This is a genomic window from Streptococcus sp. 2021WUSS126 (genome assembly GCF_044427255.1).
GTDB lineage: Bacteria > Bacillota > Bacilli > Lactobacillales > Streptococcaceae > Streptococcus > Streptococcus hashimotonensis.
The window spans coordinates 1-41,456 of the sequence record NZ_JAOTGI010000017.1 but is presented as its reverse complement, the minus strand read 5'-3'; the positions used below and the strand labels follow the sequence as shown (position 1 = coordinate 41,456).

Sequence of the window (41,456 nt, the reverse complement as noted above, 5' to 3'; positions counted from 1 at the left end):
ACGGGCATTAGTCAAGTAATTATAGCACTAACCTGAACGAAGTTCAGCGAACGTCTTTAGACGTCGCTGGAGAGAAACGGCTTATAGCCGGTGTACAAGCCACCCGTTTTCACGGGTGGTTATGACTTTTGATTAAATATACTGACAAGCCTCTCCATCTTTGTAGGCCATATCGATCATGCCACCGCCCAGACACTCTTGACCGTCGTAGAAAACAACGGCTTGTCCTGGTGTGATTGCTCGTTGTGGCTCTGCAAAAATAACTTCTGCCTTGTCACCTTTTACCTTGACAGTTACTTTACTATCTGGTTGACGATAGCGGAACTTAGCTGTGCATTCTAGCGTGAATTCTTCAGGCATATTACGTGTAAAATGTACTTGACTAGCCTGTAAAGAAGTTGACATCAAGGACTCATGATAGAAGCCTTGACCGACATAGAGGATATTTTTTGACAGGTCTTTCCCGACAACAAACCAAGGCTCATTGTCCCCACCGATTTGTCCTCCGATACCAAGCCCGCCCCGCTGACCAATGGTATAGTACATAAGACCTGTATGTTCTCCCATGTCACGACCGTCCACCGTCATCATCCGGCCGGGCTGGGCTGGCAAATATTGTCCTAAAAATTCTTTGAAGTTCTTTTCACCGATAAAGCAGATGCCTGTCGAGTCTTTCTTTTTAGCGGTCGCCAAGCCTGCTCGCTCTGCTATTTCCCTTACCTGAGGCTTTTGTAAATGGCCGAGCGGAAACATGGTTTTCTGCAGCTGTTCCTGTGAGAGTTGGCTAAGGAAGTAGGTCTGATCCTTGCCATTGTCTGCCCCACGTAGCATATGAACGGTGCCGTCCTCGTCGCGTGACACCTGAGCATAGTGCCCCGTCGCCACATAGTCCGCCCCCAAGTTCATAGCGTAATCCAAGAAGGCCTTGAACTTGATTTCCTTGTTACACATGACATCTGGATTAGGGGTGCGGCCTGCCCGATACTCTGCTAAAAAGTACTCAAATACGCGGTCCCAATACTCTTTTTCAAAGTTGACAGAGTAGTAAGGAATGCCGATTTGGTCTGCCACTGTAGCCACGTCCTTGTAGTCTTCTGTTGCTGTACAGAAGCCATTTTCGTCCGTGTCGTCCCAGTTTTTCATGAAGATGCCGATCACATCGTAGCCCTGCTCCTTGAGCAAGAGAGCCGTAACCGATGAATCCACACCGCCACTCATACCGACAACAACACGGGTTTTAGAATTGTCAATTGACATAATCTTCTCCCATCTTTTCGTAGAAATAACGATTTGAAGGTCGTATTCCAAAATTTGATCATCCAAAAACGGTTGACGATTTTGAACAACTTGTATTATACCATACAAAAAGAGTAAGCGATAGAATTTTAACATAAGAAAACACATTCATCTAGGCATATTCTCTAACTGGAAAATTTGATATAATAGTACCAAGAAAAACGTGAGGATTACTATGACAAACTTAAAATTTCAGTCGGTCTTTGATATTATTGGACCTGTTATGATTGGTCCATCTTCTAGTCACACAGCAGGTGCAGTCCGCATTGGGAAAATTGTATCTTCAATTTTCGGCGATGAGCCGACAGAGGTGGAATTTCAACTCTACAATTCCTTTGCCAAGACCTATCGTGGTCATGGTACAGACGTAGCCCTGGTAGCAGGTATTCTGGGCATGGATACGGATGATCCCCGCATTCCTGACTCTCTTGATATTGCAAGAGAACGAGGTATTAAGGTTTACTGGCGTGTCAACAAGGACAGCAATACCCCACATCCCAATACCACCAGAATCATCATAAAAAACGATAAAAAATCCATCTCAGCCACAGGCGTTTCCATCGGTGGGGGAAACATTCAAGTAACAGAGCTCAACGGCTTCTCTGTCAATCTCAATATGAATACGCCAACTATTATTATTGTTCACCAAGATGTCCCTGGTATGATTGCGAAAGTGACCGATGTCCTTTCTAAGTATGACATCAATATCGCCCAAATGAACGTGACACGTGAAAAAGCTGGCGAAAAAGCCATTATGATTATCGAAGTGGATGCTCGCCAATGTGAAAATTCTATTGCAGAAATTGAAAAAATTCCACACCTGCACAATGTAACCTTCTTCAACTAGAAAGAGAAAGACATGTTTTATACTATCGAAGAATTAGTTCAGCAAGCAGACAACTTTTCTGGTAATGTAGCTGAACTCATGATCGCGACTGAAATTGAATTGACCGGTCGTAGCCGCGAAGAAATATTGACAATTATGTCAAGAAACTTGACAGTTATGAAAGCCTCCATCGTAGATGGACTTACTGAAAGCAAATCCGTATCTGGTTTAACAGGAGGCGATGCTGCCAAGTTAGATGCCTATATGAAATCTGGTAAAACCTTGTCAGATTCCGCTGTCCTATCCGCCGCAAGAAATGCCATGGCCGTTAATGAGTTGAATGCCAAAATGGGCTTAGTCTGTGCCACTCCGACAGCAGGATCTGCAGGCTGTCTACCAGCTGTGCTAGGAGTTGCTATTGAAAAACTCAATTTGACAGAAGAACAGCAACTTGACTTCCTATTTACAGCTGGAGCCTTTGGACTAGTTATCGCCAACAACGCCTCCATCTCAGGTGCAGAAGGAGGCTGTCAGGCAGAAGTCGGATCGGCCTCTGCTATGTCTGCCGCAGCCCTGACACTGGCAGCAGGTGGAACTCCCTACCAAGCCAGCCAAGCCATCTGCTTTGTCATCAAAAATATGCTGGGTCTGATTTGCGATCCCGTCGCTGGTCTGGTAGAAGTCCCTTGTGTCAAACGTAATGCAATGGGAGCAAGCTACGCCATGGTAGCTGCCGATATGGCACTAGCAGGTATCGAATCCAAAATCCCTGTTGACGAAGTCATCAATGCCATGTACCAAGTTGGATCAGCCCTCCCAACTGCCTTCCGTGAAACTGCTGAAGGCGGCCTTGCAGCTACACCGACGGGTCGTCGCCTTGCTCAAGAAATTTTTGGAGAAGATTGACAATAGTGTAAACCAAAAAGGACCTTAACGGTCCCTTTTCTTATTATGACTTCGAGCTAGTTTTCTCATAGAGAAAAACAAGAAGACCATCACCTATGCTTGTGGCTGGCAAGGCTTTGAGCTTCCCTTTCTTTTCCTGTTATAATCTAATTGGTCAAGTTAGATAAAGGAGGAGTAAACTAGTCCAGTGGACTAGTTTAGCATGGCTAAAACCAGTTACAGTTTATCACATACCAAATGTATGTCACTCCTAAGTACCGCAGAAAATCCATTTACTAAAAAATTAGACGGGATTTAATTGATATTTTCCATCACCTATGTCCATACAGCGTGGAAATCAAAAGTTTTGGGCTAGAGGCTACTATTTAGTACCGTTGGACTGAACGAAAAAGCAGTTGCGAAATACATTCGTGAGACAGAAAAAGTCTAGCATCGTGCTAGACCTCTTCTAATTTATCTTAGTACCAACCATTTGCCAACCAGAAAGCCTTGGCTGCAGACCATGAACCATAGCGACTAGCAACATAAGCATCTGCTACACGCTCTTGGTTTTCTGGTGAGTAATCACCATTCAAGTAAGTATTTGTCAACTGGTAACGACCAATGTAGATACCGTTACGGGCATCATAGCTACCGCTTGATTCCTTCATTGCAATCCATTCTTTTGCGGCTGCATCCTCAGCACTCAAATTTGAAGAATAGGTGCTAGTTGTTGCAGTAGAAGTTGATGATGTTGTTGATTGAGTTTGTTCAACTGAACTCGCTACTGCCTTCACTGTCACATCACCCAATTCGATAACTTGACCGACATGGATAAAATCTAAGTTGGTAATCTTATTCTGCTCTGCTAATTTTTCAACAGTAGTATTGTGTGTTTCAGCAATTTCAGACAGGGTATCACCAGACTTTACAGTATAGGTTTCTGCACTGACTACACCTGCAGTCAAAAGGGAGATTCCCGCTACCAAACCAGCAATAGTTATTTTTAAGTTTTTCTTTAATGTAATGTTCATAATAGTCACATTCCTTTCTGTCATGTGTTTATCATACCCTCTAACTATTACTTAGACTTTGTGAAATTGTTACAGATATTACAGACAAATTGAGATTAGACAATAAAAACGCTATTTCTAGCGTTTTTTACTCATTTTTTCAATATAAATAAGAGTCCAGCTAAAGCTAACATAACTAAAATTGCTAACGTATCTGCTAACTTCCATTCCAAAATCCGATACTTGGTTCTCCCATCTCCGCCTTGATACCCACGCGCCTCCATCGCCGTTGCAAGAGCATCTGCCCTCTTAAAACTTGATGCGAATAAAGGAATCAAAATAGGAATAACTGACTTTACCTTCTGAATAAGATTTCCCTCATTAAAGTCCACTCCACGAGCTCTCTGAGCATTCATAATCCGAGTGGTATCATCCATCAAGGTCGGTACAAAACGCAAGCTCATGGACAACATCAAACCAATTTCATGCACAGGAACCCTAAATTTCTTCAAAGGTGCAAGCCCTGACTCGATACCATCAGCCAAACTGAGCGGTGTTGTCGTCAAGGTCAACAAGGTCGAAAAGAAAATAATCAAAACAAAGCGAACAAAAATAATCGCCGCCTGTTGCAAGCCCTCAACTGATAATTTAAAAATCCAAAATTCCCATAAAAGTGTCGCTCCAGGTGTAAAGAAAACCTGAAAGAAAGTTGTAAATAGAATAATTCCTATCATCGGTTTCAAACCATTAATAAAAAATGATAAGCGAATACGAGATAAAACAACCATTCCTAAAACAAATGCTATCAACAAGGCATTGGTGACCAAATTATTGGCCCAAAAAATCATCAATAGAAATCCAAACATTGCTAAAAGCTTACTTCTTGGATCCAAGCGATGAATAATTGAATCCCCAGGAATATAGCGACCTAAAATTAATTTATCCATGTGTCACCATCCCCGTAAATTCTTCAATTGTAATAGGAAGACGTTCAAATACAAAGCCTCTTCTCTCCAAATTAGCTGCAAACTTAGTAATCTTAGGTACTCCCAACTGAATACTCTCTAAAAAATCTACCTCTTGAAAAATATCAACTGGTTTACCAGAACGGACCAGCTTTCCCTTTTCCATAATGTAAACAAAATCAGCATAGTTAGCGACATCATCCATCAAATGAGTTACCAAAATGATTGTCATGCCTGATTCATGAAGCTTTTTGAAAATATCCATCAATTCCTGACGACCCGCAGGATCCAATCCAGCCGTTGGTTCATCCAAAACTAAGATACTTGGTTCCATTGCCAGAATCCCAGCAATAGCTACCCGACGCATTTGACCACCAGATAGTTCAAAAGGACTACGCTCAAACAAGCTTTCATCAATTCCAACCAAGGCCAACTTTTCACGCGCAATCGTTTCAGCCTCTTCCTGAGAAACTCCGAAATTTTGTGGACCAAAAGCAACGTCTTTTAAGACCGTTTCATCAAACACTTGACTTTCAGGAAATTGGAACACCAGCCCAACTTTCTTCCTGACTTGCTTAATATCCTTATTTTCAGACGTCGCTGTAATCACAACATCATCAATAACTACTCTTCCTTCTGTTGGTACATTTAATCCATTCAAGAGTTGTAAAATCGTTGATTTACCCGAACCCGTATGCCCAATAAGGGCCGTGTAAGAGCCATCAACAATCTCCAAATCCACACCAAAAAGCGCACGCCCCTCAAAAGGAGTGCCAGCTTGATAGGTATAGCTTACTTCTTGGAGATCAATTCCCATAAAGTTTCCTCTAATTCTTCCTCTGTAAAATAGCGGAGCGGTAAATCAAGTCCAGTCTGACGCAAAGATGAAGCCAGTTCTGTCGTAAATGGTCTATCCAAGTCTAAATCTACCAAATCTTCTCGCATAAATAGTTCATTTGGAGTGCTAATTGATTCAACCTGTCCATTTTTCATCACGATAACTCGGTCACTCAATGCAACCTCATCCAAATCATGTGTTATAGAGATAACCGTCATACCATGACGATCCTTAATTTCACGGACAATCTTAATCAAGTCGAGACGACCTTCTGGATCCAACATAGACGTAGCCTCATCCAAAATAATAATTTTTGGACGTAAGGCAACCACTCCAGCAATCGCCACCCTCTGCTTCTGACCACCAGATAAACGAGCAGGCTCACGTGTTTTGAAATCAGTCATTCCAACCAATTCCAAAGCTTCGTCAACTCGACTACGCATCTCCTCCAAAGGGATTCCCTGGTTCTCTAAACCAAATGCAACATCATCTTCAACTGTAGCGCCCACAAATTGGTTATCTGGATTTTGAAAAACCATACCAATCAAGCGTCGCTTATCCCATACATTATCAATGGTCAAGGCATCACCGTCAATATAAATATCACCTGATTCAGCTTCCAACAAACCATCAATCAAACGAACTGTTGTTGATTTACCCGAACCATTATGTCCAATAATAGACAACCATTCTCCCTGTTTCACGTGAAACGAGATATCATTTAGGGTATAGCGTTCATCCTCTTGGTTGTATTTATATTTAAGATTTTTTACTTCGATAATATTTGTCATCATTTAAAAGTATCTTTGAATAAGTAAGAGGCACCCCTGAAATAATCATAGCCTGAATATAGGGTGAAGAAAAGTGCAATATAGAGTGTTATTTGCCCCACGACGTTCCAGTGTAAGAGCAGGAAAATAACTGCAAACATCTGTGAAAATGTTTTGATTTTTCCTGGCATAGCCGCAGCTAGAACTGTTCCTCCATTTTCCACCAAGAGTAGACGAAGACCTGTCACTGCCAATTCACGACAAATAATAATTGCAACTACCCAAGCTGGGGCAAAGCCAAGCTCTACAAGCATGATAAATGCTGTCATCACCAAAATCTTATCTGCCATCGGATCCGCAAATTTTCCAAAGTTTGTTACAACCTGCCATTTACGAGCCAAGTAGCCGTCTAGATAATCCGTAATACTAGCTAATGCAAAAATAAGTGCTGCCAACACATGACTAATTGTTGAATCCCAAACGGTCAGTAACAAGATAAAAATTGGGATTACCAAAATCCTACCTATCGTCAATGCATTGGGAATATTTTCTTTTTTCATTCTAATACCTTTATTGCCCTTATTCAAAATTTAAAGTGACCGCCCCTGTATCGGCTGTCAGAGCTGATAGATCTAGCTTTTGACCACCTACAGTTACCTCTACTCCTTTGACAACACCAAGAACAAGTGTAGTAGAAGTCACTCCTTCTTCAATAGTAGTAGTTACTGTTGGATTATCAGGTGTTAGTGTAACGCCCCCCTCTAACAAGGTGTCAGAAAGGCTGATCCAACTCGTTGTATTTTTTGCTGTTACAGTTACTTCTACTGGATAAGTCACTGTTTTAAGGGTCGCAACAATGTTAGAACCTGATCCTGAAATAGTCACATTTTCTGTAGCGGAACTACTTGAACTCGTTGAATTTGACTGCGCCTGCTCAGTAGAACTCGTCTCTGTACCACTACTTGCTTCAGATACAGATTGCTCAACTATACTATATGACGTTGTAGTAGGCGTAATAGATGCTCTATTTTGGAGCCTGCTATGAACAATATAAGTCACAAAAATAATAATCAAACCCGTCGCAAGAAATAAGTAAATCAACGGAAGATAAGAGTTCTTTTTACGTTTACGAACCTTATAGCTTCTTTTCAATTCTGAAGATCGGAGTTCTTCTTCTCCATCTTCATAATATTTCACTAAACTATTGGTCTCGTAAGCATCCAGTAGGACATCTGCATCTAATTCCAAAGCCTCAGCATATGCTTTTAAAATAGAATGAACATCATCTGAGTTTGCAATAAAATCAAAATCATTGTACTCAAGTGCCTGCAAATATTTAGCTTGGATTTTTGTTATCCGTTGCAAGTCAACGAATGTCCAACCCCGTCCTTCTCTAGCTGTTCTGAGTACTTCACCTATACTCTTTTGTCTCATACATACCCTCTCTCTATCGCTCATCATGTACAGTATACTATTCTAACAAAATTCCAAGGAAATTTCGACGGGTTGCGCCCACTTATTTTGGAAAAATCGTGAAATCTGTCATATCACAGTGTTCAATAAAGCGACGCCCTGCCTCTCTGATGTCATCTAACTGAAGACTTTGTATCATTTGAGGTATATCAAAAACATTTTCATATTCTGAATACTGAGAAACAAAGTGACTAGCTGTAAACTCAAGAGAATTTAAGCTACGAATAAAATCTCCATACATCTCGTTTTTCAACAATTGTAAATGATCCTCTGTCACATCTGCATCATCCTCAAATTTCCTAAGTGCTTTCATCAGCATACTAGAAAGCGTAATGGGTTCTTGAGTATCTCCCGAGATAATCAAATAGTGGTACTCAGGTGTAACCTCTAATTGGAACTGGAAAGAAGAATCAATTTTTCCCTGCTCGTATAACTGTTGGTATCGTTTTGAAGTCCAACCAAACAACATGGCAAATAAAAATTGTAAACTGAGCCGATATTTCTGAATAGTCTCCTTATCAACCTCGTCATTTCCCCGTAAACCAACAGCCAATTTTGGGGTAGATACTTCAAATTGTTCTGAGAGATGCTCCTTTATCGGCAACTTTTGGACACCTGCCAATTCAAACGACTGAGCTGGATTATCCATCTGAGCTACTTGATAACTTGAAATTTGTTTCCAAACTGCCTCTAAATCAAAATTACCAATAACGAATAAATTCATGTTACTTGGATGATAAAACACATCAAAATTCTCATGTAAATCATCCGCAGTAATTGCAGCAATTGATTCAACTGTCCCTGCTATATCATAGGCCAAAGGACTTTCTGGATAAAGCGATGATAAAATTCCCGTAAACAAGCGATAATCTGCATCATCTTGATACATTTCAATTTCTTGTTCAATAATCCCCTGTTCTCTTTCTACATTGTCTTCTGTAAAATACGGTTCTCGAACAAAAGATTGTAAAAGTGATAGAGACTCCAATACTTTCTGAGTCGTTGAAAATAAGTAACTAGTCTGTCTAAAACTGGTATAAGCATTTGCGCTTGCTCCCAATTTAGCAAACTCATTCATAATATCCTCTTCATTCTCAGTTTCAAACAGCTTATGTTCTAAAAAATGTGCAATCCCTGCAGGATAAACAACACTATTACCATTAGCCAATGTAAATTGAGTATGAATACCCCCAAAATTTGTCGTTAGAATTCCATATGTCTCATGAAAATCTACTTTAGGAAGTAAAACAACTGTCAACCCATTGTCAACTTTCCCATAAAAGACAGATTCTTTCATGTAAGGATACTTCTTCTCAACTAACTTCATTCTTCTGTCCCCTCCATAAAGTAAACAGCCTGTAAATTAATCATCTGTCCTACTCGAATGACATCGTCTATTGATACCGATTTGATAGCCTCAATCCAATCTAGCCAACTTAAATTTCTATTTCCTAAGGTAACTTGATTATATACTTGTTCTATCAAATTATTCTGCCTATCTTGAGCCAAGGTTGCTGAATGAATCAACATGTTTTTTGTCAACTCTAATTCTTCTTCTGTAAATTTACCACATTTTAAATCAAGTAGTTGTTTACTAATTAACTTCATTACCCTGAGTCTATTTTCGCGGCTAATTCCAGCATAGACCTTCAGCATTCCTGAAAAAATAGAGACCTGACTTCCAATTGTATAGGCCAAACTTTCTTTCTCACGAACATTCATAAATAATTTCGAATGGGAGAAAGCACCTAGTAGACCATTAAATACCATCAAAGCTGGATAGTTTACATAGTTGTAAACCACCTGTAAATGATATGCCAATTCCAAAATGGACTGCCTTGCCTGTTTACGCTCGATTTTTTCTTGCGTTATGTTTGAGTATTCCTGATGATATTCTAACTCTAATTTTGGATTTCTATAAGTAAAACCAAAATCTTCAAGTTTTCTTTTGACTTGCTCTCTGTCAACCTTCCCTAAGACAAATATATCAATTTTATCCATACGCAACATATTCCGATAAATCTGAAAGGTTGATTCTGCTGTTTCTTTTTCAACCAAATCAAGCCTACCGACGCGTGGAATTTGAAGAGAGGGATTTTTATAAAAAAGCTTACTCATTTCAACATCTGCATGATAAAAATTATCTTCTATCTCTGACTGAAGAAAATTGATTAAATTCGTTTTTTCAACCTCGAAAATCTGGCTATCAAATCCTCGCCCCTTTTTCAGTGGTCTAAATATACACGTGTATAAAAAATCAAGAATCTCTACTGTAATATCCTCATTTTCTGGCAAGTGACGAGGACTGACATATGAAATTGTCACATCTACACAGTGCACCCTACCACGTTTTGAAACTGAGGTCGAGAACTGAGCACCATACAATTCTGCCAATCTTCTCCGAACAGCCTGAGCAGTCTGAAATTCTTGGTTACCCATTTCAAAAATATTTGCAACTAACACACGACCAGCAACGGTAGCCTCACTCATTTCAGCTGCAAAGCGAATACGTATACGATTTGTCGTAAACTGATCTGTATCAATAAAATGAAGATCTACTCCCTCTTGTAATTTCATCTTCTTCCTCTTTCAAACATTGTACCTTCCATTATACCATTTTGTGATATAATATTCTGTAACGAGGTGACTTATGGAATTTAAATTATTTGATGACTACATCACATTACAAGCATTATTAAAAACGACTGGTATTCTCCATTCAGGAGGTGCCATTAAAGGTTTCTTAGAAGAAAATACCATTCTTTTCAATGGAGAGGATGAAAAAAGACGCGGTAAAAAAATCCGTATCGGAGATGTTATCACACTCCCAGACCACAACACCAGCATCACAATCGTCGCACCTAGTGCAGAAGAAATACAGCAACACCAAGAAGATCAAGCTGAAAAAGAACGTGTGGCTGCAATCGTTAAAAAGTTAAATCAAGAAAATAAAAAGAATAAGAAACAGGTAAAGACTCCTAAAAAAGCAACTAAAAAGACTGAAAGAAAACCTGTTCGTTTCCCTGGTATGTAGACATGTGGCTAGAACGATTAGAGTTACAACATTTTCGCAATTACAACCAATTAGATATTGAGTTCCACAAAGGGCTCAATGTCTTTTTAGGTGAAAACGCCCAAGGAAAAACCAATATTCTAGAATCTATCTATGCTTTAGCTTTAACACGAAGTCATCGAACACGGACAGATAAGGACCTACTACAGTTTCAAGAAAAGGAATTATCTATTTCGGGTTTACTCCATCGTGCAAGCGGTAAAGTTCCACTTGACATTCACTTGACAGATAAGGGGCGAGTGACCAAGGTCAACCATCTCAAACAAGCAAAACTTTCTAATTACATTGGACATATGAACGTCGTCCTATTTGCTCCAGAAGATTTACAGCTGATAAAAGGTGCGCCTGCTTTGAGAAGAAAGTTCATCGATGTCGAACTCGGGCAAATCAAACCACTCTATCTCTCTGACCTATCGAATTATAACCACGTTTTAAAACAAAGAAATACTTACCTCAAATCTACAGATAAGATTGATGAGAACTTCCTATCCGTGTTAGATCAGCAACTTGCTGAATATGGTAGTCGTGTTATCCAACATCGTATTGACTTTCTAAAGAAATTAGAGGAATTCGGAAATAGAAAAGTTCAAGATATTTCAGATAAGAAAGAGGAACTGACTATCGAATATCAATCCTCAATTAAGTTTACTACTTCTGTCAATTTAATTGACATATTCTTGACGGAATTGGAAAGGTGTCGCAAACGTGATTTATTTAAGAAAAATACAGGAGTTGGACCACATCGAGATGATGTAGCTTTCTTTATAAATGGAATGAATGCCCATTATGGTAGCCAAGGACAACATCGCAGTCTCGTTCTGTCACTCAAACTGGCTGAAATCGAGCTGATGAAAGAAGTCACACGAGAGTACCCAATTCTACTCTTAGATGATGTTATGAGTGAGCTGGATAATAATCGTCAAATCAAGCTACTAGAAACTATTACAGATACGATTCAAACATTTATTACAACGACATCTTTAGACCATTTACATAAGCTACCTGATAGTTTAAAAATATTTCATATTGAGTCTGGTAAGGTTACTGAGTCAGAATAAGATTGTTTACACTATTGTCAATAAAATTTACAAAAAAGTAAAGACCCTGTCAAGAGGGTCTTGTTTTTGTTTACTGTACTGAATAGTTTGGAGCTTCGTTTGTAATTTGAACATCGTGTGGATGGCTTTCTTTCAAACCAGCACCTGACATTTCGATGAACTGAGCATTTTCATGCAATTCATTCAAGTTACCAGCACCTACATAACCCATACCTGAGCGAAGTCCACCAACCATTTGGAAAATCATATCTGCAACAGAACCTTTATAGGCTACACGTCCTTCAATTCCTTCTGGAACAAGTTTATTGGCTTCATTTACAGATGCTTGGAAGTAACGGTCTTTTGAACCTTGTTTCATGGCAGCGATAGAGCCCATACCACGATAGGTCTTGAACTTACGACCTTGGAAGATTTCTGTCTCACCTGGTGCTTCATCCGTTCCTGCAAACATAGAACCAAGCATAACGGCATGACCACCCGTAGCAAGTGCCTTGACAATATCTCCTGAATACTTGATACCACCGTCAGCGATAATGGTTTTACCATATTCACGCGCAACACCAGCTGCATCATAGATAGCTGTCACTTGTGGTACACCAACACCTGCAATGACACGTGTTGTACAGATTGAACCTGGGCCAATACCGACCTTGACAACATCAACACCAGCTTCATAAAGAGCACGAGCTCCTTCAGCTGTGGCAATGTTGCCGGCAATCAAGGTACGAGTTGGGAAGTGGTCACGGATTTCTTTGATCTTACGAAGAACACCTGCTGAGTGACCATGAGCTGTATCGATGACAATCGCGTCTGCACCCGCTTCAAAAAGGGCTTCTGCACGTTCAAAAGTATCTGATGTGACACCAACAGCACCCGCAACCAAAAGACGACCAAATTCATCCTTCGCAGCATTTGGGAACTCAATCACTTTCTCAATATCTTTGATGGTAATCAAGCCTGACAAACGACCATTTTCATCAACCAATGGCAATTTTTCAATACGATGCTTGTGAAGAATAGCCTCCGCAGTCGCAAGATCTGTTCCAACTGGCGCTGTTACCAAAGCATCGCTTGTCATGTTGGTCGAAATTGGCTGTGAGTAATCTGAAATGAAACGCATATCACGGTTGGTAATAATACCGACCAACTTACGATTTTCTAATGTTTCAACGATTGGCACACCGGAAATACGATAAGTAGCCATCAATTTCTCAGCTTCAGCAATGGTGTGTTCTGGTGTTAAGAAGAATGGATCGATAATAACACCATTTTCAGAACGTTTTACCTTACGCACCTCATCAGCCTGCTCCGCGATAGACATATTCTTATGGATGACACCCAAACCACCTGCACGTGCCATAGCGATAGCCATTTTGCTATCTGTTACTGTATCCATGGCAGCAGAAATAATCGGAAGATTAAGGGTCAAATTTGGTGCTAATTGTGTTTTTAAATCAATATCATGTGGTAATACATGACTTTCAGCCGGAATAAGTAATACATCGTCGAAAGTAAAGCCTTTTTTCAAAAATTTAGTGTCCCAGTTTGACATTTTCTTCCTCTTTTCTTATTTAATATGTAGCGTGATTGCTATTTGTATTTTAATTATGATAACATTTTGAAATCATTTGTCAATCATTATTCGCTTTAATATCATCATTCCTAAAAATTCAGAAAATTCTATTCAGTTTTATATATAAAATTCGAACGTTTGTTTTTTGCTACGTCGTAAAACAAATGAAAAAAGCAACATTTTTTCAACATTGCTCTTTTATTGTTAACCTTATTTAAAATAGTTAATTCCCATAGCTGACTTCACTTGATCAAGAGTTGTCGCAGCAACTTGACGAGCTTTTTGGCTCCCTGCTTCCAACATTGCATAGACCTGTCCCATATCCTGTGCAAACTCCAGACGGCGTTCACGGATTGGTCCTAATTCTCTCTCTAAAATGTCCAGCAAATAACGTTTGGTCTTCACATCGCCCAAACCACCACGTTGATAGTGCTCCTTCATAGCCTCAATCTCAGCCTTATCCTCTTCATGTCCGAAAACATCAAGATAGTGGAAAACCATGTTTCCTTCTATCTTACCTGGGTCTTCAACACGGATGTGGTTGGGATCAGTGTACATGGACATGACTTTCTTCTTGAGCGTATCCATGTCATCTGCCAGATAAATACCATTTCCAAGTGACTTAGACATCTTAGCATTACCGTCCAAACCTGGCAAGCGACCGGCTGCCTCATTTTCAGGATAAATGCCCTCCGGCTCTACCAAAATATCAGTCTGGTAAGCATGGTTAAAGCTACGAACGATTTCACGGGTCTGCTCAATCATCGGTTTCTGGTCATTTCCAACAGGGACAAAATTTGCCTTAAAGGCTGTAATGTCCGCCGCTTGAGACACAGGATAGACCAAGAAACCAGCTGGAATTCCTTCGCCAAATCCCTTCTGAGCAATCTCGGTTTTTACAGTTGGATTGCGTTCTAGACGTGCAACAGATACCAAGTTCATGTAGTACATGGTCAACTCTGCCAATTCAGGAATTTGACTCTGGATGAAAATCGTTGTCTTAGCTGGATCAAGTCCTGCCGCTAGATAATCTAGTGCTACGTTTCCAACGGATTCAACAATCTTTTGCGGTTCCTTTGCATGATCTGTCAACGCTTGTTGGTCTGCTAAAAAGACAAAAAGTTCATGTTGACCTGCATCCTGTAATAAAACACGATTTTTCAACGAACCAACATAATGTCCAATATGTAATTTGCCTGTTGGACGGTCTCCTGTTAGGATAATCGGTTTACTCATAAAATATTCTCCTTTTACATAATAAAAGCCCACGCACAGAAAACTGTGCGAGGGCGTCAAGGACACGGTGCCACCTCACTTATAAGCATTAAATAAGCTTACATCTTTTTGCACATAAGGCCTGCTAGCCGAATCCTTATTTATTCAGATTCTATTCACTCAGTCCATTCATAAGCGACTCTTGTTTGTTTCCACCAACCACAAACTCTCTAAAAATTATCCACTTACTACTCTTCTGATTGATTCCTATTATAACCGCAAAAAATTAGAAAGTCAAGCTGACAAAGCCTTGACGATACTGTCTAAATTAGGGATAATAGAAATTGCTTTTATAACACTAACCAAGGAGAATATATGAAAGAACGTATAAAGGACTTTATCTCTGTCACACTCGGATCAGTTGTCATGGCCATTGGATTTAACAGTTTTTTTCTAGAGAATAATATCGTATCTGGTGGTGTCGGAGGTTTAGCAATCGCACTCAATGCTCTTCTGGGGTGGAGTCCGTCTGACTTTGTCCTCTACTGTAACATCCCTTTATTAATTATCTGTTGGTTTTTCTTAGGAAAATCTGTATTTATCAAAACTGTCTATGGTGCTGTCATTTATCCTCTTTGCATCAAGTTGACAGCAGGTTTACCCAACTTGACAGAAAATCCTCTCCTAGCTGCTATTTTCGGTGGAATTATCCTAGGTTTTGGACTTGGTCTTGTTTTCCTTGGAAATTCTTCTACTGGTGGGACAGGTATTCTTATTCAATTTATTCACAAGTACACCCCTTTATCATTAGGTCTGACAATGGCTATTATTGATGGTATTATCGTTGGTCTTGGATTTATTGCCTTCGATACTGATACTGTTATGTACTCGATTATTGCCCTAATGACCATTACTTATATTGTCAACCGCATGATGTCTGGTACACAATCTTCTCGAAATGTCATGATTATTTCTCAAAAATCAGAAGAAATTAAAGACTATATTACTAAAGTTGCTGATCGCGGTGTTACAGAATTTCCAATTATCGGTGGCTTTACAGGGGTTGACAAGCGCATGTTGATGACTACCATCTCTATTCCAGAAATGCAGAAACTGGAGACAGCGGTATTAGAAATTGATGAAACTGCCTTTATGGTTGTTATGCCTGCGAGTCAGGTACGTGGACGTGGCTTCAGTCTTCAAAAAGACCATAAACATTATGATGAAGATATTTTGATTCCAATGTAATTCATTGAAAATTCAAGTTCTTTCTAGTACAATAAAACTAATAGACAGAAATAGAGGAGAAACTATGCTTACAGTATCAGACGTGTCGCTTCGCTTTAGCGACCGCAAATTATTTGACGATGTCAATATCAAATTTACAGCAGGAAATACCTACGGTTTGATTGGTGCAAACGGGGCCGGTAAATCTACATTTTTAAAAATTCTTGCTGGTGACATCGAGCCATCAACAGGTCATATTTCACTTGGACCAGACGAACGCCTTTCTGTGCTACGTCAGAACCATTTCGACTATGAAGATGAGCGCGTGATTGACGTCGTTATCATGGGGAACGAGCAACTTTACAGCATCATGAAAGAAAAAGATGCTATTTACATGAAGGAAGATTTTTCTGATGAAGATGGTGTTCGTGCTGCTGAATTAGAAGGTGAGTTTGCTGAACTTGGTGGCTGGGAAGCTGAAAGTGAAGCTTCTCAATTGCTCCAAAACCTCAACATTTCAGAAGACCTCCACTACCAAAACATGAGCGAATTGACCAACGGTGAGAAGGTTAAGGTTCTCTTGGCTAAGGCACTTTTTGGTAAACCAGATGTTCTTCTTTTGGACGAGCCAACCAACGGTCTGGACATCCAATCTATCAACTGGCTCGAAGATTTCTTGATTGACTTTGAAAATACGGTTATCGTAGTGTCCCACGACCGCCACTTCTTAAACAAAGTATGTACCCATATGGCCGACCTTGACTTCGGTAAAATCAAGATTTTCGTTGGTAACTACGACTTCTGGAAACAATCTAGTGAATTAGCAGCTAAACTACAAGCTGACCGTAATGCCAAAGCAGAAGAAAAAATCAAGGAACTACAAGAATTCGTTGCCCGTTTCTCTGCTAATGCCTCTAAGTCTAAGCAAGCTACTTCACGTAAGAAGATGTTGGACAAAATCGAGTTGGAAGAAATCATTCCTTCTAGCCGTAAGTACCCATTTATCAACTTCAAATCAGAACGTGAAATCGGTAATGACCTCCTAACAGTTGAAAACTTAAAAGTTGTCATCGATGGTGAAACGATTCTTGACAATATCAGCTTTATCCTGCGTCCAGGTGACAAGACTGCTCTTATTGGTCAAAACGACATCCAAACAACTGCTCTCATTCGTGCTCTTATGGGTGATATTGAATATGAAGGTACTGTCAAGTGGGGTGTCACTACTAGTCAATCCTACTTACCAAAAGACAATACTCGTGACTTCGATACAAACGAATCTATCCTTGATTGGCTCCGTCAATTTGCCAGCAAGGAAGAAGATGACAATACCTTCTTGCGCGGTTTCTTGGGACGTATGCTCTTCTCGGGTGATGAGGTTAACAAACCTGTAAACGTCTTGTCAGGGGGCGAAAAAGTGCGCGTGATGTTGTCAAAACTCATGCTCCTCAAGTCAAATGTCTTGGTCTTAGACGATCCAACCAACCACTTGGACTTGGAATCAATTTCCAGTCTAAACGATGGTTTGAAAGCTTTTAAAGAGTCTATCATCTTTGCCAGCCACGACCACGAATTTATTCAAACTTTAGCAAACCATATCATCGTCATTTCTAAAAACGGTGTTATCGATCGAATCGACGAAACTTATGATGAATTTTTGGAAAATGCTGAAGTACAAGCTAAAGTACAAGAACTTTGGAAAGCATAATAAAAAGGCGATTTATTCGCCTTTTCTTTTAAATCTATGAAAAAAATATTTACAAAAACATCCATTTATTATCTCTTCTCTTTCCTTATTCCGCTGACTATTATTTCTATCGTCTTAGCATTTCAAGGAATCTGGTGGGGAAGTGATACAACTATATTGGCAAGTGATGGCTTCCACCAGTATGTTATTTTTAATCAAACATTACGAAATACTTTACACGGAGACGGCTCTCTCTTTTACACATTTTCAAGTGGTTTAGGACTCAATTTTTATGCTCTATCCTCCTATTACCTAGGTTCATTCCTGTCTCCAATTGTCTTTTTCTTTGATTTACAATCCATGCCTGACGCTATCTATCTTGTCACTATTGTCAAATTTGGATTGACTGGGTTGTCAACTTATATCAGCTTAAAGGGTATCCATAAAAATTTGAAAGAAGAATGGGCACTATTACTCGCTACTAGTTTTTCTCTGATGAGTTTTAGTACAAGTCAATTAGAAATAAACAACTGGCTAGACGTTTTTATACTCCTCCCACTAATTCTTCTTGGATTGCATCGATTATTAAAAAAACAGGGTCCGATTCTCTACTACATAACATTAACATGCTTGTTTATCCAAAACTATTACTTCGGGTATATGGTGGCTATTTTTCTAACATTATGGACATTGGTTCAATTATCATGGATAGATAGTCAGAGAATCAAAAGATTTATCAACTTTACAATAGTGTCAATTTTATCTGCTCTAAGCAGCATGTTCATGTTGTTACCAACCTACTTGGATTTAAAAACTCATGGTGAGACATTTACAAAAATTGTCAACCTAAAAACCGAAGACTCTTGGTATCTGGACTTCTTTGCAAAAAACTTAGTTGGTAGCTTTGATACAACAAAATTCGGTTCTATTCCCATGATCTCTGTTGGTCTCGTTCCATTAATACTCGCTTTATTATTCTTTACATTAAAAGAAATAAAATCAACTGTCAAACTCTCCTATGCTCTATTCTTTACATTCATTATTTCAAGTTTCTACCTACAACCACTCAATCTTTTTTGGCAAGGCATGCATGCGCCAAACATGTTCCTCTATCGTTATGCATGGGTTCTATCAATAACCGTTATCTATTTAGCAGCAGAGACATTGGTACGACTACGTCAAGTAAGTATTAAAAATTTTACTCTGATTGTTTCATTTTTACTCATTTGCTTTGCTACTACCTTTATTTTTAGAGATCATTATGAGTTTCTAATGGATGTAAATTTCCTACTCACACTAGAATTTCTAATAGCCTACTTCATTCTTTTTGTAGCAATGATTCACTATAAATCATCCTTAAAATGGACTAATATTGTTTTATTGTTCTTCACTTTCTTAGAACTTGGATTACATAGTCATTATCAGGTTCAGGGGATTTCTGATGAATGGCATTTCCCTAGCCGATCAAACTATGAAGAAAAATTGACAGATATTGACAGTATTGTAAAGTCTACAAAGACTACAACTGATTCATTTTATCGTATAGAACGTCTATTACCACAAACTGGCAATGATAGCATGAAATTCAATTACAACGGTATTTCTCAATTCTCCTCCATTCGAAACCGTGCTTCCAGCTCAGTACTAGATAAGCTCGGTTTCCGTTCAGACGGTACCAATTTGAATCTTCGTTATCATAATAATACAATTATTGCTGATAGCCTATTCGGAATCAAATATAATTTAGCTACTACGGACCCAAATAAGTTTGGTTTCACACTGAATCAGAGTCAGTCTACTATTAATCTTTACGAAAATAGTTTTAATCTAGGGTTAGCACTATTGACTGAAGGGATTTACAAAGATGTCAATTTTACAAATCTGACTCTCGATAATCAAACAAATTTTCTTAATCAACTAACAGGGCTATCTCAAAAATACTACCACACTTTATCAGATGTTGTTTCACAAAATACAGTTGAACTGAACAATCGAATGACTGTCAACAAAGTTGACAATGAGGATGCTGCAAAGGCAACTTTCTTAGTAAATATACCTGCAAATAGCCAAGTATACTTAAATTTGCCAAATTTAACATTCTCAAATGAGAATCAAAAAAAGGTTGTCATTACTGTCAATAATCAGTCAAGTGAGTTTACACTAGATAATGCTTTCTCTTTCTTCAATGTGGGGAGCTTTACTACAGATGTACAAGTTCAAGTCGATGTATATTTTCCTGAAAATAATCAAGTTTCTTTTGATAAACCACAATTTTATCGATTGGACTTATTAGCTTTCCAACAGGCTATTTCCATTCTCCAAGAAAAACAAGTAGTAACAAAAACTGATGGTAATAAAGTAACCGTTGATTTTGTAACCGATAAAGAAGCCTCACTCCTCCTTACTTTACCCTATGATAAAGGATGGAATGCATCCATTGATGGTAAACCTATCAAAATCCAAAAAGCGCAAGAGGGTTTTATGAAAGTGGATGTAAGTCCAGGTCAAACTAAACTAGTTTTAACCTTTGTACCAAATGGTTTCTATCTAGGTTTACTGATTTCTTTGGGTGCAGTTTTTGTATTTTTCTCCTATCAATTCATTGGATACTATTATTCTAAGAACCGAGAATACTAAACTTTCTCGGTTTTCTCTTGTAAAAAACAAAAAACCTTGATTTCTCAAGGTTTCCTATGCTTTATCTACTCCGCCAACAGGGCTCGAACCTGTGACATCATGATTAACAGTCATGCGCTCTACCAACTGAGCTATGGCGGAAGAAATAGTCCGTACGGGATTCGAACCCGTGTTACCGCCGTGAAAAGGCGGTGTCTTAACCCCTTGACCAACGGACCATTTTTAGAACAATAACTAGTATAATACATGTGACTTTGTTTGTCAATACATTTTTTTGATTTTTTATTGTATTGACAGAGTGCTTTGTTTAATGTAAAATAAAATGGTTAAGGTTCCATAGCTCAGCTGGATAGAGCATTCGCCTTCTAAGCGAACGGTCGCAGGTTCGAATCCTGCTGGAATCATTTAGACCTACCTCGTGTAGGTCTTTTTTCTTGCCATAATTCATAATTAATATATAAAACTGGCAAAATCAGACCAATAAGGGCATATTCTTCAAATTGGAAGGATAGGTGAGTAGATATAATAACACCTAGCATAAACCCTATAATGGTCAATAAGATGTTTCTACCTGTTTTTCTAAGTTCTGAATCTTTTTCAATAACTCCTTTAAACCAGAGATAAGCAGCATTTTTTACATTCCCTGTCATCATCACATTGGCATAAGGAGCACCTCGTAACCTTCTAAATGTTTCTACTTGAATAGAGGCTACGAAGGCTAGACTAGCAATTGTAAAAGACGCAGGCATAATAGGTGAGAAAATGATAGTTAGTAAAATAAGAACTAACATCATTACACTACTACCAAAGTGCCAAGACCATGTTTGTTTTTCAAAATACCTTCTTGCTAAGTAGGTAAAAAATTGTCCGAATACAAAAAATAAAATGGGAATGGAAAAATTAACTACCTGCGCAAAGTCACCTTTAGCCAAAAAATAAGCTAGGGAAATAACATTTCCAGATTGTACACCAGCAAAGCGACCACCCTGAGTCACAAAAGTAAAGGCATTTAAATAACCACTGATAAACGTTAATGAACAAGCAATTCTCAATCCCTCAAAAACACGATAATCTTTTTGATTCATTTTCACTCCTTGTTTCACGTGAAACTACTTATGATATGGGCTTCCCTGCTGAATCATAAATGCACGATAAATCTGCTCGATGAGAACTAATTTCATTAGTTGATGGGGAAGTGTCAACTGTCCAAAACTCATTAACAAATTAGCTCTTTTTTTAATACAAGAATCGAGACCCAAACTACCACCGATGATAAAAGTTATATCTGAATACCCATTTACTGCAATATCAGATAGCTTTTGACTAAATTCTTCCGATGGAAATTGTTTCCCTTCTATCGCTAAGGCAATGACAAAATCTCGCTCTCCAATTTTAGACATAATTCTATCGGCTTCTTTTTTTAATATTTGTTCATTCTCTGCTTGACTGGCTTTATCTGGTGTTTTTTCATCAGGAAGCTCAATCATATCCAACTTAGTGAATCGTCCCAATCGTTTACTATATTCTGCAATACCTTCTTTGAGGTACTTTTCTTTCAATTTTCCAACGGTAATCAATTTTATTTTCATAAAATAATTGTAACATATCCACAAGCATACGACAGAAAATATTTTTAGAAAATCAGGATATGGCTACAGTTTTTCACATAATTCACAGAGTTATCCACAGGTTGTGGATTGATTTTTGAAAACTTTAAGTTATAATTAAGAAAGAAATAGTACTCTTAAGGAAAATTAAAGAAATGGAAAGGATTCCTTATATGAAAAAATATTTGAAATTTGCGATTTTATTTGTAATTGGATTTTTTGGGGGTCTTATCGGGGCCTTATCAGCCTCTTTCTTCCAGCCACAGGTTCAACAAGCAAATTCTGCTATCACTAGTGTCAGCAATGTTCAATATAATAATGAAACTTCCACCACAAAAGCTGTAGAGAAAGTACAAAATGCTGTTGTGTCTGTTATTAATTACCAAAAATCAGCCAACAATAGTCTTGGTGCTATCTTTGGAAATATTGAATCATCTGACGAACTAGCCGTTGCTGGGGAGGGATCTGGTGTTATCTACAAAAAAGATGGTCAATATGCCTATATTGTGACAAATACGCATGTTATTAATAACGCAGAAAAGATTGATATCCTTTTAGCATCTGGAGAAAAAATTAGCGGTGAACTTGTTGGTTCCGATACATATTCTGATATAGCTGTTATAAAAATATCAGCAGATAAAGTCACTGCTGTTGCTGAATTTGCTGATTCCGATACAATTAAAGTTGGAGAAACTGCTATCGCAATTGGTAGTCCTCTAGGCAGCGTCTACGCCAATACAGTTACCCAGGGTATTATTTCTAGCTTAAGTCGGACAGTTACTTCACAATCAAAAGATGGACAAACAATCTCAACCAACGCTATTCAAACTGATACAGCTATCAACCCTGGAAACTCTGGCGGACCGTTAATCAATACCCAAGGACAAGTGATAGGCATTACCTCTAGCAAAATTACCTCAAGTTCTGCAAATAGCTCAGGCGTGGCTGTAGAAGGGTTGGGATTTGCTATTCCTGCAAATGATGCCGTAGCTATTATCAATCAGCTTGAAAAAACTGGACAAGTTAGCCGACCTGCTCTTGGAGTTCATATGGTTAACTTGACGACCTTGTCAACTAGTCAATTAGAAAAAGCTGGATTATCAAATACGGAATTAACATCCGGTGTCGTAATTGTCTCTACACAAAGTGGACTACCTGCAGATGGAAAATTAGAAACTTTTGATGTTATTACTGAGATTGACGGAGAAGCTATTCAAAATAAGAGTGACCTCCAGAGCGCTCTCTACAAACATCAAATTGGAGATACAATCACTGTAACTTATTACCGCAATAATCAGAAACAAACTGTTGACATTAAGTTGACACATTCTACAGAAGAACTTAGCGAATAATTGACAAATGAGACTTTACACAATTGTAAAGTCTCATTTTTTTTGCTAGAATAAGGATATATGGAAGAATTACGTACACTAAATATTTCAGAAATCCATCCCAATCCCTATCAGCCAAGAATTCATTTTGATGAAAAGGAGCTACTTGAGCTCGCTCAATCTATTAAGGAAAATGGCTTAATTCAACCGATTATTGTAAGAAAATCTTCTATTATCGGATACGAATTATTAGCTGGAGAAAGAAGGTTGCGAGCCAGTCAATTAGCTGGACTGACTACAATACCAGCAGTGGTAAAAGAACTGACTGATGATGATTTACTCTATCAGGCTATCATAGAGAATCTGCAGCGTTCTAACTTAAATCCGATAGAAGAAGCAGCCTCTTATCAAAAATTGATTAGTAGAGGGTTAACACATGATGAAGTTGCTCAAATCATGGGAAAATCAAGACCATATATCAGTAATTTATTGCGCCTACTAAATCTATCATCTCAGACTAAACAAGCTGTAGAAGAAGGAAAAATTTCACAAGGGCACGCGCGACAATTGGTGTCATTTTCAGAAGAAAAGCAAGCCGAATGGGTTCAACTCATTTTATCAAAAGATTTAAGTGTGCGTACGCTTGAAAAATTAATAGCTGCAAATAAGAAAAAGCACACTAAGCTTAAACAACGCGACCAATTTTTAAAAGAACAGGAAGATTCACTCAGTAAAACTCTTGGAACAGCTACAAAAATTCTCAAGAAGAAAAACGGGAGCGGAGAAATTCGAATTAGCTTTAATGACCTCGATGAATTCGAAAGAATTATCAACAATTTAAAATAGACTTGTTTACAATTTATTTTTATAAACACTCTTTTCCACACTAAAATCATTACAAAAAGTCAGGACCAGCAAAGGTTCTGACTTTTATTCACATCTTGTGGAAAACTTTTCTTAACAGTGTGGATTTTTAAAATTATCTGTGGAAAACTTTTGTTTTTTATGGTACACTATTCTAACGAATATAATGTGAAAGGGGGAAAATATGAACCAAGAACAACTTTTTTGGCAACGATTTATTGAATTAGCAAAAGTAAATTTTAAGCCATCTATTTATGATTTTTATGTCGCTGATGCAAAATTACTTGGAATCAACCAGCAAGTTGCCAATATTTTCTTAAATCGTCCATTTAAAAAAGATTTTTGGGAAAAAAACTTCGAAGAGTTAATGATTGCCGCTAGTTTTGAAATCTACGGAGAACCTCTTGCCATCCAATATCAATTTACAGAAGATGAACAGGAAATTAAGAACATTACAAACGCAAGAAGTTCAGTGTTTCACCAGGTACAGACACCTGGGCCGGCTACTCCTCAAGAAACTTTTCAACCGGTTCATTCTGATATAAAATCCCAGTACACCTTTGCTAATTTTGTACAAGGAGACAATAATCACTGGGCAAAGGCTGCAGCTTTAGCTGTATCTGATAACCTAGGTGAGCTCTACAATCCGTTATTCATTTTTGGTGGTCCTGGTCTTGGAAAAACTCATATTTTAAATGCGATTGGAAATAAGGTTCTAGCCGATAATCCCCAGGCAAGGATAAAATATGTCTCATCGGAAACATTCATCAATGAATTTTTAGAACACCTCCGTCTCAATGATATGGAAAGTTTCAAAAAAACCTATCGCAATCTGGACTTACTTCTAATTGATGACATTCAGTCTCTCCGTAATAAAGCAACAACACAGGAAGAATTTTTCCATACTTTTAATGCGCTTCATGAAAAAAATAAGCAGATTGTACTCACAAGCGACCGTAATCCCGATCACTTAGATAATTTGGAAGAAAGACTAGTAACACGTTTCAAATGGGGGTTAACCAGTGAAATCACTCCACCTGATTTTGAAACACGTATCGCAATTTTACGTAACAAGTGCGAGAACCTGCCTTATAACTTTACAAATGAGACGCTATCCTATCTAGCTGGGCAATTTGATTCGAACGTACGTGACCTTGAAGGTGCCTTAAAAGATATCCATTTGATAGCCACTATGCGGCAACTGTCTGAGATAAGTGTCGAGGTTGCTGCTGAGGCTATTCGATCAAGAAAACAAACAAATCCACAAAACATGGTTATTCCTATTGAGAAAATCCAAACCGAAGTGGGAAATTTCTACGGTGTCAGCTTGAAAGAATTAAAAGGTTCTAAGCGTGTTCAACATATCGTTCACGCACGACAAGTTGCTATGTTTTTATCACGTGAAATGACAGACAATTCCCTTCCAAAAATTGGGAAAGAATTTGGTAATCGAGACCATACAACCGTTATGCATGCATACAATAAAATAAAAACTCTCCTCTTGGATGATGAGAATTTAGAAATAGAGATTACCAGTATAAAAAATAAACTTCGTTAACCTGTGTATAACTTTTAAAAAAACTTCTGTTTTTTCCACAAGTTGTGAACAAGTTAATTCCCGCAGTTTTATTAGTCTTTCATCACTTTTCCACAGAATACACAGAGACTACTATTACTATTAACCTTATAGATAATAAATAAAGGAGAATCCATGATTCAATTTTCTATTAATAAAAATATATTTCTACAAGCACTTAGTATTACTAAACGGGCAATCAGTACAAAAAATGCTATTCCAATTCTTTCAACAGTAAAAATTACAGTAACTAGTGAAGGAATCACTTTAACTGGTTCAAATGGACAAATCTCGATTGAACATTTTATTTCTATTCAAGATGAAAATGCAGGACTTTTGATCAGTTCTCCAGGTTCCATTCTCTTAGAAGCTGGTTTCTTTATTAATGTCGTATCCAGCATGCCGGATTTGGTCCTTGACTTCAATGAAATTGAACAAAAGCAAATCGTTTTGACAAGTGGTAAGTCTGAAATCACATTAAAGGGAAAAGAAGCAGAACAGTATCCTCGTTTACAGGAAGTTCCAACTTCAAAACCATTGGTGTTAGAAACCAAAGTATTGAAACAAACAATTAATGAAACAGCATTTGCAGCTTCTACACAAGAAAGTCGTCCTATTCTTACGGGTGTTCATTTTGTTTTAACGGAAAATAAAAATCTAAAAACTGTTGCAACAGATTCACACCGTATGAGCCAACGGAAATTGGTCCTTGATACATCTGGTGATGATTTTAATGTTGTCATTCCAAGTCGTTCTCTCCGTGAATTTACTGCAGTTTTTACAGATGATATTGAAACAGTAGAAGTCTTCTTTTCAAATAATCAAATCCTTTTTAGAAGCGAGCATATTAGCTTCTATACACGCTTATTAGAAGGTACCTACCCTGATACCGACCGCTTAATTCCAACTGAGTTTAAAACAACTGCAATTTTTGATACTGCAAATCTTCGTCACTCGATGGAGCGTGCTCGTCTTCTTTCAAATGCAACGCAAAATGGTACAGTAAAACTGGAAATTGCTAATAATGTTGTATCGGCTCATGTAAATTCTCCAGAAGTTGGACGTGTGAATGAGGAATTAGATACTGTAGAAGTATTAGGTGAAGACTTAGTAATCAGCTTTAACCCAACTTACTTGATAGAAGCATTGAAAGCCACAACTAGTGAACAAGTGAAAATTAGCTTTATCTCTTCTGTCCGTCCATTTACATTGATTCCCAATAATGAAGGGGAAGATTTTATTCAATTGGTTACACCAGTTCGTACCAACTAAATAATATTAAGAACGGCTAAACTAGCCGTTTTTATGTTATACTAAAAAATAGCACCTAGCTTATTTTTATATATTTAGTGATGGGGAATAAATGACGTTATATATATTAGCTAATCCTAATGCTGGTAGTCATACTGCTGAACACATCATATTCAAAATAAAAGAAAGTTATCCACAGCTTGCAGTTAACATTTTTATGACAGTTGGGCCTGAGGATGAAAAAAGTCAAATAGAGGCTATTTTAAAGGAGTTTGTCAGTAGTGAAGACCAATTAATGATTTTAGGCGGAGACGGCACCCTATCTAAAGCCTTGCGTTTTTGGCCAGCTAGTCTACCGTTTGCTTATTATCCAACAGGATCTGGAAATGATTTTGCAAAAGCAATGAATATAACATCGCTCTATAGAAGTGTAGATGCCATTTTAGAGGGAAAAACAAGTCGGATATATGTTTTAAACAGTTCACACGGAACGGTTGTAAACAGTATGGATTTTGGCTTTGCAGCTCAAGTTATCAATGGTTCAACGAATTCAATTTTGAAAAAAATTCTGAACAAGGTAAAACTTGGGAGGTTAACTTATCTATTCTTTGGTATTAAAACATTATTTTCAAAACAAGCTATAAACTTAGAATTAACTCTTGATGGAAAATCTTATCAGTTAGGTAATCTCTTTTTTATTTCTGTAGCAAATAGTCTTTATTTTGGTGGAGGAATCATGATATGGCCAACAGCAAGTGCTAAAAAGAAGGAAGTAGATATTGTTTACTTCAAAAATGGAAATTTCTACCAACGTCTACAATCATTGTTAGCCTTATTAACGAAGAGGCATGAATCTTCTCATACAATTCAGCATTTAACAGGGGTAGATGTAGTTTTAAAATCAAAAGAAAAATTATTATTGCAAATAGATGGAGAGATATACACTGCAAATGAGGTAACGTTAACCTATCAGGAAAGAAGTATGTATCTTTAAGGAGGAAGTATGTATCAATTAGGATCCTTTGTCGAAATGAAGAAGCCTCATGCCTGTGTCATCAAATCGACCGGCAAGAAGGCCAATAAATGGGAAGTCATCCGTCTAGGAGCGGATATCAAAATCCGCTGTAGCAACTGTGACCATGTAGTCATGATGAGCCGGCATGATTTTGAACGAAAAATGCAACAAGTACTGCCTAGTGAAACCTAGTTGACAGTTTGCAACTGCTGGTTGCGAATATTTCCTAAAAAGTGCTAGGCAACTATTCTTTTCTACACTATAATAGACTTAGAAAAAAGAGGAGGAAATGACCATGAATCAGTTAGCACAGCAAATTCGAGTTTTACGCACAGCCAATAGCTTATCCCAAGATGAGTTGGCAGAGAAACTCTATATTTCCCGTCAGGCTGTTTCCAAGTGGGAAAATGGTGAAGCAACGCCAGATATCGACAAACTGGTCCAGCTGGCAGAAATTTTTGGTGTCAGTCTGGATTATCTGGTTTTAGGAAAAGAACCTGAGAAGGAAATTGTGGTGGAACAACGAGGAAAAATGAATGTTTGGGAATACTTGAACGAAGAATCCAAACGACCTCTTACAAGAGGAGATGTTGTCGTTCTCATTTTTCTTGCAGTTATGCTTTTAGGTGGATTATTTATTCAGCATTATTTTTAACGAAGCTTGCTAATCGGCAAGCTTTTTCTCTACTTTTCTGCTATAATAGTCATGATTGAATTTTTAATTGGAGAGTAAAAAAACATGGCTTTAACAGCAGGAATCGTCGGTTTGCCAAACGTTGGTAAATCAACCCTATTTAACGCAATTACCAAGGCAGGAGCAGAAGCTGCAAACTACCCTTTCGCAACTATTGATCCAAACGTCGGTATGGTGGAAGTGCCAGATGAGCGTTTGCAGAAGTTGACAGAACTCATCACTCCTAAAAAGACAGTGCCAACCACTTTTGAATTTACCGATATTGCCGGTATCGTAAAAGGTGCCTCTAAAGGTGAAGGGCTTGGAAATAAATTCTTGGCCAACATCCGTGAGGTTGATGCCATTGTCCACGTGGTGCGTGCCTTTGATGATGAAAATGTCATGCGTGAACAAGGTCGTGAAGACGCTTTTGTGGATCCAATCGCAGATATTGATACTATTAACCTAGAATTGATTTTGGCGGACCTAGAGAGCATCAACAAGCGTTATGCGCGTGTAGAAAAAATGGCCCGTACGCAAAAAGACAAGGATTCTGTGGCAGAATTTGCAGTTCTTGAAAAAATCAAACCTGTCCTAGAAGACGGAAAATCTGCCCGCACAGTTGAGTTCACAGATGAAGAACAAAAAATTGTCAAGCAACTTTTCCTCTTGACGACCAAGCCAGTCCTCTATGTTGCCAATGTCGATGAAGACAAGGTAGCAGATCCTGAGTCTATCAGTTATGTTCAGCAAATCCGTGACTTTGCGGCAACAGAAAATGCAGAAGTGGTGGTCATTTCAGCCCGTGCTGAAGAAGAAATTTCAGAACTCGACGATGAAGACAAGGGCGAGTTTTTAGAAGCACTCGGATTAACAGAATCTGGCGTGGACAAATTAACACGTGCAGCCTACCACTTGCTTGGTCTAGGCACCTACTTTACAGCAGGGGAGAAGGAGGTTCGTGCTTGGACCTTCAAACGTGGTATGAAAGCTCCTCAGTGTGCAGGCATTATCCATTCAGACTTCGAAAAAGGTTTTATCCGTGCCGTCACCATGTCCTATGATGATTTGATTCAATATGGCTCTGAGAAGGCTGTTAAAGAAGCAGGACGCCTCCGTGAAGAAGGAAAAGAGTACGTTGTTCAGGATGGGGACATCATGGAGTTCCGCTTTAACGTATAATAGACAATTAGGTTGGAATACATTTTCCAGCCTTTTGGCATGTAAGGAGAAAAAAATGACACGATTGATCATCGGCCTAGGAAATCCTGGGGACCGCTATTTTGAAACCAAGCACAATGTCGGCTTTATGTTGCTAGATAAGATTGCCAAGCGTGAAAATGTAACTTTTAGTCACGATAAGATTTTCCAAGCAGACATTGCCACAACCTTTATTGACGGTGAAAAAATTTACCTGGTCAAACCAACCACCTTCATGAATGAATCAGGCAAGGCAGTCCATGCCTTGATGGCCTATTATGGTTTGGATGAAAAGGATATCTTGGTGGCTTACGACGATTTGGACATGGCAGTAGGTAAAATCCGTTTCCGACAAAAAGGCTCGGCAGGTGGTCACAACGGGATAAAGTCCATTGTTAAGCATATTGGGACGCAGGAATTTGACCGCATTAAGATAGGTATTGGTCGTCCAAAAGGAAAAATGAGTGTTGTCAACCATGTCTTATCAGGATTTGACACAGAAGACCGTATCGAAATCGACTTAGCACTTGATAAACTTGACAAGGCTGTCAACTTTTATCTGGAAGAGGACGATTTTGATAGCATCATGAGAAAGTTTAACGGATAATGAATATACTAGATCTTCTTCACAAAAATAAGCAAATCAATCAGTGGCAGTCAGGCTTAAACAAGTCAACTCGTCAACTATTATTAGGACTCACTGGAACCAGTAAGTCATTAGTCATGGCGACTGCCTATGATTGTTTGGCTGAAAAGATTATGATTGTGACTGCTACTCAAAATGATGCTGAGAAATTAGTTGCAGATTTAACATCCATCGTTGGAAGTGAGAATATTTACAACTTTTTTACAGATGATAGTCCTATTGCCGAGTTTGTTTTTGCATCAAAAGAACGTACTCAATCAAGGATTGACAGTTTAAATTTCTTGACAGATTCTACCAGTTCAGGAATTTTAGTTGCTAGTATGGCTGCTTGTCGGGTCTTATTGCCAAGTCCTGAAGCTTATAAAGGTTCTAAAATAAAGCTTGAAGTTGGTCAAGAAATAGAAGTTGACAATCTTGTAAAGAAACTTGTCAATATAGGTTATAAAAAAGTTTCTCGTGTTTTAACACAAGGGGAGTTTAGCCAACGTGGGGATATTCTAGATATTTTTGATATGCAAGCGGCATCTCCCTGCCGTTTAGAATTCTTTGGGGATGAAATTGATGGCATCCGTATTTTTGATGTAGATAGTCAAAAGTCTTTAGAGAATCTCGAACAAATCAGTTTGTCACCAGCATCAGATATTATTTTATCGTCTACTGACTATGAGCGGGCTAGTCAGAAAATCCAAATCTCTATTGACCAATCTAGAAGTGGGGAGCAGCAGTCTTATTTACGAGAAGTCGTGGCAGATATGCAAACGGAATATCGTCATCCCGATTTACGAAAATTTCTATCATTTTTATATGAACAATCTTGGACATTGTTGGATTATTTGCCAAAGGGTTCTCCCTTATTTTTAGATGATTTTCATAAAATTGCTGACAAGCAGTCTCAATTTGAAAAAGAATCGGCAGAGTTATTGACAGATGATTTACAAAAGGGGAAATCAATGTCAAGTTTGCACTATTTTGCATCTACCTATTCGGAGTTAAGAAAATACAAACCTGCCACTTTCTTTTCAAGTTTTCAAAAAGGTTTAGGTAATGTAAAGTTTGATGCTCTCTATCAATTCACACAGCATCCTATGCAGGAATTTTTCCACCAGATTCCACTGTTAAAAGATGAATTGACTCGGTATGCGAAGTCAAACAATACCGTTGTTATTCAAGCGAGTTCTGATGTAAGTTTACAGACTTTACAGAAAACTTTACAAGAGTATGATATCCATCTTCCAGTACATGCAGCAGATAAGTTAGTAGAAGGTCAGCAACAAGTGACCATTGGGCAGTTAGCTTCAGGTTTTCATTTGATGGATGAGAAACTAGTTTTCATCACTGAAAAAGAGATTTTCAATAAGAAAATGAAGCGTAAGACACGTAGAACCAATATTTCTAACGCTGAACGTATTAAGGACTATAGTGAATTAGCAGTTGGTGACTATGTTGTTCACCATGTTCATGGTATCGGTCAATACTTAGGAATTGAGACTATTGAAATTTCAGGCATTCATCGTGATTATTTAACGGTTCAATATCAAAACTCCGATCGCATTTCTATTCCTGTAGAACAAATTGATCTTCTCTCCAAATACTTAGCGTCCGATGGGAAAGCTCCAAAAGTTAATAAACTAAATGATGGTCGGTTCCAACGAACCAAGCAAAAAGTTCAGAAGCAAGTGGAGGATATTGCAGATGATTTGATTAAGCTTTATGCGGAGCGTAGTCAGCTGAAAGGCTTTGCCTTTTCACCAGATGATGAGAATCAGGTTGAGTTTGACAACTACTTTACACATGTGGAAACCGACGACCAACTTCGTTCCATTGATGAAATCAAACAAGATATGGAAAAAGACTCTCCAATGGATCGTTTGCTGGTAGGGGATGTCGGCTTTGGTAAGACAGAGGTAGCTATGCGCGCTGCTTTCAAAGCTGTCAATGATGGCAAGCAAGTAGCTATTCTTGTTCCTACGACTGTTTTAGCCCAGCAACACTACGCTAATTTCCAAGAACGGTTTGCAGAATTTCCTGTTAATGTTGATGTTATGAGTCGTTTTAAAACAAAGGCAGAGCAGGAAAAAACACTTGAGAAGTTGAAAAAAGGCCAAGTTGACATCTTGATTGGTACCCATCGCCTTCTATCAAAAGATGTTGTTTTTGCTGATTTAGGTTTACTGGTTATTGATGAAGAGCAACGGTTTGGTGTCAAGCATAAGGAACGCTTGAAGGAACTGAAAAAGAAAATAGATGTCCTAACCCTAACTGCAACTCCGATTCCTCGGACATTGCAAATGTCCATGTTGGGAATCCGTGACTTATCAGTAATTGAGACTCCACCGACAAATCGCTATCCTGTACAAACTTATGTGATGGAAACAAATCCTTCCGTTATCCGAGATGCAATGCTTCGTGAGATGGATCGCGGAGGTCAGGTTTACTATCTTTACAATAAAGTTGACACCATTGAACAGAAAGTGTCTGAATTAAAAGAATTGGTTCCAGAAGCTACTATAGGATACGTCCATGGACAAATGTCGGAAATCCAATTAGAAAATACTCTCTATGCCTTTGTAGAGGGTGAGTATGATATTCTAGTGACCACAACAATCATCGAAACAGGTGTTGATATTCCAAATGCGAATACCCTCTTTATTGAAAATGCCGATCACATGGGACTGTCAACTCTCTATCAACTTCGAGGACGTGTTGGCCGTTCCAGTCGGATTGCCTATGCCTATCTCATGTACCGTCCAGACAAGTCCCTGACAGAAGTAGCTGAAAAACGTTTGGAGGCAATCAAGGGCTTTACAGAACTAGGATCGGGTTTCAAGATTGCCATGCAAGATTTGTCTATCCGTGGAGCTGGAAATATTTTGGGCGCTGCCCAGTCCGGATTTATTGATTCTGTAGGGTATGAACTGTATTCACAATTGCTGGAGCAAGCCATCTTGGAAAAACAAGGTAAGGCAGCCCAACGTCAGAAAAGCAACACTGAGGTCAACCTACAGATTGACGCCTATCTACCAAGTGACTATATTGCTGATCAGCGACAAAAAATTGAAATTTACAAGTGTATAAAGAATATTGACAGTCGTGTCAACTATCAAGAATTACAAGAAGAATTGATAGACCGTTTTGGAGAGTATCCTGATGTAGTAGCCTACTTACTGGAAATCGGTCTATTGAAGTCATTTTTAGACCAAGTTTTCTGTCATACAGTTCTTAGACGACAACATCAAGTGACAGTAACATTCGAACCTATGGCTGGTCAAATTTTCCTAACGCAAGATTACTTTGAAGCTTTATCTGTGACAAATTTGAAAGCTCAGATAACGGAAAATAAAGGAAAACTAGCTGTTGTGTTTAACATTCAACAGAAAAAAGAATATGAAATATTAGAGGAATTGATTTCTTTTGCCGAAAAATTAAAAGAAATTAAAGCAAGGAAGGCAGAATAAATTTCTCAAATACCTTGAAAAATGGTAAAATAGTGAACTGAGGTAAAGTATGAGACTAGATAAATATTTGAAAGTATCCCGCATTATCAAGCGTCGAACAGTTGCGAAGGAAGTTGCCGATAAAGGACGAATAAAAGTCAATGGGATTTTGGCGAAATCTTCAACAGATTTAAAAGTAAATGATCAGGTTGAAATCCAATTTGGTAATAAACTACTCACTGTAAAAGTACTTGAAATGAAAGATTCAACTAAAAAAGAAGACGCACTGAAAATGTATGAAATTATCAGTGAAAAAAGGATAGAAAAAGATGAAGAAATCTAAAATTCTACAACTGAATAATGCCTTTATTCAGTCGGAGCGTAAAAAAACTCAGCATCAATTGGCAGAACGCCAACAAAAAAATCGTTTTATGGGTGCAATTCTCATTCTAGTTATCTTTCTTTTTATGTTGCCTGCCTACAATCTTGTTGGGACTTACACTAATATTCAGCAGCAGGAAAAGAAACTTGCTGAATTGGAAAAAAATTATGAAGAACTGACCAAAGAACAGAAGCAGGAAGCAGAGATGGTTGCAAAATTGAAAAATGAGGAATACGCAGCAAAGTATGTTCGGGCTAAGTATCAATACTCTAAAGAAGGGGAATTTGTCTACAATATTCCAGGGTTACCAAAATGACCGAATCTATTTTTAAAATTGTAGAGCAATTTTTACAGCATTCTGATGAAAAATTAGAAGAGTTGAATCAAAAGAATAGAGAATTAAAGTTAGAAGAAAATGAATCGTAGAAAGGAGGGAGTATGCAGAAAAAACTGCTCGTATGGTTATTGCCAGTTTTATTTGGATGGCAGGTGGTCGATAGTACAGAAATACCATTTGAACTCACAGCGCAAGAAGAATACGAATTGACTCATACTATCTATGATCAGTATTTTCAAACTATCCCTCAAAACCCAAATGTTTTTCAAACTGAGAATCTTTATTCGGATGAAGAACTGACTATAGCAGGTGGACAATTACAGCCGAACCAACATTTTTCTATTACGGATGTTCTAGTCAATAGTAAAAAAGAATTGGTTTTCCAAATAGATGACAAGGGTTACATTCTTGCAAGTAGGCATCTACTATTTGATGATGTAATTGTTACAGAAACTACTGTTGAGCAAACTTATTGGACAAAAAAAGGTTTCACATTGTTAACCTCACCAATTGCTAACGAAGCTACGGAAATAAAAAATGATTTACAACCCTATCAAGCTGTTATGGTTTCTAAAATCGTAACAACTTCCCTAGGTGATTTTGCCTATGTTACAGATAAAGGTTGGAGTGCAGTAAATAATCTTTCTAAAACGGATAATAGAGTAGAAGCCGTTCAAGAGTTGTTGACTAACAAATATTCCAAAGATACTATTGGTATATATGTGAAACAATTGTCAACAGGTCAAACTGCAGGTGTAAATCAAGAGAAACTATTCTATTCTGCCAGCATTGCTAAACTACCAATTCTTTATTACGTTCAAGAGCAATTGAATGCTGGGTATATTGATTTGACTACTAAAGTGAAATATACAGCCGAATCTATGTCCTTCCCAGGAGCTTATGTTGCTAGAGGAAGTGGTTCACTGTCAAAAACTCCTGACAACAAAGATTATTCAGTGGAAGAATTGATCAATAAGACTGCTAAAGAGTCAGATAATGTAGCTAGTAACTTACTTTCTTATTATGTAGCTAATAAATTCGATTCCAATTTTTATCAAGTAATAACTGCTAAAACAGGTAGTGAGTGGAGTATGGTTACACGTGAAACTTCAGCTGAAATCGCAGGGAAAATGATGGAAGCCTTATATATTCAAAATGGCTATGTGCTAGAAAGTTTGTTATCTACTCAATTTGATAATCAACGTATTTCGAAAGACATCTCAGTTCCAGTTGCTCATAAAATTGGCGATGCAGATGATGTCAAACACGATGTAGCGATTGTTTACGCAGGATCTCCTTTTGTTTTATCTATTTTTACAGATAAATCAAATTATGATGAGATTACACAAATTGCAAATGATATTTACGGGATTTTAAAGTAAATGAAAGATAGATTTTTAAAAGTGACACAGGATGGTCACTTTTTTGATAAACATAAGAAAGTACTAGTAGCCGTATCCGGTGGGGTAGATTCTATGAACCTATTCCATCTTTTATACGAATGCAAACAAGTGTTAGGGATTGAACTTGGAATTGCCCATATTAATCATGGACAGAGGGAAGAATCTGTCATCGAGGAAAAATATCTTAAACAGTTAGCAGAAGAAAGTAATGTTCCCTTTTATCTGTCCTATTTTGAAGGTGATTTTTCAGAAGAAGCGGCACGAAAATGGCGTTATGGATTTTTTGCTACAATCATGGAGAAGGAAGGCTACACTGCACTAGTGACAGCCCACCATGCAGATGATCAAGCAGAAACTGTCTTTATGCGATTGATTAGAGGAGGGCGTTTACGTCACTTATCAGCAATTCAACCGACTCAGCCTTTTGCAACAGGAGAACTTATTCGACCACTTTTATCTTTTAAAAAGGCAGATTTTGATAAGCTATTTCATTTTGAAGATTGTAGTAATGCAGATTTCAAATATTTTCGAAATAGAGTCAGAAATGACTATTTACCAAAGTTAAAACAGGAAAATCCTAAAATCGAACTTGCTTTCAATAATCTTGCAGTTGATACAAATAATCTATTTCAAGCGCTAAGAGATTTGACACAGGATTTATCCGTTACAGATGTGATGAGTTTTCAACAACAGACACCTGCGGTACAAAGTTATCTATTAGAGGAATATTTGGAAAAATTTCCTGATTTACAGCTCTCTCGTCCACAATTTAATGAAGTATTACACATCTTGCGTTCAAAAGCTAACTACTATCATTTATTGAAAAATGATTACATGTTAGAGAAGGATTATCATCGTTTTCAAATTTATAAAATAGGACCAGAGACGGATAGTCAACCAGAAAAAATCATGATAAAATCAGAGGGTATTTTTTCTTACGGTTCATATATTTTTTCTCTCAATCATCCTTTGGAAGAAGCGGATAGTATTTTATATTTTCCTACAGAAAATCCAATTGTAGTGAGGAGAAGGCAGGCTGGGGATACCATTTTAATAAACGGAGTAAATAAAAAACTCCGCCGTTGGTTTATTGATAATAAAATCTCACAGAAAGTTCGACAAAATGCGCTTATTATCGAGCAGAATGGAGAAATTTATGGAATTACGAATCTTGTTAGCAGTGATTTGAGTAAATCAGTAAAAAATGATATAATCAAAGCTACCTTATATATAAAAATGAAAGAGTAGAACAACTATGTTGGACAAAGATATTAAGAAAATTCTTGTTTCAGAAGAAGAAATCGTTGCAAAATGCAAAGAACTCGGTCAAATTCTAGCAACAGACTATGCAGATAAGAATCCTATTCTTGTAGGAATTTTAAAAGGTTCTATCCCATTTATGGCAGAATTAATGAAACATATTGATGCCCATGTAGAAACGGATTATATGGTTGTTTCTAGCTACCATGGCGGAACGGAGAGTAGCGGTACCGTTAAGATTATCAAGGATTTGGACAATAGTGTTGCAGGTCGACATATCATCTTTATAGAGGATATTATTGACACAGGCCGCACATTAAAAGAATTGAAAGAACTCTTTGCTTTGCGTCAAGCAGGTTCTATTAAAATTGCTACTCTTCTTGATAAACCAGAAGGGCGTGTTGTTGAAATCGAGCCAGACTACACTTGCTTTACTATTCCAAATGAATTTGTAGTTGGATTTGGCTTAGATTATGATGAAAATTATCGTAATCTTCCTTATGTTGGCGTACTCAAAGAGGAAGTTTACACAAAATAGAAAAAGGTTTCCTACTATATTATGAACAATCAACCAAATAAAGGATTTATAAAAAATCCTTTTCTCATTATTCTCGTTATTGCCACTATTGTGACAGCCTTTCAATTTTTTAATGCTGGTCAGCAAGTAGCAACTCAAGAAATCAGTTATTCACAAGTAGTAACTGAATTGAAAAATAATAATGTATCTGAAATTACTTATCAACCAAATTCAAGTGTTATTGAAATTACTGGTAAGTACAAAACAGAACAGGAAGCTAAAGATGAGTTAGCTTCATCTATTAAGTTATTCCAAGTTTCTAGCAAAGTTAAGTATAAAAACTTTAAGTCACTAATTTTACCGTCAGAAACGAATTTGTCAGAGCTACAAGCTCTTGCAAATGAAAATGGAGTAAAGGTTACTATTAAACCTGAAAGTTCAAATGGACTTTGGTTAAATATTGTCTTTAATTTGTTACCGCTTATCATTGCTGGTGTATTCTTCATGATGATGATGAACCAAGGTGGCGGTGGAGCACGTGGTGCAATGAACTTTGGACGGAATAAAGCTAAAGCTTTGGAACAAAGTAACATCAAGGTACGTTTCTCAGATGTAGCAGGTGCAGAGGAAGAAAAACAAGAATTAGTTGAAGTTGTTGAATTTTTGAAGGATCCAAAACGCTTTACTAAACTTGGAGCACGTATTCCAGCAGGTGTGCTACTAGAGGGTCCTCCAGGAACAGGTAAAACCTTGCTTGCCAAAGCAGTAGCGGGTGAAGCGGGTGTGCCATTCTTCTCTATTTCTGGTTCAGATTTTGTTGAAATGTTTGTTGGTGTCGGTGCCAGCCGTGTTCGTTCATTATTTGAAGATGCAAAAAAAGCAGCACCAGCCATTATTTTCATCGATGAAATCGATGCTGTCGGTCGCCAACGTGGTGTCGGCATGGGTGGCGGTAACGATGAACGTGAACAAACCCTCAACCAACTCTTAATTGAAATGGATGGTTTTGAAGGGAACGAAGGGATCATTGTCATTGCCGCAACCAACCGTAGTGATGTTTTAGACCCTGCCCTTCTTCGTCCAGGTCGTTTTGACCGTAAAGTATTGGTTGGTCGTCCGGATGTTAAAGGACGTGAAGCAATCCTTAAAGTTCATGCGAAGAATAAACCACTAGCAGCAGATGTAGATTTGAAATTAGTAGCACAACAAACACCAGGATTTGTTGGTGCAGATTTAGAGAATGTTCTTAACGAAGCAGCCCTTGTAGCTGCACGTCGAAACAAGACTGTCATTGATGCTTCAGATATTGACGAAGCAGAAGATCGTGTTATTGCAGGTCCATCTAAGAAAGACCGTCAAGTTTCAGCCAAAGAACGCGAAATCGTTGCCTACCATGAAGCAGGTCATACAATTGTTGGTCTCGTACTATCAAATGCACGTGAAGTTCACAAAGTAACAATTGTTCCCCGCGGTCGCGCAGGTGGATACATGATTGCCCTCCCTAAAGAAGATCAAATGCTTCTATCTAAAGAAGATATGAAGGAGCAATTGGCTGGTCTTATGGGTGGACGTGTTGCGGAAGAAATTATTTTCAATACCCAAACAACCGGTGCCTCAAATGACTTTGAACAAGCTACACAGATGGCGCGTGCCATGGTTGCAGAATATGGTATGAGTGAAAAAATGGGACCAATGCAGTATGAAGGCAGTCATGCAATGTTTGGTGGACAAACAACTCAAAAACATATTTCTGAGCAAACTGCATATGAGTTAGATAATGAAGTAAGAGATTTGCTAAATGAGGCTCGTAATAAAGCTGCAGATATTATTCAATCAAACCGTGATACACACAAACTGATTGCAGAAGCACTTCTCAAATATGAAACTCTTGATAGTGTTCAAATTAAATCTCTGTATGAAACAGGCAAAATGCCAGAGAATATTGAACACGATGACGAAGATGTTCATCCCCTTTCTTATGAAGAAGTAAAAGAGAAAATTAATACGAAAGAGTAGTATAAAATACTTCTGGGCAAGACATTCCATAACGGATCTGCCCTCACTCTTAACCACTAAAATAACCACCAAGCCTTCGCTAAGTACATAATCTTGGCGAGGGCTTTTTTACATGATACACATCAGAAACAGGGCATTTACAAGAAAAACGAATCATATAGTTATTTATCACAATCTTAGAACTATACCAAATAATTCCCTTCTGGAGCAGAATGCAATGTTTGCCAAGAGTATCAATAGCAAATGCACTTTAAAAAAGAAAAATCAAATAAAGTAAGCTAGACAAAAATGTCCTGTAGAAAGCCAGCACTTTTCGATAAACTTAAACCATCAACAAAAGGAGATTAAGAAATGGAATTCGAAAAAGTGTACGCAAGCGTCAAAGGCATTGTAAACAAGGCTCGAAAAGAGTTTTACATTAAACTATGGGATCGAGATGATTGGGAACAAGAAGGAATGATGACCTTGTTTGAATTGTTGGAAGATCAACCGTGGCTAGTTGATGAACAAGTTCAATTATATTGTTATTTTAAAGTTAAGTTCAGAAATCGAATCAAGGATCGTATCCGCAAACAGGAAAGTCAAAAACGCAAGTTTGACCGTATGCCACATGAAGATATTCACGAATTATCTCACGCAATACAATCACCGGGATTGATAAACGATGAACTATTAATGTTGAGAGGTGCCTTGAGAGATTATCGAAAAAATCTGAGCAATGATCAACTTGATAAATACGAAAAATTAATTAGCGGACAATGTTTTAATGGTCGCCGTGAAATGATACGTGATTTACAAATTCATTTGAAAGACTTTCGCTAAAGCTAGTCACTGACATTATGTTAATCGAATTAAGAAATTGGGCAGAAGCATCATAAAAAGTTCTGCTCAGTTTCTTTTTATATAGGTTATAGCAAAGAGAAGAAGGAATAGGAGAAAAAACAAATTTCAAGTTGAAATTAGCCCCCTCTCCTATGAAGAGTAGAGGAGTGACTAAATGTGATACTCAGCCAATAGTAACTTAAGTGCCGGATTGACTGATTCAGCGGTATTATTTGGAATTAACCTTATGCTTTAGTATCTGCATAGAACTTTCAGTGTAAAAAATCCCCAAAAACCGGTTGCCAATTACCAAACTAGATGATAGAATAAATGAGTTGTCTCTTGAGGTGCTAGTTAATAGCGGAACGAAAAAAAGTTTCAAAAAAGTGTTGACAAGTCCAGTAGAAGATGATAGAATAAATGAGTTGTCTCTTGAGTAACTAGTTAACAGAGGAACGAAAAAAAGTTTCAAAAAAGTGTTGACAAAGTTTCCAAGAAATGATAAACTAAGATAGTTGTCGCGAGATCGCGATAACGAACAAGACCTTTGAAAATTAAAGAAGACGAACCAAACGTGCAGGGTGAT

General features: G+C 37.9%; 38 protein-coding genes, 3 tRNA genes and 1 other annotated feature. Of the genes, 26 read left to right on the top strand and 15 right to left on the bottom strand.

The window, feature by feature from the left end; all coding sequences use genetic code 11:
• Positions 1 to 132: 132 nt before the first annotated feature.
• Positions 133 to 1,257, bottom strand: a complete 1,125-nt coding sequence (gene mnmA, locus ODU39_RS07535) for a tRNA 2-thiouridine(34) synthase MnmA (protein ID WP_398580164.1) — start codon at positions 1,255 to 1,257, stop codon at positions 133 to 135.
• Positions 1,258 to 1,471: 214 nt separating this feature from the next.
• Here mnmA and sdaAB point away from each other — a divergent pair, with 214 nt between their 5' ends.
• On the top strand, positions 1,472 to 2,143 hold the full coding sequence (sdaAB, locus tag ODU39_RS07530) for an L-serine ammonia-lyase, iron-sulfur-dependent subunit beta (RefSeq protein WP_002938202.1): 672 nt from the start codon (positions 1,472 to 1,474) through the stop codon (positions 2,141 to 2,143).
• A gap of 12 nt (positions 2,144 to 2,155) precedes the next feature.
• A complete protein-coding gene (gene sdaAA, locus ODU39_RS07525) occupies positions 2,156 to 3,028 on the top strand; it encodes an L-serine ammonia-lyase, iron-sulfur-dependent, subunit alpha (protein WP_024381283.1) in 873 nt (290 codons plus the stop codon).
• Between the two features lie 458 nt (positions 3,029 to 3,486).
• On the opposite strand, the gene ODU39_RS07520 is transcribed toward sdaAA, so the two are convergent.
• The 8 genes from ODU39_RS07520 to yfmF form a co-directional block, all read right to left on the bottom strand.
• Entirely contained in the window at positions 3,487 to 4,041 is a 555-nt protein-coding gene (locus tag ODU39_RS07520) for a LysM peptidoglycan-binding domain-containing protein (protein ID WP_398580165.1), read from the bottom strand.
• A 131-nt stretch (positions 4,042 to 4,172) separates the two neighbouring features.
• Positions 4,173 to 4,967, bottom strand: coding sequence for an energy-coupling factor transporter transmembrane component T family protein (locus ODU39_RS07515; RefSeq protein ID WP_398580166.1), 795 nt, complete (start codon positions 4,965 to 4,967; stop codon positions 4,173 to 4,175).
• Positions 4,960 to 5,802, bottom strand: coding sequence for an energy-coupling factor ABC transporter ATP-binding protein (locus ODU39_RS07510; RefSeq protein ID WP_398580167.1), 843 nt, complete (start codon positions 5,800 to 5,802; stop codon positions 4,960 to 4,962). The genes ODU39_RS07515 and ODU39_RS07510 overlap by 8 nt, the downstream gene beginning before the upstream one ends.
• Positions 5,778 to 6,614, bottom strand: coding sequence for an energy-coupling factor ABC transporter ATP-binding protein (locus ODU39_RS07505; RefSeq protein ID WP_398580168.1), 837 nt, complete (start codon positions 6,612 to 6,614; stop codon positions 5,778 to 5,780). The genes ODU39_RS07510 and ODU39_RS07505 overlap by 25 nt, the downstream gene beginning before the upstream one ends.
• A complete protein-coding gene (pgsA, locus tag ODU39_RS07500; RefSeq protein WP_014638849.1) occupies positions 6,614 to 7,153 on the bottom strand; it encodes a CDP-diacylglycerol--glycerol-3-phosphate 3-phosphatidyltransferase in 540 nt (179 codons plus the stop codon). Before pgsA ends, ODU39_RS07505 begins: the two co-directional genes overlap by 1 nt.
• 19 nt (positions 7,154 to 7,172) lie before the next feature.
• Positions 7,173 to 8,027, bottom strand: coding sequence for a cytoskeleton protein RodZ (rodZ, locus tag ODU39_RS07495; protein WP_398580169.1), 855 nt, complete (start codon positions 8,025 to 8,027; stop codon positions 7,173 to 7,175).
• Positions 8,028 to 8,109: 82 nt separating this feature from the next.
• The gene (gene yfmH / locus ODU39_RS07490; RefSeq protein WP_398580170.1) at positions 8,110 to 9,393 is read right to left on the bottom strand and encodes an EF-P 5-aminopentanol modification-associated protein YfmH; all 1,284 of its coding nucleotides are present in this window, start codon (positions 9,391 to 9,393) and stop codon (positions 8,110 to 8,112) included.
• Positions 9,390 to 10,643: an EF-P 5-aminopentanol modification-associated protein YfmF gene (yfmF, locus tag ODU39_RS07485; protein ID WP_136670998.1), complete on the bottom strand. Its 1,254-nt coding sequence runs from the start codon at positions 10,641 to 10,643 to the stop codon at positions 9,390 to 9,392. The genes yfmH and yfmF overlap by 4 nt, the downstream gene beginning before the upstream one ends.
• A 73-nt stretch (positions 10,644 to 10,716) precedes the next feature.
• Here yfmF and yaaA point away from each other — a divergent pair, with 73 nt between their 5' ends.
• Both yaaA and recF read left to right on the top strand, forming a co-directional pair.
• Positions 10,717 to 11,100: a S4 domain-containing protein YaaA gene (gene yaaA, locus ODU39_RS07480; RefSeq protein ID WP_105153125.1), complete on the top strand. Its 384-nt coding sequence runs from the start codon at positions 10,717 to 10,719 to the stop codon at positions 11,098 to 11,100.
• Positions 11,101 to 11,102: 2 nt separating this feature from the next.
• The gene (gene recF / locus ODU39_RS07475) at positions 11,103 to 12,197 is read left to right on the top strand and encodes a DNA replication/repair protein RecF (RefSeq protein WP_136670999.1); all 1,095 of its coding nucleotides are present in this window, start codon (positions 11,103 to 11,105) and stop codon (positions 12,195 to 12,197) included.
• 70 nt (positions 12,198 to 12,267) lie between these two features.
• On the opposite strand, the gene guaB is transcribed toward recF, so the two are convergent.
• Both guaB and trpS read right to left on the bottom strand, forming a co-directional pair.
• Positions 12,268 to 13,749 carry an IMP dehydrogenase gene (gene guaB, locus ODU39_RS07470; RefSeq protein ID WP_398580171.1) on the bottom strand — a complete coding sequence of 494 codons (1,482 nt, stop codon included), beginning with the start codon at positions 13,747 to 13,749 and terminating at the stop codon, positions 12,268 to 12,270.
• Between the two features lie 231 nt (positions 13,750 to 13,980).
• On the bottom strand, positions 13,981 to 15,006 hold the full coding sequence (gene trpS, locus ODU39_RS07465) for a tryptophan--tRNA ligase (RefSeq protein WP_398580172.1): 1,026 nt from the start codon (positions 15,004 to 15,006) through the stop codon (positions 13,981 to 13,983).
• A gap of 46 nt (positions 15,007 to 15,052) precedes the next feature.
• Positions 15,053 to 15,259 (bottom strand) — a binding site (T-box leader).
• A gap of 101 nt (positions 15,260 to 15,360) precedes the next feature.
• Here trpS and ODU39_RS07460 point away from each other — a divergent pair.
• The 3 genes from ODU39_RS07460 (at position 15,361) to ODU39_RS07450 (ending at position 20,536) form a co-directional block, all read left to right on the top strand.
• A complete protein-coding gene (locus tag ODU39_RS07460) occupies positions 15,361 to 16,233 on the top strand; it encodes a YitT family protein (protein ID WP_024384295.1) in 873 nt (290 codons plus the stop codon).
• Between the two features lie 64 nt (positions 16,234 to 16,297).
• Positions 16,298 to 17,920, top strand: coding sequence for an ABC-F family ATP-binding cassette domain-containing protein (locus ODU39_RS07455; RefSeq protein WP_012775415.1), 1,623 nt, complete (start codon positions 16,298 to 16,300; stop codon positions 17,918 to 17,920).
• Positions 17,921 to 17,956: 36 nt separating this feature from the next.
• On the top strand, positions 17,957 to 20,536 hold the full coding sequence (locus ODU39_RS07450; protein WP_105256912.1) for a YfhO family protein: 2,580 nt from the start codon (positions 17,957 to 17,959) through the stop codon (positions 20,534 to 20,536).
• 68 nt (positions 20,537 to 20,604) lie between these two features.
• On the opposite strand, the gene ODU39_RS07445 is transcribed toward ODU39_RS07450, so the two are convergent.
• A tRNA-Asn gene (locus tag ODU39_RS07445) sits at positions 20,605 to 20,677 on the bottom strand.
• A 5-nt stretch (positions 20,678 to 20,682) separates the two neighbouring features.
• Positions 20,683 to 20,754 (bottom strand) — tRNA-Glu (locus tag ODU39_RS07440).
• A gap of 112 nt (positions 20,755 to 20,866) precedes the next feature.
• On the opposite strand from ODU39_RS07440, the gene ODU39_RS07435 reads away from it, so the two are divergent.
• Positions 20,867 to 20,940, top strand: a tRNA-Arg gene (locus tag ODU39_RS07435).
• Here the strand turns inward: ODU39_RS07435 and ODU39_RS07430 are convergent.
• Positions 20,938 to 21,621: a YoaK family protein gene (locus ODU39_RS07430; RefSeq protein WP_053867304.1), complete on the bottom strand. Its 684-nt coding sequence runs from the start codon at positions 21,619 to 21,621 to the stop codon at positions 20,938 to 20,940. The two genes, ODU39_RS07435 and ODU39_RS07430, sit on opposite strands and share 3 nt — an antisense overlap.
• Positions 21,622 to 21,645: 24 nt before the next feature.
• Positions 21,646 to 22,125 (bottom strand): 23S rRNA (pseudouridine(1915)-N(3))-methyltransferase RlmH, encoded by a 480-nt coding sequence (gene rlmH / locus ODU39_RS07425; protein ID WP_004194528.1) that lies wholly within the window; start codon positions 22,123 to 22,125, stop codon positions 21,646 to 21,648.
• 173 nt (positions 22,126 to 22,298) lie between these two features.
• Here rlmH and ODU39_RS07420 point away from each other — a divergent pair, with 173 nt between their 5' ends.
• The 18 genes from ODU39_RS07420 (at position 22,299) to ODU39_RS07335 (ending at position 40,870) form a co-directional block, all read left to right on the top strand.
• Positions 22,299 to 23,495: a S1C family serine protease gene (locus ODU39_RS07420; RefSeq protein WP_014736606.1), complete on the top strand. Its 1,197-nt coding sequence runs from the start codon at positions 22,299 to 22,301 to the stop codon at positions 23,493 to 23,495.
• A 60-nt stretch (positions 23,496 to 23,555) separates the two neighbouring features.
• Positions 23,556 to 24,320: a ParB/RepB/Spo0J family partition protein gene (locus tag ODU39_RS07415; RefSeq protein WP_099833035.1), complete on the top strand. Its 765-nt coding sequence runs from the start codon at positions 23,556 to 23,558 to the stop codon at positions 24,318 to 24,320.
• A gap of 202 nt (positions 24,321 to 24,522) precedes the next feature.
• Positions 24,523 to 25,896, top strand: coding sequence for a chromosomal replication initiator protein DnaA (gene dnaA, locus ODU39_RS07410; protein ID WP_105106256.1), 1,374 nt, complete (start codon positions 24,523 to 24,525; stop codon positions 25,894 to 25,896).
• A 153-nt stretch (positions 25,897 to 26,049) separates the two neighbouring features.
• On the top strand, positions 26,050 to 27,186 hold the full coding sequence (gene dnaN / locus ODU39_RS07405) for a DNA polymerase III subunit beta (protein ID WP_105243060.1): 1,137 nt from the start codon (positions 26,050 to 26,052) through the stop codon (positions 27,184 to 27,186).
• Between the two features lie 91 nt (positions 27,187 to 27,277).
• A complete protein-coding gene (locus tag ODU39_RS07400; RefSeq protein WP_136670962.1) occupies positions 27,278 to 28,159 on the top strand; it encodes a diacylglycerol kinase family protein in 882 nt (293 codons plus the stop codon).
• A 9-nt stretch (positions 28,160 to 28,168) separates the two neighbouring features.
• The gene (locus ODU39_RS07395) at positions 28,169 to 28,372 is read left to right on the top strand and encodes a DUF951 domain-containing protein (RefSeq protein ID WP_024394586.1); all 204 of its coding nucleotides are present in this window, start codon (positions 28,169 to 28,171) and stop codon (positions 28,370 to 28,372) included.
• A 103-nt stretch (positions 28,373 to 28,475) separates the two neighbouring features.
• Positions 28,476 to 28,835, top strand: a complete 360-nt coding sequence (locus ODU39_RS07390) for a helix-turn-helix domain-containing protein (RefSeq protein ID WP_208571449.1) — start codon at positions 28,476 to 28,478, stop codon at positions 28,833 to 28,835.
• Between the two features lie 84 nt (positions 28,836 to 28,919).
• Positions 28,920 to 30,035 carry a redox-regulated ATPase YchF gene (ychF, locus tag ODU39_RS07385; protein WP_004195361.1) on the top strand — a complete coding sequence of 372 codons (1,116 nt, stop codon included), beginning with the start codon at positions 28,920 to 28,922 and terminating at the stop codon, positions 30,033 to 30,035.
• 55 nt (positions 30,036 to 30,090) lie between these two features.
• On the top strand, positions 30,091 to 30,660 hold the full coding sequence (gene pth, locus ODU39_RS07380) for an aminoacyl-tRNA hydrolase (protein WP_105136690.1): 570 nt from the start codon (positions 30,091 to 30,093) through the stop codon (positions 30,658 to 30,660).
• Positions 30,660 to 34,154, top strand: coding sequence for a transcription-repair coupling factor (gene mfd, locus ODU39_RS07375; protein ID WP_398580173.1), 3,495 nt, complete (start codon positions 30,660 to 30,662; stop codon positions 34,152 to 34,154). The genes pth and mfd overlap by 1 nt, the downstream gene beginning before the upstream one ends.
• A 49-nt stretch (positions 34,155 to 34,203) precedes the next feature.
• On the top strand, positions 34,204 to 34,476 hold the full coding sequence (locus ODU39_RS07370) for an RNA-binding S4 domain-containing protein (RefSeq protein ID WP_004194330.1): 273 nt from the start codon (positions 34,204 to 34,206) through the stop codon (positions 34,474 to 34,476).
• Entirely contained in the window at positions 34,463 to 34,831 is a 369-nt protein-coding gene (locus ODU39_RS07365; RefSeq protein ID WP_004194327.1) for a septum formation initiator family protein, read from the top strand. Before ODU39_RS07370 ends, ODU39_RS07365 begins: the two co-directional genes overlap by 14 nt.
• On the top strand, positions 34,828 to 34,941 hold the full coding sequence (locus ODU39_RS07360; RefSeq protein WP_004194325.1) for an SP_0009 family protein: 114 nt from the start codon (positions 34,828 to 34,830) through the stop codon (positions 34,939 to 34,941). The genes ODU39_RS07365 and ODU39_RS07360 overlap by 4 nt, the downstream gene beginning before the upstream one ends.
• A gap of 12 nt (positions 34,942 to 34,953) precedes the next feature.
• The gene (locus tag ODU39_RS07355) at positions 34,954 to 36,234 is read left to right on the top strand and encodes a serine hydrolase (protein ID WP_398580174.1); all 1,281 of its coding nucleotides are present in this window, start codon (positions 34,954 to 34,956) and stop codon (positions 36,232 to 36,234) included.
• Positions 36,235 to 37,503 carry a tRNA lysidine(34) synthetase TilS gene (gene tilS, locus ODU39_RS07350; RefSeq protein WP_398580175.1) on the top strand — a complete coding sequence of 423 codons (1,269 nt, stop codon included), beginning with the start codon at positions 36,235 to 36,237 and terminating at the stop codon, positions 37,501 to 37,503.
• 7 nt (positions 37,504 to 37,510) lie between these two features.
• Entirely contained in the window at positions 37,511 to 38,053 is a 543-nt protein-coding gene (gene hpt, locus ODU39_RS07345; RefSeq protein WP_398580176.1) for a hypoxanthine phosphoribosyltransferase, read from the top strand.
• A 21-nt stretch (positions 38,054 to 38,074) separates the two neighbouring features.
• Entirely contained in the window at positions 38,075 to 40,048 is a 1,974-nt protein-coding gene (gene ftsH / locus ODU39_RS07340; protein ID WP_024407779.1) for an ATP-dependent zinc metalloprotease FtsH, read from the top strand.
• 351 nt (positions 40,049 to 40,399) lie between these two features.
• Complete coding sequence (locus ODU39_RS07335) at positions 40,400 to 40,870, top strand: sigma-70 family RNA polymerase sigma factor (RefSeq protein WP_024393242.1); 471 nt, start codon at positions 40,400 to 40,402, stop codon at positions 40,868 to 40,870.
• The last annotated feature ends 586 nt before the right edge of the window (positions 40,871 to 41,456 follow it).

Coding starts and splice junctions, on each gene's coding strand:
- ODU39_RS07455 (WP_012775415.1), top strand. CDS start 16,298: ATGCTTACAGTATCAGACGTGTCGCTTCGCTTTAGCGACCGCAAATTA.
- ODU39_RS07415 (WP_099833035.1), top strand. CDS start 23,556: ATGGAAGAATTACGTACACTAAATATTTCAGAAATCCATCCCAATCCC.
- dnaA (WP_105106256.1), top strand. CDS start 24,523: ATGAACCAAGAACAACTTTTTTGGCAACGATTTATTGAATTAGCAAAA.
- ODU39_RS07360 (WP_004194325.1), top strand. CDS start 34,828: ATGACCGAATCTATTTTTAAAATTGTAGAGCAATTTTTACAGCATTCT.
- ODU39_RS07355 (WP_398580174.1), top strand. CDS start 34,954: ATGCAGAAAAAACTGCTCGTATGGTTATTGCCAGTTTTATTTGGATGG.
- rodZ (WP_398580169.1), bottom strand. CDS start 8,027: ATGAGACAAAAGAGTATAGGTGAAGTACTCAGAACAGCTAGAGAAGGA.
- trpS (WP_398580172.1), bottom strand. CDS start 15,006: ATGAGTAAACCGATTATCCTAACAGGAGACCGTCCAACAGGCAAATTA.
- ODU39_RS07400 (WP_136670962.1), top strand. CDS start 27,278: ATGACGTTATATATATTAGCTAATCCTAATGCTGGTAGTCATACTGCT.
- ftsH (WP_024407779.1), top strand. CDS start 38,075: ATGAACAATCAACCAAATAAAGGATTTATAAAAAATCCTTTTCTCATT.
- ODU39_RS07335 (WP_024393242.1), top strand. CDS start 40,400: ATGGAATTCGAAAAAGTGTACGCAAGCGTCAAAGGCATTGTAAACAAG.
- hpt (WP_398580176.1), top strand. CDS start 37,511: ATGTTGGACAAAGATATTAAGAAAATTCTTGTTTCAGAAGAAGAAATC.
- yfmF (WP_136670998.1), bottom strand. CDS start 10,643: ATGAAATTACAAGAGGGAGTAGATCTTCATTTTATTGATACAGATCAG.
- dnaN (WP_105243060.1), top strand. CDS start 26,050: ATGATTCAATTTTCTATTAATAAAAATATATTTCTACAAGCACTTAGT.
- tilS (WP_398580175.1), top strand. CDS start 36,235: ATGAAAGATAGATTTTTAAAAGTGACACAGGATGGTCACTTTTTTGAT.
- ODU39_RS07365 (WP_004194327.1), top strand. CDS start 34,463: ATGAAGAAATCTAAAATTCTACAACTGAATAATGCCTTTATTCAGTCG.
- sdaAB (WP_002938202.1), top strand. CDS start 1,472: ATGACAAACTTAAAATTTCAGTCGGTCTTTGATATTATTGGACCTGTT.
- ODU39_RS07505 (WP_398580168.1), bottom strand. CDS start 6,614: ATGACAAATATTATCGAAGTAAAAAATCTTAAATATAAATACAACCAA.
- yaaA (WP_105153125.1), top strand. CDS start 10,717: ATGGAATTTAAATTATTTGATGACTACATCACATTACAAGCATTATTA.
- ODU39_RS07370 (WP_004194330.1), top strand. CDS start 34,204: ATGAGACTAGATAAATATTTGAAAGTATCCCGCATTATCAAGCGTCGA.
- ODU39_RS07390 (WP_208571449.1), top strand. CDS start 28,476: ATGAATCAGTTAGCACAGCAAATTCGAGTTTTACGCACAGCCAATAGC.
- mnmA (WP_398580164.1), bottom strand. CDS start 1,257: ATGTCAATTGACAATTCTAAAACCCGTGTTGTTGTCGGTATGAGTGGC.
- ODU39_RS07510 (WP_398580167.1), bottom strand. CDS start 5,802: ATGGGAATTGATCTCCAAGAAGTAAGCTATACCTATCAAGCTGGCACT.
- rlmH (WP_004194528.1), bottom strand. CDS start 22,125: ATGAAAATAAAATTGATTACCGTTGGAAAATTGAAAGAAAAGTACCTC.
- ODU39_RS07520 (WP_398580165.1), bottom strand. CDS start 4,041: ATGAACATTACATTAAAGAAAAACTTAAAAATAACTATTGCTGGTTTG.
- ODU39_RS07515 (WP_398580166.1), bottom strand. CDS start 4,967: ATGGATAAATTAATTTTAGGTCGCTATATTCCTGGGGATTCAATTATT.
- ychF (WP_004195361.1), top strand. CDS start 28,920: ATGGCTTTAACAGCAGGAATCGTCGGTTTGCCAAACGTTGGTAAATCA.
- mfd (WP_398580173.1), top strand. CDS start 30,660: ATGAATATACTAGATCTTCTTCACAAAAATAAGCAAATCAATCAGTGG.
- ODU39_RS07460 (WP_024384295.1), top strand. CDS start 15,361: ATGAAAGAACGTATAAAGGACTTTATCTCTGTCACACTCGGATCAGTT.
- ODU39_RS07420 (WP_014736606.1), top strand. CDS start 22,299: ATGGAAAGGATTCCTTATATGAAAAAATATTTGAAATTTGCGATTTTA.
- yfmH (WP_398580170.1), bottom strand. CDS start 9,393: ATGAAGTTAGTTGAGAAGAAGTATCCTTACATGAAAGAATCTGTCTTT.
- pth (WP_105136690.1), top strand. CDS start 30,091: ATGACACGATTGATCATCGGCCTAGGAAATCCTGGGGACCGCTATTTT.
- recF (WP_136670999.1), top strand. CDS start 11,103: ATGTGGCTAGAACGATTAGAGTTACAACATTTTCGCAATTACAACCAA.
- ODU39_RS07430 (WP_053867304.1), bottom strand. CDS start 21,621: ATGAATCAAAAAGATTATCGTGTTTTTGAGGGATTGAGAATTGCTTGT.
- guaB (WP_398580171.1), bottom strand. CDS start 13,749: ATGTCAAACTGGGACACTAAATTTTTGAAAAAAGGCTTTACTTTCGAC.
- ODU39_RS07450 (WP_105256912.1), top strand. CDS start 17,957: ATGAAAAAAATATTTACAAAAACATCCATTTATTATCTCTTCTCTTTC.
- sdaAA (WP_024381283.1), top strand. CDS start 2,156: ATGTTTTATACTATCGAAGAATTAGTTCAGCAAGCAGACAACTTTTCT.
- ODU39_RS07395 (WP_024394586.1), top strand. CDS start 28,169: ATGTATCAATTAGGATCCTTTGTCGAAATGAAGAAGCCTCATGCCTGT.
- pgsA (WP_014638849.1), bottom strand. CDS start 7,153: ATGAAAAAAGAAAATATTCCCAATGCATTGACGATAGGTAGGATTTTG.